The 40,891-nt window shown below is 69.0% G+C and carries 40 protein-coding genes; 28 read left to right on the top strand and 12 right to left on the bottom strand.

Features of this window, described 5'->3' with window-relative positions:
- The coding region (locus VKH46_04510; GenBank protein ID HKB70082.1) for a sulfatase at positions 1 to 1,129 on the bottom strand (1,129 nt) is incomplete at its 3' end.
- A gap of 194 nt (positions 1,130 to 1,323) precedes the next feature.
- On the opposite strand from VKH46_04510, the gene VKH46_04515 reads away from it, so the two are divergent.
- Positions 1,324 to 2,661, top strand: a complete 1,338-nt coding sequence (locus tag VKH46_04515) for an amidohydrolase family protein (GenBank protein HKB70083.1) — start codon at positions 1,324 to 1,326, stop codon at positions 2,659 to 2,661.
- A 141-nt stretch (positions 2,662 to 2,802) separates the two neighbouring features.
- On the opposite strand, the gene VKH46_04520 is transcribed toward VKH46_04515, so the two are convergent.
- Complete coding sequence (locus VKH46_04520) at positions 2,803 to 3,162, bottom strand: cupin domain-containing protein (protein ID HKB70084.1); 360 nt, start codon at positions 3,160 to 3,162, stop codon at positions 2,803 to 2,805.
- A gap of 171 nt (positions 3,163 to 3,333) precedes the next feature.
- Here VKH46_04520 and VKH46_04525 point away from each other — a divergent pair, with 171 nt between their 5' ends.
- Complete coding sequence (locus VKH46_04525; GenBank protein ID HKB70085.1) at positions 3,334 to 3,489, top strand: hypothetical protein; 156 nt, start codon at positions 3,334 to 3,336, stop codon at positions 3,487 to 3,489.
- 189 nt (positions 3,490 to 3,678) lie between these two features.
- On the opposite strand, the gene VKH46_04530 is transcribed toward VKH46_04525, so the two are convergent.
- The gene (locus VKH46_04530) at positions 3,679 to 4,740 is read right to left on the bottom strand and encodes an NADH:flavin oxidoreductase/NADH oxidase (protein ID HKB70086.1); all 1,062 of its coding nucleotides are present in this window, start codon (positions 4,738 to 4,740) and stop codon (positions 3,679 to 3,681) included.
- Between the two features lie 233 nt (positions 4,741 to 4,973).
- On the opposite strand from VKH46_04530, the gene VKH46_04535 reads away from it, so the two are divergent.
- The 7 genes from VKH46_04535 (at position 4,974) to VKH46_04565 (ending at position 12,138) form a co-directional block, all read left to right on the top strand.
- Positions 4,974 to 5,345: a cupin domain-containing protein gene (locus tag VKH46_04535; protein ID HKB70087.1), complete on the top strand. Its 372-nt coding sequence runs from the start codon at positions 4,974 to 4,976 to the stop codon at positions 5,343 to 5,345.
- Positions 5,346 to 5,416: 71 nt separating this feature from the next.
- A complete protein-coding gene (locus VKH46_04540) occupies positions 5,417 to 6,034 on the top strand; it encodes a hypothetical protein (protein ID HKB70088.1) in 618 nt (205 codons plus the stop codon).
- Positions 6,015 to 6,707, top strand: a complete 693-nt coding sequence (locus VKH46_04545; GenBank protein HKB70089.1) for a class D sortase — start codon at positions 6,015 to 6,017, stop codon at positions 6,705 to 6,707. Before VKH46_04540 ends, VKH46_04545 begins: the two co-directional genes overlap by 20 nt.
- Positions 6,708 to 7,062: 355 nt before the next feature.
- Positions 7,063 to 8,748, top strand: a complete 1,686-nt coding sequence (locus VKH46_04550) for a glycosyltransferase family 39 protein (GenBank protein HKB70090.1) — start codon at positions 7,063 to 7,065, stop codon at positions 8,746 to 8,748.
- The gene (locus VKH46_04555; protein HKB70091.1) at positions 8,745 to 9,104 is read left to right on the top strand and encodes a hypothetical protein; all 360 of its coding nucleotides are present in this window, start codon (positions 8,745 to 8,747) and stop codon (positions 9,102 to 9,104) included. Before VKH46_04550 ends, VKH46_04555 begins: the two co-directional genes overlap by 4 nt.
- Complete coding sequence (locus tag VKH46_04560; protein ID HKB70092.1) at positions 9,101 to 10,396, top strand: hypothetical protein; 1,296 nt, start codon at positions 9,101 to 9,103, stop codon at positions 10,394 to 10,396. Before VKH46_04555 ends, VKH46_04560 begins: the two co-directional genes overlap by 4 nt.
- Positions 10,393 to 12,138: a hypothetical protein gene (locus tag VKH46_04565; GenBank protein ID HKB70093.1), complete on the top strand. Its 1,746-nt coding sequence runs from the start codon at positions 10,393 to 10,395 to the stop codon at positions 12,136 to 12,138. The genes VKH46_04560 and VKH46_04565 overlap by 4 nt, the downstream gene beginning before the upstream one ends.
- Positions 12,139 to 12,334: 196 nt before the next feature.
- Here VKH46_04565 and VKH46_04570 read toward each other — a convergent pair whose 3' ends face one another.
- Both VKH46_04570 and VKH46_04575 read right to left on the bottom strand, forming a co-directional pair.
- The gene (locus VKH46_04570; protein ID HKB70094.1) at positions 12,335 to 14,005 is read right to left on the bottom strand and encodes a hypothetical protein; all 1,671 of its coding nucleotides are present in this window, start codon (positions 14,003 to 14,005) and stop codon (positions 12,335 to 12,337) included.
- 134 nt (positions 14,006 to 14,139) lie between these two features.
- Positions 14,140 to 14,310 carry a DUF1328 family protein gene (locus tag VKH46_04575; protein ID HKB70095.1) on the bottom strand — a complete coding sequence of 57 codons (171 nt, stop codon included), beginning with the start codon at positions 14,308 to 14,310 and terminating at the stop codon, positions 14,140 to 14,142.
- Between the two features lie 146 nt (positions 14,311 to 14,456).
- On the opposite strand from VKH46_04575, the gene VKH46_04580 reads away from it, so the two are divergent.
- The gene (locus VKH46_04580; protein HKB70096.1) at positions 14,457 to 14,663 is read left to right on the top strand and encodes a hypothetical protein; all 207 of its coding nucleotides are present in this window, start codon (positions 14,457 to 14,459) and stop codon (positions 14,661 to 14,663) included.
- Positions 14,664 to 14,676: 13 nt separating this feature from the next.
- Here the strand turns inward: VKH46_04580 and VKH46_04585 are convergent, their stop codons facing one another.
- Positions 14,677 to 16,977, bottom strand: a complete 2,301-nt coding sequence (locus VKH46_04585; GenBank protein ID HKB70097.1) for a PQQ-dependent sugar dehydrogenase — start codon at positions 16,975 to 16,977, stop codon at positions 14,677 to 14,679.
- A 94-nt stretch (positions 16,978 to 17,071) separates the two neighbouring features.
- Here VKH46_04585 and VKH46_04590 point away from each other — a divergent pair, with 94 nt between their 5' ends.
- The 4 genes from VKH46_04590 to VKH46_04605 all read left to right on the top strand — a co-directional run bounded on the left by VKH46_04590 (position 17,072) and on the right by VKH46_04605 (position 23,055).
- Positions 17,072 to 18,652 carry a radical SAM protein gene (locus tag VKH46_04590; GenBank protein HKB70098.1) on the top strand — a complete coding sequence of 527 codons (1,581 nt, stop codon included), beginning with the start codon at positions 17,072 to 17,074 and terminating at the stop codon, positions 18,650 to 18,652.
- 226 nt (positions 18,653 to 18,878) lie between these two features.
- Positions 18,879 to 21,449 carry a protein kinase gene (locus tag VKH46_04595; protein ID HKB70099.1) on the top strand — a complete coding sequence of 857 codons (2,571 nt, stop codon included), beginning with the start codon at positions 18,879 to 18,881 and terminating at the stop codon, positions 21,447 to 21,449.
- 37 nt (positions 21,450 to 21,486) lie between these two features.
- The gene (locus VKH46_04600; GenBank protein HKB70100.1) at positions 21,487 to 22,473 is read left to right on the top strand and encodes a cation diffusion facilitator family transporter; all 987 of its coding nucleotides are present in this window, start codon (positions 21,487 to 21,489) and stop codon (positions 22,471 to 22,473) included.
- Between the two features lie 285 nt (positions 22,474 to 22,758).
- The gene (locus VKH46_04605) at positions 22,759 to 23,055 is read left to right on the top strand and encodes a hypothetical protein (GenBank protein ID HKB70101.1); all 297 of its coding nucleotides are present in this window, start codon (positions 22,759 to 22,761) and stop codon (positions 23,053 to 23,055) included.
- A gap of 169 nt (positions 23,056 to 23,224) precedes the next feature.
- Here VKH46_04605 and VKH46_04610 read toward each other — a convergent pair whose 3' ends face one another.
- Positions 23,225 to 23,743 (bottom strand): hypothetical protein, encoded by a 519-nt coding sequence (locus tag VKH46_04610; GenBank protein HKB70102.1) that lies wholly within the window; start codon positions 23,741 to 23,743, stop codon positions 23,225 to 23,227.
- Positions 23,744 to 23,949: 206 nt separating this feature from the next.
- Here VKH46_04610 and VKH46_04615 point away from each other — a divergent pair, with 206 nt between their 5' ends.
- Positions 23,950 to 24,918: a fatty acid desaturase gene (locus VKH46_04615; GenBank protein HKB70103.1), complete on the top strand. Its 969-nt coding sequence runs from the start codon at positions 23,950 to 23,952 to the stop codon at positions 24,916 to 24,918.
- 33 nt (positions 24,919 to 24,951) lie between these two features.
- On the opposite strand, the gene VKH46_04620 is transcribed toward VKH46_04615, so the two are convergent.
- The 3 genes from VKH46_04620 to VKH46_04630 form a co-directional block, all read right to left on the bottom strand.
- Entirely contained in the window at positions 24,952 to 25,704 is a 753-nt protein-coding gene (locus tag VKH46_04620) for a glucose 1-dehydrogenase (protein HKB70104.1), read from the bottom strand.
- A 151-nt stretch (positions 25,705 to 25,855) separates the two neighbouring features.
- Positions 25,856 to 26,197 (bottom strand): hypothetical protein, encoded by a 342-nt coding sequence (locus VKH46_04625; protein HKB70105.1) that lies wholly within the window; start codon positions 26,195 to 26,197, stop codon positions 25,856 to 25,858.
- A 39-nt stretch (positions 26,198 to 26,236) separates the two neighbouring features.
- The gene (locus VKH46_04630) at positions 26,237 to 26,689 is read right to left on the bottom strand and encodes a hypothetical protein (GenBank protein ID HKB70106.1); all 453 of its coding nucleotides are present in this window, start codon (positions 26,687 to 26,689) and stop codon (positions 26,237 to 26,239) included.
- 154 nt (positions 26,690 to 26,843) lie between these two features.
- Here VKH46_04630 and VKH46_04635 point away from each other — a divergent pair, with 154 nt between their 5' ends.
- The 6 genes from VKH46_04635 (at position 26,844) to VKH46_04660 (ending at position 32,423) form a co-directional block, all read left to right on the top strand.
- Positions 26,844 to 27,557, top strand: a complete 714-nt coding sequence (locus VKH46_04635; protein ID HKB70107.1) for an RNA polymerase sigma factor — start codon at positions 26,844 to 26,846, stop codon at positions 27,555 to 27,557.
- Between the two features lie 69 nt (positions 27,558 to 27,626).
- The gene (locus VKH46_04640; protein HKB70108.1) at positions 27,627 to 29,849 is read left to right on the top strand and encodes an ATP-dependent RecD-like DNA helicase; all 2,223 of its coding nucleotides are present in this window, start codon (positions 27,627 to 27,629) and stop codon (positions 29,847 to 29,849) included.
- Positions 29,850 to 29,942: 93 nt separating this feature from the next.
- Complete coding sequence (locus VKH46_04645; protein HKB70109.1) at positions 29,943 to 30,215, top strand: hypothetical protein; 273 nt, start codon at positions 29,943 to 29,945, stop codon at positions 30,213 to 30,215.
- A 42-nt stretch (positions 30,216 to 30,257) separates the two neighbouring features.
- The gene (locus VKH46_04650) at positions 30,258 to 30,917 is read left to right on the top strand and encodes a class I SAM-dependent methyltransferase (protein ID HKB70110.1); all 660 of its coding nucleotides are present in this window, start codon (positions 30,258 to 30,260) and stop codon (positions 30,915 to 30,917) included.
- Positions 30,918 to 31,022: 105 nt separating this feature from the next.
- A complete protein-coding gene (locus tag VKH46_04655) occupies positions 31,023 to 31,568 on the top strand; it encodes a ubiquinol-cytochrome c reductase iron-sulfur subunit (protein ID HKB70111.1) in 546 nt (181 codons plus the stop codon).
- Between the two features lie 24 nt (positions 31,569 to 31,592).
- Positions 31,593 to 32,423, top strand: a complete 831-nt coding sequence (locus VKH46_04660) for a 5'-3' exonuclease H3TH domain-containing protein (GenBank protein HKB70112.1) — start codon at positions 31,593 to 31,595, stop codon at positions 32,421 to 32,423.
- 43 nt (positions 32,424 to 32,466) lie between these two features.
- Here VKH46_04660 and VKH46_04665 read toward each other — a convergent pair whose 3' ends face one another.
- On the bottom strand, positions 32,467 to 34,305 hold the full coding sequence (locus VKH46_04665) for a DUF885 domain-containing protein (protein ID HKB70113.1): 1,839 nt from the start codon (positions 34,303 to 34,305) through the stop codon (positions 32,467 to 32,469).
- A gap of 383 nt (positions 34,306 to 34,688) precedes the next feature.
- On the opposite strand from VKH46_04665, the gene VKH46_04670 reads away from it, so the two are divergent.
- The 6 genes from VKH46_04670 to VKH46_04695 all read left to right on the top strand — a co-directional run bounded on the left by VKH46_04670 (position 34,689) and on the right by VKH46_04695 (position 37,062).
- Positions 34,689 to 34,811 (top strand): hypothetical protein, encoded by a 123-nt coding sequence (locus VKH46_04670; protein ID HKB70114.1) that lies wholly within the window; start codon positions 34,689 to 34,691, stop codon positions 34,809 to 34,811.
- Positions 34,804 to 34,959 (top strand): hypothetical protein, encoded by a 156-nt coding sequence (locus VKH46_04675; GenBank protein ID HKB70115.1) that lies wholly within the window; start codon positions 34,804 to 34,806, stop codon positions 34,957 to 34,959. Before VKH46_04670 ends, VKH46_04675 begins: the two co-directional genes overlap by 8 nt.
- Positions 34,960 to 35,023: 64 nt before the next feature.
- Positions 35,024 to 35,533 carry a hypothetical protein gene (locus VKH46_04680; protein HKB70116.1) on the top strand — a complete coding sequence of 170 codons (510 nt, stop codon included), beginning with the start codon at positions 35,024 to 35,026 and terminating at the stop codon, positions 35,531 to 35,533.
- A 152-nt stretch (positions 35,534 to 35,685) separates the two neighbouring features.
- Positions 35,686 to 36,240 (top strand): sigma-70 family RNA polymerase sigma factor, encoded by a 555-nt coding sequence (locus VKH46_04685; protein ID HKB70117.1) that lies wholly within the window; start codon positions 35,686 to 35,688, stop codon positions 36,238 to 36,240.
- A 10-nt stretch (positions 36,241 to 36,250) separates the two neighbouring features.
- Complete coding sequence (locus VKH46_04690; GenBank protein ID HKB70118.1) at positions 36,251 to 36,592, top strand: hypothetical protein; 342 nt, start codon at positions 36,251 to 36,253, stop codon at positions 36,590 to 36,592.
- A gap of 5 nt (positions 36,593 to 36,597) precedes the next feature.
- Positions 36,598 to 37,062, top strand: coding sequence for a hypothetical protein (locus VKH46_04695; protein HKB70119.1), 465 nt, complete (start codon positions 36,598 to 36,600; stop codon positions 37,060 to 37,062).
- A 55-nt stretch (positions 37,063 to 37,117) separates the two neighbouring features.
- Here the strand turns inward: VKH46_04695 and VKH46_04700 are convergent, their stop codons facing one another.
- Positions 37,118 to 40,234 carry a diguanylate cyclase gene (locus tag VKH46_04700; GenBank protein ID HKB70120.1) on the bottom strand — a complete coding sequence of 1,039 codons (3,117 nt, stop codon included), beginning with the start codon at positions 40,232 to 40,234 and terminating at the stop codon, positions 37,118 to 37,120.
- Between the two features lie 204 nt (positions 40,235 to 40,438).
- On the opposite strand from VKH46_04700, the gene VKH46_04705 reads away from it, so the two are divergent.
- Positions 40,439 to 40,891: formyltetrahydrofolate deformylase (locus VKH46_04705; GenBank protein ID HKB70121.1), on the top strand; the 453-nt coding region annotated here is incomplete at its 3' end.

Raw genomic sequence — 40,891 nt, forward strand, 5'->3', positions numbered from 1 at the left:
GCTCGGGTCCGTACGCGATCCCGGAGGCGAAAAGCCGGCGGTCCGGAGGGAGTCCGCCGCCCACCGGCAGGGAGAGCCCGTCCGTGCGCCGGGCCGGAAGACCGAGCCGCTGCCGCGCGGTCGGGGCGATGTCGACGAGGCTCACCGGCGATCCTTCGTGCCGCGGGCGCTCACCCGGACTCCAGATCAGGAGCGGGACGCGCAGGACCTCGTCGTAGAGCGCGTGCCCGTGGCCTTCGCCGTAGATGCCCCGCGGATCGGCTGCGCGAAGCCGTTCCTCCGCGCGATGCTCGCCGAACTCCTCCCCGTGGTCGGAGAAAAGGACGACGAGCGTGTCGCCGAGGAGACCGCGCGCCTCGAGGAACGTCAGCAGTTGCGCCACATCGTGCCGCTGGATCTCGATTTCCCGGTGATACGACAGATACCGGATGCACGGGCCGCTCGCGGGATCCGCGCACCTCCCCGCGGGAGCCGCGGCGAGGAGCTCCCGGCGCTCCTCGGCCGACAGCGCCGCGGCCTCGCGTCTCTTTTGATCGGGCGACGCATTGCCGTGCGCGTCCACCCAGTGCATGTAGAGGAAGAACGGCGCGCCGGCGCGACGATCGTTCTCCAGCCACCGGCGCGCCCTCGCGAGGACCTTGCGCGAAGGGACGTTGGCGACCGTTTGGAAACCCCTCACGACGCCCGTTCCGACGTCGACCCAGCCGTTGGAGATGAACGCGGCCGTCTGGAACCCCGCTCGGGACGCCGCCTGCCCGAGGACGGGCATCCGCCTCGGGAGACGGGAGGGAATCCGGGAACCGAGATCGGCGACCGGGTCGAGAAACCTCCCGGCGTTGTGGTGCGCCGGATAGAGACCGCTCATCACGCTCGCGAGCGACGGCAGCGTCCACGGCGCCGCCGCCCGCGCGTCGTCGTAGACGACGGCGCGGCGCGACCACGATGAAAGAGCGTCGGGCGATCCGGTCCGATCGTGCCGGGCGAACGAATCGGCGCGGACCGTATCGAAGCAAAGAAGGACGAAGTTCCGCGCGAGGGTTCGGCGGACGGGAGCGGGGCGACGCGCGCAGCCGCCGAGGACCGAGAGGACGAGCACGACCGCGGCGGCCTTCCCTCGGCGATTTTTCATTTCCCGCAGCGTTCCTGGTCGTGCCATGACATTGAGACCGACCGCCACGGTATCCGGCGAGGACCGTTCGGACCGGTGATGGGGGACCATAACAGGAATCCGCTGCATTTTCATTTCCGGACACGGCCGGGCGCTTTCGGCCTCCGCCCGCGCCGGCCGCCGAGCATGGGACCCGGCGCTGATAAGCTTTTCTCATGAAAATCGGAAGAACGACGCTCTTTCTCGCGGGCATGCTCTCTCTCGCGCTCCCCCTCCGGGCCGACGACCCGAAGACCACGCTGGCGCTCGTCGGCGGCCAGATCATCGACGGCTACGAGGGAACGCCGATTTCCGACGGCGTGATTCTCGTCGCCGGCAACCGGATCAGAGCGGTCGGCCGCCGCTCCGAGATTCCCGTCCCGCCCGGCGTGCCCGTCATCGACACCCGCGGGATGAGCGTGATGCCGGGGCTCGCGGACATGCACGTCCACCTCATGATCCTCGGGCACAGCGACTACGAATACTGGGACAAGAAATACTCCGGACGGTTCGCGACCGAGATCATGCCGATCGCCGCAAAGCAGCTCCTCGAGAGCGGCGTGACGTTCGCCCGCGATCTCGGCGCGCCCCTCGAAGACAGCCTCGCCGTCCGCGGACGGATCGCGCGCGGCGAGATCCCGGGGCCGAGACTCTTCGTGTCCGGCCCGTTCATCCAGAAGAAGGCCTACAACCCGTGGGAGGAGTCTTACCGCTGGGGCGTCAACGGAGCCGCCGACGCGCGCGCGAAGGTCAAGCGCCTCGTCGACGCGGGTGTGGACATGATCAAGCTCATCGACCAGGACCAGCTCACCGACGACGAGGTGAAGGCGGTCGTCGAGACCGCGCACGCGGGCGGGAAGCCCGTCGTCGCGCACGCGCACCGCGAGGACGAGATCCGGATGGGGCTGAAGTACGGGATCGACTCGTTCGAGCACACCGGCCTCGCGACCGAACCGGGATATCCGGAGGACATCCTCGCCGGGATCCGGAAGCGCAACAACACGCTGTACTGGTGCCCGACCATCGAAGGCCTCTTTCTCGCTGATTACACCGCGCGGACGTTCCCGGAACGCCTGAACGACCCGGCGTGGCAGAAGGACATGCCGCCCGAGATGGCGCTCGACATCCGCAAATCCCTCGAGAGCGTCACCCACCTCGACTACTTCACGCTGACGTTCCGGCGGCTCCCGACTCTCGCGCACAAGTTCCAGCAGCTCCGCGACACGGGCGTGACGCTCCTCGTCGGGACCGACAGCGGCATCCCGGGCAACTTCCACACCGATTCGACGTGGCGCGAGCTCGACATGTGGGTGAAGCTCGGCATGACGCCGATGCAGGCGATTGCGGGCGCCACCCGCTGGCCCGCCCGGTTCCTTCGGAAGGAGAACGAGCTCGGGACGATCGCGCCGGGCCGCTACGCCGACATCGTCGCGGTGCGCGGCGACGTCCTCTCGAACATCGGCCTCCTTCAGCACGTCGACGTCGTCGTCAAGGACGGGAAGAGAGTCAAATAGAAAAAGAAGTCGCGAGTCGGTCGCGCGTCTCGGGTCACACGAGCGAGTTCAGCGGTCAGCGATTCGTGATCGCCGACCGCTCCAACGAGCGGCCGACTTTTCGACTCGTGACTCGCGACCCGGGACCCGCGACCCGACCGCTCAGATCGGAGTGGGCACGAACGTCCGCTCACCTCCTGCCGTCCCCGTGTTGACCGTCGACTTCGGCTCGAAGAGCATCACGTGGACTTCCTCGTCGGCGTACGGACAGTGCTCGACGCCCCGCGGGACGATGACGAGCTCCCCGGGGTCGAGCGAGAGCTCTCCGTCGCGGAAGCGGATGCGGAAGCGCCCCTTCAACACGAGGAACATCTCGTCCTCGTTCTCGTGATGGTGCCAGACGAACTCGCCCTCGAGCTTGACGACCTTCACGTGCATGTCGCCGACCTCGCCGACGATCCGCGGCTGGAAGCGTTCGGAAAAGAAAGAGAGCTTCTCGGCGAGGTTCACCTTCTGGGGCATCGGCATGGCGCGCTCCTCCGGAGAGCGATTATGGATCCCGCCCCGCGCCTGTCGTGGACGCCGCCGAGTCGACGATGCCGTGGCATGCCCCCTGCTCATTCCTCCGTCGGGAGGATTCGAATGCGAAACCGGGACGAAGTCAGCGGAAAAACGGAAGAAATCAAGGGGCGCGTGAAGGAGGCCGCCGGAATCGTCACGGGCGACCGACGGCTCGAGGATGAAGGCGAGGGTCAGCGCCGGGAAGGCGAGGCCGAACTCGATCTCGGCCGCGCGCGGCGAAGGCTCGGCGAAGCCGTCGAGGACCTGGGCGACCGGATCAAGCGCTGAACCGTCGCGCCGGCTACCCCCCGAGATCCGAGACCAACCGGATGTCAGTTCACCGGACCATGAGGCGCGTCGAGGCGCGAGCCCGAGGGGTTGCGGGTCGGCCGCGCCGTCCCGAGTCGTACCGGTGGCGTACGGCGACGGCGGCGCGGCCGGCTCGCGCCCCTCCGGCTCGATGCATCGCCGCGCCGGCTAATCTTTCGCGCGCAGGTACTGATTGGGCCAGGGAACGTCCACCCGGAGCGCCCGCGCCGCGTGGAGCGGCCAGTACGGATCGCGAAGCTCCGCGCGGGCGAGAAGGACCGCGTCCGCTTCGCCGGAAGCGACGATCAGCTGAGCCTGGGCGGGCTCGGTGATGAGGCCGACCGCCGCCGTCGCGATTCCGGTCTCGCGGCGCACGCGCGCCGCGAGAGGCACCTGATAGCCCGGCTCCAGGGGGATCTTCACTCCCGGCACGATCCCGCCGGACGAGCAGTCGATCAGATCGACGCCCGCGCGGCCGAGCTCGCGGGCGAACCGCACCGAGTCCTCGGCCGTCCATCCCTCCTCCGCCCAGTCGGTCGCCGAGATGCGGACGAAGAGAGGCCGCCCTTGCGGCCACACCGCGCGAGCGGCGGCCGCGACGCGCAGCGGAAACCGGATCCGGTTCTCGAAGCTCCCGCCCCAGGCGTCGTCGCGACGATTGGAGAGCGGCGAGAGGAATTCGTGCAGCAGGTATCCGTGCGCCATGTGGAGCTCGAGGACGTCGAACCCCGCCGAGAGCGCGAGCTCCGCCGACGCCGCGAAGTCGCCGACGATGCGGTCGATCTCCGGCCCCGTGAGCGCGCGCGGCGGAGGATATCGGCCGAAGGCGACCGCGCTCGGCGCGACCGTCTCCCACGCGCCCTCGGAGGCGGAGAGCGGCGCCCCTCCTTCCCACGGCGGGCGCGTCGAGGCCTTCCGTCCCGCGTGCGCGAGCTGGATCCCGGCGATCGCGCCGTTCTCGCGAAGGAAGTCGACGATCCTCCGGAACGCCGCCGCCTGCCCGGAGGACCAGAGGCCGCTGTCGGCGGGGGTGATCCTTCCGGCAGGTGACACGGCCGTCGCCTCGACCATGACGAGACCGGCGCCTCCCACCGCCCGGCTCCCGAGGTGGACGAGGTGCCAGTCGTTCGGCGTCCCGTCCCGGCTGGAGTACTGGCACATCGGCGAGACGAAGATCCGGTTTCGGAACATCGTCTCCCGGATCACGAGCGGATCGAAGAGTCCCGGCACGCTTCTCACGATCGCACAGATCGTTTCCGCCCGCGAGCGAGGCGGGCGCCTCCTCCGGTTCTCGCGGGGAGGGCCGGATCGGTTCGGGGCCGTTGCTCGCTCTTTCCCGTTCGATCGCTTCAGCCGATTTGCGCCGAACGCGGATTGATGCCGCTGGATCAGGCGAAACCCGGGCGCAGCGCGTAAATTCCAATCGTCACGTCTTCCGGCCCGCGAGCCGGAAAGGAGGACCGATGACCTACCTGAAGAACTTCCAGAACGTCGCCTCCGAGAACGAATTCTTCCGGAACGTTCTGTACACGGGTAAACGCAGCCAGCTCGTGGCGATGAAGCTCGCGCCCGGGGAGGAGATCGGAGAGGAGACGCACCCGGCGACCGACCAGGTGTTCTTCTTCATCGAAGGCGCCGGTGAGGCGACGATCGACCACAGGCCCCTGCGCGTCTCCTCCGGAGAGGTGCTCTGCGTTCCCGCGGGAACGCTGCACAACATCCGGAACACGGCGAAGAAGGCGCTCAAGCTGCTCACGCTCTATGCGCCGCCGGAGCACCCGGCGGGCACGATCGAGAAAACGCGCGAAGACGCGCTCGCTTCGCAGGCGCACTGATTCACCCGTCGTCCGGCCGAGGAGCCGTCGAGAGCCCGGCCGGATCGCACATCTTTTGAAAGGAGCCCATCATGAAAGTCTCGAGACGTCTTGCTTATCCCCTGGCTCTGGCGTTCCTCTGCGTTCTCGCCGTTCCCGTGGCTCGGGCCGACAACGCCTGGCGGACCCCGCTCCGGCTCTCCGAGCCGACGGAGATCCCCGGCAAGGTCCTCCAGCCCGGCGCGTACGTGATCAAGGTGGTCGACACGGCGCGCATCCGGTCGATCGTGCAGTTCCTGAACCCGGACGAAACCGAGGTCATCGCGACGGTGCTCGCGGTTCCGACCCGCCGGGTCCCGGCGGCCGAGGAGACGGAGTTCACGTACTTCCAGCGCCAGGAGGGCGCGCCCCAGGCGATGAAGTCGTGGATCTACCCGGGAGAGAATTTCGGCGTCGAGTTCGTCTATCCGAAGGCGGAAGCGATCACGCTCGCCGAGAAGACCCACGAAACCGTCTACGCGACTCCGGCACCGGAGCCGACCATCGAGAGCGAGGTCGTCGCCGTCACTCCGGAGCGCAAGGAGATTCCCTACCAGCCTCTCCCGACTCTGCCGAAGACCGGCAGTGATCTTCCGCTGATCGGCCTTCTCGCGGCCGCGTCGCTCGCCGGCGCCGCCGGGTTGAAGATCCTTGGCAACCGGATCGGCTGATTTCCTGCGTTCGGATCCCGGCCTCCGGGGCGCTCGCCCCGGAGGCCTGCGCGTTCTCGAGCGCGTCCTCTGGGTCACCGGTTCCCTCGCCCTCGGGTGGTGCGTCTTCGTGATCTCCGCTTCCCGAATCGATCGGTTTCTCGGCGGCCGCCTCCTCGACCGCTCGCACGCCTCGCGATCGTCCGATCCCGCCGCCGTTCCGAAACCGAACCCCCGTCCCGCGGCCGGCCAGACGATGGAGTCGCGTCCCGCCATCGCGCCGCTCGCTCCTCTCGTCCGCGGAGCTCTCATCGGCCGTCTCGAGATCGCGACGATCGGCCTGTCGGCCGTCGCCCGCGAGGGAGACGACGCGCGGACGCTGCGGTTCTCCGTGGGCCACATCCCGGGGACTCCCGTTCCTCCCGAGGAGGGCAACGCCGCGTTCGCCGGTCATCGCGACCGGCAGTTCCGCGGTCTCGGCCGGGTGCGGCCGAACGACGAGATCCGGATCACCACCGAGTCGGGAGAGTTCGTCTACCGCGTCGAGTGGACGTCGGTCGTCGGTCCCGACGCCTCCTGGGTCCTCGATCCGACCCCCGACGCGACGCTCACGCTCGTCACGTGCTATCCCTTCGGCTACGTCGGAAGCGCGCCGGACCGTTTCGTCGTGCGGGCGAAGCTCGTCGCGAGCTGACGCCGCCGCCCGGCCTTCCTTCCGATCGGACCAAATGCCCCGGCCGGGAATAGCGTGCCATTTGCGCCCGCGGCTTGCGGACGAGGTCAAGACGCGTCGGGGGAGCAGATGCCGGGAGCATCGGGCCCGCGACGCCACGCCGCCATCGTTCGCAATGCGCCGGCGCCCGTAGCGCGCTCTGCGCGCTCACTTCAAATGCTTTCGGGCGGCCTCCGGGCAATCTGCGGCGCCGCCGCGGCTCGGTCCCCGCGAAAGCGGGGATGGCAACGATACGCCGCGGCGACCTTCAGCTTACCCCGCGGCGCTCCGAACAAATGTCACGTTATTCCCGGGCCGGGGCACTAAGATCGCCCGCATGGCCTTCCCGAAAAGGCAGTTCCTGTGGCCGATGGCGGCGCTCTGCCTCGCCTGGGCCGCCGCCCAGCTCTCGCTCGCGTGGAACGACGCGCCGGTCGTGGACGAGCCGATCCATCTCTTCGACGGCTCGCTCGCCGTCGATCTCGGGGACCCGACCGCGAATCCCGAGCACCCGCCGCTCGTGAAGGTCCTCGCCTCGGCCGCGGCCCGGCCCTGGCGCTCCCGCGCGTCGGCGGTCGCGCCGGGAACGGACCCTCGCGCCTCCGCTCCGGCGCTCCTCGTCCGCCCGACCGAGACCGCCCGCGTCCGGATCTTCGCGGCTCGGCTGCCGCCGATCGCGATCGGGCTCGCGGCGATCGTCGTGTGCGGCGTCTGGGGAGCGTCGATCGGCGGCGCGGCGGGGGGCCTCGCGGCGGCCGCGATGCTCGCCTCCTCGACGCTTTTCGGCGCCCACGCGCATTTCGTGACGACGGACGCGCCGGTCGCCGCGCTCGTCTTCTGCGGCGCGTTCTGTCTCGACGCTCCGGGAGACCGCTTCTCGCGCCGGCGGATCGCCGCCGCCGGGCTCGTTCTCGGCGCGGCGCTCGCCGCGAAATATTCGGCGGTATTTCTCGTCCCGGTCCTCCTCGCCGCGTCGTTTGTCCGGAAGCCGTCCCGCGCCCGACTCGTGTCGCATCTCGGGATCGTCCTCGCCGCGGCGATCGCGCTCGCGGCGATCACCGGATGGGCGTCCCGGCGGGCGACCGCCGCCGAGGTCCGCGGCGAGATCGCGAACGCCCGGACCGGCGCCACGACGAACCGTCTCGACGCCGCCGGGATGTCGGCGGTCCTCGCGATCGGCGATCGGATCGCGCCGGCGAGCCCGGGGCTCGCGCGCTACTGCCTGGGGACCGCTCTCGTGGCGTCGCCCGCGTTCCGGCGCGGCGCGTATCCGGCCTTCTTCCACGGGCGGATCACGACGACGGGAGCGCCGGGATACTTCCCCGCCTGCGTCGCGTTCAAGTTCGGATCGATCGCGCTCATCGCCGGAATCGCCGGGCTCGTGTTCGCCGCGCGCCGCCTCCCCCTCTTCGCCGTGCTTGTCCCGCTCCTCTATTTCGCGGCGGCGCTCCCGGCGCATTACCTCCTCGGCGCTCGTTACCTCCTGCCGATCTATCCGTTCCTCTGCCTCTGGGCCGCGCCGCTCGGGCGGGTCGCTCCGAGGGCAATCCTCGCGGCGGGAGCGCTGTCGCTCGCGGGCGCGGCGTGGGCCTATCCGCACTGGATCGCCGATTCCTCGGCCATCGGCCGCGCGATCGGACCGATCGAAGATTGGTTCGCGGATTCCAATCTCGACTGGGGACAGGACCTCGGGCGGCTCGCGGCGCGGGCCGCCGCGCGCGGAGAGCCCGTGTCGATCGTCAGCGGCTCCGAGTTCGGAGATCTCGGCGTTCTGTATCCGGCGCTCCGGTTCCCCGATCTCGGGCGTCCGCTCCCGGCGGGACTCTACTCGGCCGTTCGCTGGCTTGCGTTCCTTCGCGCGGCGGCCGAGCCGGAGGGGATCGCCGCTTATCCGCCCGAGCTGCGGCCTGTCGTCCTCCAGCTTCGCGCGGACTACGATCTTCTCGATCGGGGAGCGCCGATTCCGGACCTTTCGACCCCCTCGATGCGCGGATCGCGGCTGCCGCCGGAAGCGGCGCCGTGAGAGGCGGCGGGCGCCGTTTCGCAGTCCTCGCGCTCTCGATCGCGGCCCTCTTCGCGGCCGAGCTCGCCACACTCGACTTCCGGGACGTCGGTGCGAGGATTCGCATGGCGCTCGGCCCGCACGACCTCGCCCGCGATCGCATCCAGGGCACGGATTTTCTCTTCGACCGGGGGTACGGGGCGTTTCTCGACCGCCTGGCGCGGACGACCCCAGCCGGGAAGCCCGTCCGGCTCTGCGCGCCGCGCACCAACGAGCTCTACGACTACGCGGCGGCCTACGTCCTCGCTCCGCGGCCGGTGACCCGGGACGCCGGCGGAGACTTCGGCTACCGCTGCGCGGAAAGCCCGGGCCGATGAACCTCGCGACGGCCGCCGCCGCTCTCGGCGTCATCGCGCTCACGACCGCCGCGGGCTACCTCGTCGTCCGGTTCTCCGGCCCCGAGCTCGCCGCCGGAGAGACTCTCGGATGGAGCTGGGGCGCGGGGATGCTGCTCCTCGTCGGAGCGTACGCGGCGTTGATCGCCGTCGGCGCGCGGCCCGGGCCGAAGAAGCTCGGCGGTCTCCTGGCGATCGCGTCGATCGGAGCGTTTCTTCGCCGCTCTCCGCGCCGGCGGGGCGCCGGGAATCGAGACGCGCTCGCGCGGCTTTTCGCGGCGATCGCGCTCGCCGGATGCGTCGCTTACCTGCTGCAGGCGGTCGCGGAGCCTCTCTGGAGCACCGACTTCCTCGCGATCTGGGGTCTGAAGGGAAAGACGATCTATTTCACGGGCGCGATCCCGGGCCGGCTCTTCCACGATCCCGCGACCGTGTGGTCCCATCCCGAGTACCCGCTCTTCGTGCCGCTGGCCATGGCGGCGTTCTCCGCCGCGGCCGGCTCGTGGAACGACGAGACGCTCGGGCTCCTGTATGCCGCATGGCAGATCGCGACGGTGCTCGTCATCGCCGGATATTGCCGCCGGCGCGGCTGTGCCCGCGCCGGCCTCGCGACCGCCGCCCTCGTCGCATGGTTTCACCCCCTCTATCGCGGCTACGGCGCCGGGCTCGCCGACGTTCCCTTCGCGTTTGCCGCCGTCCTCCTCTGCGCCGCCGCCGCCGACCGCAATCCCGGACGGGCGGCGGTCGCCGCGCTTCTCCTCGTGGCCACGAAGCAGGAGGGAACCCTCTTCGCGATCCTCGCGGCGCTCCTGCTCCTCGCCGGCTCCGCCGCCGACCGAGGCGCCCGGCGCGCCACGGCCGCCGTCGTCGCGGGCGCTGCCGCGGCGCACTTGCTCCTGCTGCGCGCGCTTCGCGGCCCTCTGTCCGATCGCGACTTCACGTTCGCGCCGCTGGCGCACGCGGCCGACCTCGCGGCGCGCTTCGCGCGCCTGTTCCCGGCGCTCGCCGGGAGCCTGACGATTCCGCTCCTTGCGGGCATCGCCGCCTCGGCGGCGGTCTTCTTCGCCGGCCGCCGCTCGCGCGAGGATCTCCTCCTCGCCGCTCTCGGGCTCCAGGTCTCGGCGTACCTCGGGGCGTGCGTCCTTTCCGCCTACGACCCGGTCTGGCAACTCCAGGGCTTCTTCCGGACGTCGGGAGCGCTCGCGCCTGCCGCCGCGCTCCTCCTCGCCTCGCGGGTCGCCGCGCCATCGACGCCGGCTCCCGTTTCCTCGTGACGGCCGCTCCGATTCCCGCGGCCAACCGCCGGTTGCCGGGAGCCATCGCCGTCCTTCTGCTCGCGGCCGCCGCGGGGCTGCTGGTCGCTTCCGCTTCGCAGGCGCCCGTGAGCGGCGGTTTCGGCGATCGCGACCTGCAGATTCTTCGTCAGTGGATCGCGTCCGGGCGCCTGGCCCCCCTCCCGCATGCTTCCGATCACCTTCTCAAGCCGGGCTACCTCGCTTATCTCCGGATCGTTCTCGGCGCGAGAGAGCCGTTCCCGATCCGCCGGCTGCTGCTGACGAACGCGATCCTCCTCGCCTGCGGTTTCGCCATGGTCGTCGCCGCGCTGTGGAGGAGCGGCCGGCAGAAGCCGGCGTTGATCGCCGCGCTCGTCTTTCTGGCCTACACCCCGCTTCGCGACGCGAACGACTACGTCCTCAGCGAACCCGTGGCCGCATTCGGATTGCTCGTCTGCCTCGCCATCCTGATCGTCGGTGAGGTCCACCCGCGAGCGCTCCTCCTCCTGGGCATTCCGATCGCGTTGACGACCCTCGTGCGCCCGAACACGGGGGAAATCGCCCTCGTTCTGTCGCTCCTCGTCGTCGCCTCCTCCGGACGCCGCCGCGGCGTTCATCTCGTCTGGATCGTGCTCGTCTCCGTCTCGGCATGCGCGGCGGTCGTCTTTCTGGGCGCCCGAAATGGGATCGACGTCAACCCGCTCGGCGTGCGCGCGACGAACGTCTTTCTCTGGGGAGCGGCGGATTACTACTGGGAAGCGGACGTCGGACCATGGCCGGAAGCTCCCACGATGGCGGAGCAGCGGCGCCTCGAAGCCCGCAACGCGCGCGGCATCTGGGGCGCGAAGCTTCGCCGTTGGTCCGGTGACGACCGCCGGGCGCTCGCATGGAAGCTGGGCCATGCGTATCTCTCCTGCGAGCAGCTTCCGCCGCGTTGGCAACACTCCGCCTACCGGCGATACGACGGGCTTCTTCGGCGATGGTGGTGGCTCATCGCGCTCGTGTGCGCGGCCCTCGCCGCGGGAGTCGCCGTCGGAGGGGTCGGACCGTGGCGTTTTGCCCCCGCCCTTCTCGTCGCCGCCATCGTCGCCCAGGGTCTCTTCGTCGGCGCCGACCCACGCTTCGCGTTGCCGTTCATGCCGGGCCTCCTGCTGACGCTCGTCCTCGCGATCCCTTCCGGGCGGCTCTCCGCGCGATGCGCGGGAGCGCAGGCCCTCGTTCTCGTCGTCGGCCTCGGTCTGATCGCCGCCGTCCCCGACGCGGCCAATTCGGATTTCGCCGTCGTCAGGGAATCCCGCACGGTGTCGTTGGCGGTGGGACCGCGTCCCTTCCGAGGAACGTCATCCGCCGTGACGCTGCACGTCCGAATCCTCGAGCCCGCCCAGACGTTCGAACGGGGGATCACCATCACGGCCAATGGTCGGACGGTCGCCCGTTACGATGCGGACCCCTCCCGGCCGGAGCCGCCCTATCTGACGGCGGTCGTCGCCGGAAGGCTTCTCACGGAGGCTCGTCGTTCCGGGCTGAACGTCCGGATCCGGCCGGTCGACGGTCCGCCGGAACGGTTCCTGTACTTCCCCGTCGTTCCGCCGCCCTGGGCGGCTCCGGCGGCGATCGACGGAAGCCGCGCGTTCGAATCCGGGTACGGAGGTCTCACTCGCGGCGGCATCCCGTTCTGGATTCACTCCGGCGTGGACGCGCCTCTGCCGGCCGAAATCACGACCACGCGAGCGAGCCGCTGACGCGGCTCGCGCCATGGATCCGCCTTCGCCGAGGCTTCGGCGCGACAGGTCGCCGCGCCCGCCTGCCTCGATGCGGAGAGAAGCTCACTCAGTTCAAAACCGCCCGAAAGCGCGGCGAGGCGCGAACCCGGCGGGATGCGGGTTTCCGACCGGCCGTGAAGGCGTACCGAAAGCCGGATCGCCGCGCCAGCCTGCGTCACCACCAATCCAGCCCTCCGCTCACGACTCCCGACGTCGGCGACAGCACGCCGCTCCCTTCCCGCCGCGCCGGCGCGCCCCAGGGCCGCGGGACGACCGGAAAGGCGTAGAAGTTCGTCTCGTCGAACCCGCCGCCCGCGACGAAGCGCAGGTCGACCGGACCGCGGCGGTTTCGTTCGAGGAGATCGGCCGGAAGCGCAACGACGATGTCGGGCCGCTCCGGGTGGGGATTGCTGCGGCTCGAGAAAAGCGTCCGGCCGGTTTCGTCCTCGACGGAGAGCTCCGCCGAGGTCAGGCCGGTGAGCGACCCGATGCGGACGTGCAGCTCGCGGCGGCGGCGATCGAGGCCGTGGCGCGGAATCTCCTGGTGCACGACGACTCCGCCCTTCTCGATCTTCCCCCACTCCCGGTCGAGGATGCCGGGGCGAAGCGACACCGCCGCGGCCAGGATCGCCGCGGTCAGAAGCGGCGCGATGAATCTCCGGGACCCGGAAAGGACCGCGAAGAGCAGGAGCGGCGCGAGGAACGGCAGCCCATAGCGCGGAAGCGAGCCGACGAGAAGGCTCTGCGCGACGAGCATCGCCAGCAGCGCCGCGCCGAGCGCCCCGAAGGCCCGGGTCTCGGGGCGGCGGAAGGCGCACAGAATCCACGCGACGCAGAGGAGCACGACGAAGGGTCTCGCGACCTTCGCGGCTTCGTCGATCCTCCAGTACGCGCCCGACCAGCTCGCATCGTAGTAGTCCGTCCCGAGGAGCGCGTGGAACGCCCGCCAGAGCCACTGGCGCCGCACCTCCGGCGTCGAGGGAGGCCACAGAGCGCTCCAGCGGACCGCGGCGAGCCGGAGCTCCTCTTTCGCGGTTGCCGCCGGAGTCGGGGCCGAGGGCCATTTCCCGACCGACGGAGGCCAGAGATAGTCGAGCGATCCCGTCAGGACGGCGCTCGAGACGCCCGAGCGCGCCGGCTCGCGCTCGTGCGCCCGCCGGGCGATCGCGACCGGCGCCCACAGCGCGAGGAACCCGGCGGCGAGCGCGCCGGCGACCGCCCGTCGGCGCGGCGCCATCCGGCGAAAACCGATGAGCGCGAGCACGGCGGCCGCGCCCCCCTCGTTGGGGCGCACCAGGAAGAGCGCGGCGATCGCGACGCCGGCGGCGAGCGCGCTCCGGACCGACACGCGCCGGCCGAGCGCCGCCCACGCCGCGACCGCGAGGAAGCCGGCGGTCGCCAGGGCTTCGCTCATCACCGCGCTCGCGGAGTCGCGGAAGGAAAGCATCGCCACCGCGAGCGCGAAAAACGCCGCCCCGTGGCCGGCGCCGCGCCGGCGCGCGGCGAAGAGGGCGGCGCCGCCGATCGACGCGAGGAGGATGACGGACTGGACGACCACCGATGCTCGCGCCGGATCCCGGAAGAGCGCGGTGCACACGGTCAGGAAGAAGACGTAGCCCGGCTTGACGGCGTGGCCCCAGCCGCCCGCGTCCCGGTAGGCCGCTCCCCCGAGGAACCCCAGGCGCTCGCGGGCGAGCGCGAGGTCGACCCGGCTGTCCGACCAGACGACGACCGGTCCGCGAAGCGCCGGCCAGAGGTAGAGGAACGAGCCGGCAGCGCCGAAAAGCAGGAGGGCGATCTTCGTCGCGGGCGCGGTACGGTACCGTACGGTTCCTTCAGGAGGCACTGGATCGGATGGTACCGCGCGACGAGCCCCGCATCGCGGATCATGCGAGCGAGTTCAGCGGCGGCGATCTCCGATCGCCGTCCGCTGCAACGAGCCGCCGACTCTTCGACTCTCTTCCGATCCGCAGGGCCGGTTCAGATCCGCCGCGCGACGGAGACGCCGATCAGCAGGAACACCAGGAAGAGCACCAGGAAAAGAAAGGCGAAGATCTTGGCGATCGCAAACGATGCGCCGGCGATCGACGTGAAACCCAGGAGCGCGGCGACGATCCCGACGAGAAGGAAGACGATCGCGAGTCTCAACATGAGGACCTCCGTTTTCGCCGGGAGGCCGATCTCCCCCCGGCCATGGCGCCAGAACGCCTCGCGTCCCGCTCCACCGTCGAAGTGCATTCGGAATGCCAGACTTCCGCCCCCGCTCACCGGGCACAGGGGTTGCTCCGCTGCGACCCATGGCCGAGACTTGCCGCCGCTGCGGAGCGACCGGATCCCTCTACCCGATCGGGAAAGAGCTCTACTGCCGGGGCTGTTTCGAGATGAGCTTTCGCGTGGTCTCGCGATATCGCCTCCTCGACCGGCGCGACGCGCGCCGGGAACCGCGCGGCTATGGACGACGCTGGACCGACGACCTCACCGACCGTCCGCCATCCGACTCGTGAGGGGGCGTTCGACTTAGCCGCCGCCGGACTTCCGGGGACGCGCGCGGACCGGAACCGGCGGCGCGACCGGCAGGATCTTCTCGGCTTCGTAGATCGCCGTCAGCGTCGTTCCCCCCGCCGAGGCGGCCACGACGTGGGTGGCGGCTCCGCCGTCGGACCACGACCGGAAACGATACCTCTTCCCCCCGAGCGTCTGGTGCGCCGGAGCGCTCACCGTGCTCGCGGATCCCGCGATGACGGTCCGCACGAACGGCGTCACCTCCCGCCCGGATCCCGCGTCGAGGACGAGACCGCGAGGCCGGGAGTCGAACGAGAGCGACGCGGTCTTGGGCTGGAGATACACGCTCGCCACGCCGGGAATCCCGAGCGAGTTGATCGCGGAGAGACGCAGCTCGAGGTAGGAGGGATACTCGTGGTCCGGAGCGTCGAACGTCCCGCTCGAGACGCCGGAGAAGCTCTGGATGTCGTGGGTGTGGCATCCCGACGGGCAGTGATGCATCACCAGAGTCCACGTCATCGCGGAGGCGGGAAGGGCGCCCTCCTTCGGGTCGCGCGCCTGTCCCGAAAACCGGATCGCATCGCCGACCGCCCACGAGAGCGTCGCCGCGGGCGCGTCGATCGACGCCGTCGGCGCCTCGTCGTAGGCGGCGATCGTGATGGGGTCGCTGTACGACGACACGCCGTGCTCGTCGGTGACGCGGAGCCGCACCGAGTGCACGCCCGAATCGGTGAAGGTCGCGGTGGGACTCACGGCAGACGCGTCGGAGTAGTCGCCGTCGCCGTTGAGGTCCCAGGCGAACGTGAGCGTGTCGCCGGTCCGGAACCCGTGCGAGCCGCTCCCGTCGAACGCGACCGTGAGCGGAGGCGCGCCTTCCGCGTGGTCGGCGACGGCCGACGCCGTCGGGGCGCCGTACTGCACCCGCCGGATCGCTCCTCCTTCGTAATCGACGTAGTACAGGTCTCCTCCGGGCCCGATCTCGAGGTCGACGGGATGAGAGGCGGCGCCGAGGAAGAGCGCGCGGCTGCCGGGATCCGGATTTCCCTGCGCGTCGGGGAACATGACCCAGGCGCAGTTGCGGGTGTGATCGGCGAGAAAGAGCGCGCCGTCGTAGTCGTGCGGGTAGCTCCCCCCCGAATAGAACGCGAGGCCGGTCTGAGACGAGCCCGCCTTCGCGCACCCGTCACCCGCCGCGACGTCGTCGGCGTGGCGGTAGCCGAACCACGGAGACGTCACGAGCGACGGATCGCGATACAGATCGTTCATGCAGATGTTCACCTGCGCGCTCACCCAGTCGGGCATCGGGAACGGCCCCTCGTAGCACGGCCAGCCGAAATTGCGGACTTCCCGGTCCGGATGGGGAGCGACGTCGATCTCCTCCCAGAGGTTCGTGCCGTCGTCTCCGATCCAGAGCGCGTTGCCGCCCGGCCGGATCGTGAAGCGGAAAGGGTTGCGGAATCCGTACGCGACGATGCGCCGCGCGTTTTCGTCGGTGCTCGCCGCCAGCGGATTGTCGGGAAGCGCGTCGCCCGTCGCCGGATCGACGCGGATCACCGTCCCGTTCAGGACGGCGGGCTCTCCCGGCGGGCGCCGCAGACTCTGGCTGCGAAGCGCTCCGCCCTCCGCCCACGGCGGCTGCATGACTCCTCCGACGCCGCCGGGAGGGTCGCCGAGCGGGTTTCCGCCGAACTGGCCGTAGTCGACCGTCCCGAGGCTCGCGCCGTCGCCGGCGCTCGCGTAGAGCGCGCCGTCCGCGCCGAACGCGAGCGCGCCGACCGAGTGACTCGGGAACTGCTGTCCCCACGCGTTGATCAGCACCTTCTCGCCGACGGCCGCGTTGCCGTTGCCCGTCAGGCGGGAAAGCCGCCCGCTCACGACGCATCCGTTCGTGTTCGGGCCGGGCGGCGTCGGGCACCCGTCGCTCCAGACCGGCGCGGTCCCCCCGATCGGCGCGTCGAACGTGTAGAGAACGTAAACGTAGGGCTTCTTCGGGAATCCCGGGTCCAGCGCCATCCCGAGCAGCCCCCGGTCCCAGTAGTCGTCCACGTTCTTCGTGAGATCGGCGAAGATCGAGGGCCTGGTCGAATAGAGGGAGGGGAAGACCTTCACGAGTCCGCTCTTCTCGGCGACGAACACCCGTCCGTCGGGAGAGAAGCGAACGACGGTCGGGTGCGTCAGTCCCGCGATCGCGAGGGAATCCTGGAACCCCGGCAGAAGGCGGGGTTCGCCCGCAGCCGGAGCTGCCGCGGCTGCGGCCAGAGCCGCGGCGAAAGCCAGCGCTCGCGGTCGACTTTTTCGGAAGTTCGCCTCAGGCACGGACATCTCCGATCTGCAATGCCGGTGCCGGAAATCCGGATGATCGCCGGCTTCCGACGATCGTGCGGCCGAATTCCCCATAGAATGACGCTCGATGGGCAAGCTTCGGGTGGGGGTCATCGATCTGGTCAGCCGAGGTCCGACCCGCGCCCTGTACGCCCGCGTGATGCACGCGAACCTCGCGAGCATCATGCCGCAGGTGGTCGCCGCCTGGTGCGAGGCCGAGGGCCATGCCGTCACGTTCATCTGCTACACGGGGCTCGAGGACCTGGCCGCGGAGCTCCCGGAGGACGTCGATCTCGTGTTCATCGGCGCCTTCACGGAGGCGGCGCTCCTCGCCTACGCGCTGAGCAGCTATTTCCGCTCCCGGGGGGCCGTCACCGTCCTCGGGGGCCCCCACGCGCGCTGCTATCCCGAGGACGCGCGCCGCTACTTCGATTACGTGGCGGGGTTCACCGACCGGACGGTGATCGCCGAGATCCTCCGGGACTGCTCTCCCCATCGTCCGGAGGGGGCGCTCGTCGACGCGAAGCGGCAGCCGACGTCGCTACCGAGCGTGCGAGAGCGATGGAAGTTCATCGAGCCCACCCTCCGCAAGGCCCCCTTCCTGAAGATCGTGCCGATGCTCGGAAGCCTCGGCTGCCCCTATACCTGCAGCTTCTGCATCGATTCGGTCGTCCCCTACCAGCCGCTCGATTTCGGCGTGCTCCGCGACGATCTGCGGTTCCTGAAGAGCACGCTCGGGCGCCCGCGAATCGGATGGCACGATCCGAACTTCGGCGTCCGCTTCGACGATTACCTCGACGCGATCGACGAAGCCGTTCCGCCCGGGAGCGTCGACTTCGCCGCGGAGAGCAGCCTGTCCCTCCTCTCCGAGCCGCATTTGAAGCGCCTCGCGCGAAGCGGCTTCAAGGCGCTCCTGCCCGGGGTCGAGTCGTGGTACGACCTCGGCAACAAGTCGAAGACGGGGCAGAACCGGGGGATGGAGAAAGTCCGCCAGGTTTCGGAGCACGTCAACCTGATCCTTCGATACGTCCCTTACGTCCAGACGAACTTCGTCCTGGGCCTCGACTCCGACGACGGAGCCGAGCCCTTCGAGCTGACGCGGAGATTCATCGACCTCGCTCCGGGAGCTTTCCCCGGCTATTCGCTCCTCTCGGCGTTCGGGCGCGCCGCGCCGCTCAACCTCGAGTATCAGCGCGCGGGCCGCGTTCTGCCGTTCCCGTTCCACTTCCTCGACAACAACCGCGCGATGAACGTGCGCCCGAAGAACTACTCCTGGCCCGAGTTCTACGATCGGGTGATCGGCCTCACGAAATACACGTTTTCGTGGCGCGCGATCGCGAGCCGCTTCCGGGCGGCGCGGACGCGGATCCCGCGGTGGTTGAACGTCGTCCGGGCCGTGTCTTCGGAAGGATTCGGACGGCTCGTCCATTACGGGGAGGTCCGGCGGCGGCTGGACCAGGACCCGAGCGTCCGGCGCTTCTTCGAACAGGAGACCGACGAGATCCCGGCGTTCTATTCGGAGCGCGTGCGGCAGGAGCTCGGCCCGCTCTGGAAGTGGCTCCCCGAGGGAGCCCTGCGCCACGACCCCGAGGCTTACCGGAAGGCCGAAGAACAGGAGAGCGCCGCTGCCTCGCCCGCTCGCGTCCCGCTGCGCGCTTCGGCTCCGTGACGGATCAGCGGGAAGAATCCGCCGGCGCGTCGCGCTCGAAATCGCGGAACCTCTGCGCCGCCTCCCGTGACACCGCCGGCGGACCCTGAGCTAAGATCCCGCTCAAGGAAGATCATTTGAAGCTCGGTGCCCGTTCCCGGCTAGGCCCCTACGGTCCGCCGCCGCTCGCTGAGGCGAGGCCGGGCGCGATGGGGAATCTTTCGACGACTCTGGCCATGGGCATTCCATGACTCTTGCGGCCGGCACCAGACTCGGGCCCTACGAAATCGTCGCGCCTCTGGGATCGGGAGGAATGGGTGAAGTCTACAGGGCCAAAGACACGCGCCTCGGCCGCGACGTCGCGATCAAGGTCCTTCCGGAGCGGCTCGCCTCCGATCGCGATGCGGCTTCCCGCTTCGAGCGCGAGTCGAAGGCCGTCGCCGCCCTCTCTCACCCGAACATCCTCGCGATCCACGACGTCGGGACGACGGACGGAACGGCGTATGCCGTCACCGAGCTCCTCGACGGCGCGACCCTGCGCGACCGGCTCGAGCACGGCGGGCTCCCGGTGCGCAAGTGCGTCGAGTACGGCATCCAGATCGCCGACGGGCTCGCGGCCGCGCACGAGAAAGGAATCGTCCATCGGGACTTGAAGCCCGAGAACGTCTTCGTGACGCCCGACGGGCGCGTGAAGATCCTCGACTTCGGCCTCGCGAAAGCGGCGGCGCCCCTCGACGCCGCGGAGACGAACTCCCCGACGATGTCCTCGCCGACCGACCCCGGGACGGTCCTGGGGACGGTCGGCTACATGTCCCCCGAGCAGGTGCGCGGAAAACCGGCCGACCACCGGAGCGACATCTTCTCGCTCGGGGCCGTGCTCTACGAGATGGCGACCGGCAGCCGCGCGTTCAAGGGGGATTCGGCGATCGAGACGATGAACGCGGTCTTGAAGGAGGACCCTCCGGAGGTCTCGACGCTGCGCGGCGTCCCGCCGGAGTTCGACCGGATCGTCCGCCACTGCCTCGAAAAGTCGCCGGCGGAGCGCTTCCAGTCCGCCCGCGACGTCGCATTCGACCTCAAGCACGCGGCCGCGGAATCCTCCATCCGGAGCGGAGTGGCGCGCGGACGTTTGCCGATCCGCCGCTGGGTCCCGGCAGCGGTCGTGGTCGGAGCCCTGGCGGTCGCGGCGCTGACCTTCCTCGCCGGACGGCGCGCCGGCACCCGCCAGGCGCGGGAGCATCCGCCGACGTTCCAGTCGCTGACGTTCCGGCGCGGCACGGTGCTCGCCGCGCGATTCCTCTCCGACGGAAAGACCGCCGTCTATTCGGCGTTCCTCCAGGACGAGCCGCTCTCGCTCTACACGGTGCGGCCGACGGCGCCGGAATCCCAGAAGCTCGACCTTCCGCCGGCAGTGCTCTACTCCGTCTCGCGCTCCGACGACCTCGCGATTGGCCTCGGCTTCCACTACACGTTCGGCTTCAACAGCGAGTCGACGCTCGCCCGCGTCTCGATCTCGGGCGGCACGCCGCGGCCGCTCGCCGAGCGCGTCGTCTCGGCGGACTGGGCGCCGAACGGCGACGACCTCGCGGTCGCCCGCTTCTCGGGTGCGCAGTGCCAGCTCGAATATCCGATCGGGAAGCGGCTCTTCGCGACCAACGGATGGATCGACAGCATCCGCGTGTCGCCCGACGGATCCCGGGTCGCGTTCGCCGAGCATCCGCTCACGGGAGACTCGGCGGGCAATCTCGCGGTCATCGACCGTCGTGGCGACGTCCGCCGGCTCGTGACGGGACTGAAGAACCTCTCCGGTGCCGCATGGTCCGCCGACGGCCGCGAGGTGTACTGGAGCGGCACCCGGGTCGGGAACGACTTCGACGTCTACGCGTCGACGCTCGCCGGACGAACCTTGCCGGTGCTCGCCGCAGGAGCGAACGACGTCCTCCTCGATCTGCAGGGAAACGCGGCCCTCGTCGACCGATTCGACCAGCGACGCGAGACCGAGTTCGTCGGACCCAGCGCTCCGGGTCCGCGCGACCTCTCCTGGTTCGATTGGTCATATCCCACCGACCTTTCCCAGAACGGCCGGTGGCTCCTCTCGGTCGAGCAGGGCCGGGCCACGCGGGGCGACTACGCCACGTACCTCCGCTCCACCGACGGCGCACCCGCCGGACTGCTCGGTCCCGTTACGGGGACGACGATCTCTCCCGACGGACGCTTCGTCGCGGCGCTGAAAGGCTCGGGACGACCGCAGCTCGTCGTGATGCCCGTCGGAGCCGGCTCCGTTCGGGAGGTCCCGATGCCGGACGTCCAACCGATCTGGGCGGAGTGGTTCCCCGACGGGCGGCGGCTGCTCGTGTCGACGTCATCGCCCGCTTCGGGAACCGTCTTCTACGAGAAGGACATCAACGGCGGCCCGGCCCGCCGGATCGCCTCCCCGCCCCTGCAGCCTTACGGCTTTCCCCTTTCTCCCGACGGCACGACTCTCGCGGCAGTGGGGGTGGACGGCCGGCTGACGCTCGTGCCGGTCGCCGGCGGGCCGGCGCGCACGTTCCCCGTCGAGTTCGCCGCCCAGTCCGTTCTGACGTGGGATCCGAGCGGCCGATTCCTCTACTACCAGGACGCGACCCCCCTCCCCGCCCGCATCTGGCGTCTCGACGTCTCGACCGGAGCTCACGACCTCTTCCGCTCCGTCGCTCCGGCCGACCGTGCTGGAGTACAGGTCGTCTCCCCGCTCGTGATGACCCGCGACGGCAAATCTATCGCGTATTCCTACCGCCGCCGGCTGAGCCAGGTGCTGCTCGTCCGCGGCCTCCCGTAGCCCCCGCCGCTGGTCCGCGCTTCGCAGGTCGCCCCGCATGGCCCGCAAAGGTTCGACTTTCGTCATCGTCTCCGCCGTCGGCGCGAATCTCGCGATCGCCGCGGCCAAGTTCGTCGCGGCCGCCGTCACGAGAAGCTCCGCGATCCTGTCGGAAGCCGTCCACTCCGTCGTCGATTCCGCCGACGGCCTGCTCCTGCTGCTGGGCGAGCGTCTGAGCCGCCGGCCGGCGGATGCGGCCCATCCCTTCGGACACGGGCGCGAAATCTACTTCTGGGCGATGGTCGTCTCGATGGTGATCTTCGGGGCGGGAGGAGGGATCTCCGTTTACGAAGGGATACTCCACCTCCTGCATCCGGCCGAGACCGTCAAGCCGGCGTGGAGCTACGGCGTGCTCGCGTTCGCCGCCCTCTTCGAGTCGATCTCCTGGGTCGTCTCGTTCCGGCACTTCCGTGGTACCCAGCCGACGGACCGCGGCGTGGTCGAGACGATCCGCCGCAGCAAGGACCCGACGCAATTCGTGATCCTCCTCGAAGACTCGGCGGCGCTCGCGGGGATCGCGATCGCGTTTGCCGGGATCGCGCTCGATCGCGCGCTCGGCACGCGCGTCTTCGACGGGATCGCCTCGATCGTGATCGGGCTCGTGCTCGGCGCGGTCGCCGCGATCCTCGTCTGGGAGACCAGGGGACTGCTGATCGGCGAGGGACTGGATCGGGAACGCTCCGAGGCGATCCGCCGTCTCGCGGCGCAAGACCCGGCGGTCGACGCAGCGGGCGCGCCGCTCTCGATGTATCTCGGCCCGGAAGACGTCCTGCTCAACCTCGACCTCCGCTTCCGGCGGGGGCTCCCGCTTGACGAGCTCGAGGAAGCCGTGCGGCGGCTCGAGACGGAGATTCGCCGCCGTTATCCTGAAGTTCGGCGGATCTTCCTCGAGGCCGGCGCGCTCCGGAAAACGGGATCCGGCCGCCGATCCTCGGCGCATGAGGGCTCCGCCGAATCTTCGGACGAGCCCGCGGCTGAAAAATGACTCCAGACGGCGTGTCACGAGTCTTGCCGATCGTTCGCCGGACGGAGCGGCGGGGCGCCGGATCTTTGCGGCGCGCGAACGGGGAGACTCGCATCACCAGCGGAACGCAGCGGCGCGGGCTCGCCACCCACGGTGAAAAATTCATCGGGGTGCGAAAATTCAGGGGAGAAAATTTCACGCTCGTCTCTCCGCCCCGGAGAAAGGCTGCGATTTTCATGAACTTATGATTCGAACTCGCGGGCCCGAATGTTGCGATCAAGGTCTTTCAAACGAGAGGAGGACAAAATGGCGAACGAAGTGAGGATCAAGCTGACGAACGAACAGAAGAGCCGGTCTCTTCCGGGAAAGAAGCTCTCCGGCAAGTCGTTCTCCGGCAAGTCGCTTTCGGGCAAATCAATGTCCGGCAAGTCGATGTCGGGCAAGTCTCTCTCCGGCAAGTCTCTCTCCGGCAAGTCTCTCTCCGGCAAATCGATGTCGGGCAAGTCCCTCTCCGGGAAATCGATGTCCGGCAAGTCCCTCTCCGGCAAATCGATGTCGGGCAAGTCTCTCTCCGGGAAATCGCTCTCCGGGAAATCCGTCTAGCGAGGTCCCGGCTCCGACCCGCCCCGCGCCCCGGCACCGCACCGGGGCGCACTTTTGAGGGCGATGACCGTGCCGACGCCGATGCGTCGAAGGGAAAGCCGGGGACGAGAACGGCCGCCGCGCGAGGCGGCGGCCGTTGGGTCGGGCCGAATTCAGGCCATGCCCATGACTACGACCTCGGCGGAGAGATCTTCGAGACCAGGAGCGCGAGCGCGCCCGCCCCGAGGCTCTTCACGAGCGTCGGATGCTGGGCGTAGAAGTTGGCGGCCATGTTGACGATGGACGGGTTCTTCTTCTCCGCCTGCTCCGCAAGGACGCGCACTTGCTCCGGGGAGACCTGCTGCGCCTGCGTCGGCGTGACGCTGCCGCCAGCCGGAAGGATGTTCGCGAGCCCTCCGAGGCCGCCGGCTGCGGCCAGCAGCGACGACACGCCGCCCGGGCCGAGCGCCCCCATGAGGTTGTTGAGGAGACCCGCCTTCTGGTCGGGGTTCGACTGGTTGAAGAGATTCGAGACCATGTCGCCGAAGGGAGGCGTCTTTTCCGACTGGAACGCATGCGTCAGCCCCTCGGCGAGCGTGCTCGGCGGGACCGTCCGGGACACGTGATCGAACGTCGACGAAACGTCGGCGACGGGAGTCTTGCCGGTGACCTTGCCGGCGAGATCGGTGAGAGTCTCGAGTAGTGCCATGGTTGCCTCCGTCGGCACACCGCCCGGGCGAGGACCGTCCCGATCCGGAGATGCGCCTCCACGAACCTACGCCCCGGCCGCCGGCGGCGCCTGATCCAAATGACGGAATAAACTCCGTCGGGAAACGCTTCGAGGTCGAAACCACGCGAACGGTTCGAGCCTCCGGCGATCCGGTCGGAATCCCTCGCGGATGTATCCTAGCCGTGATGAGCGAAGGCTTCCTGCTCTCTCCCGACCCGCCGCCCCACCGCGAGCGAACGATGCGGATCCTCGCGGCGCACCCGGAGGTCCGGCGGTTCATCGGGGTCAATTCTGCGAGCCTCGCCGTCGTCGCCGCCGGAGCCGGGCTCCAGTTCGTTCTCGCTTACCTGCTGAGATCGCAATCGTGGTGGCTCGTCGTCGCCACGGCGATGCTCGTCGGAGCGTTCGCGAGCCACGCCCTCTGGGTGATGATCCACGAGTGCACGCACAACCTGCTCTTCCGGAATCCGCGGTGGAACACGCTGGCCGGCATCTTCGCGAACCTGCCCCACATCCTGCCGAGCGCCGTCTCGTTCCAGCGGTATCACCTGAAGCACCATGCGTATCAGGGCGTCTACGAGCTCGATGCCGACGTGCCGAACCGGTGGGAAGCGCGGCTGATCGGGCACTCCCCTCTCGGAAAGGCCGTGTGGATGCTGCTCTTCCCGGTCTTCCAGATCACGCGTCCGCCGCGTCTGCGCGAGATCCGCCCGGTCGACCGATGGATCGCGATGAACTTCCTCGTTCAGATCGCCTTCGACGCCGCGGTCTGGGCGTGGCTCGGCCCGAGAGCCTTCTTCTATCTGCTGTTCTCGACCTTCTTCGGTCTCGGACTCCATCCGCTCGGCGCCCGATGGATCCAGGAGCATTACGTCTTCGCGCCTCCGCAGGAAACGTACAGCTACTACGGACCGCTCAACACCGTCGCGTTCAACGTCGGCTATCACAACGAGCATCATGATTTCCCGTCCGTTCCCTGGAACCGGCTTCCGCGGATCCGGGAGACGGCGCCCGAGGCGTACGAGGGCCTCGTGTTCCATCGGTCCTGGACCGGTCTGCTGCTTCGGTTCCTGGGCGATCCGGCGATCACGCTCTTCTCGCGGGAAGTTCGCGTGGGGCGCGGTCCCGGCGAAGGCGAGACGACGCCGGTCTAGCCGCGGGCCCGGCTATCGGTCGAGCCGACCTCTTTACTGCGCGAGATACCCGCCGTCGATCGCGTAGTACGCGCCGGTGACGAAGGACGCGCGGTCCGAGCTCAGCCAGGCGACCAGCTCCGCGACCTCGGCGGACTCGCCGATCCGTCCGAGCGGATGCATCCCTTCGATACGGCTCAGCGCCTCCGGCGTGAGGTTTTCGAGCATCGGCGTCCGGATGAAACCCGGCCCGACCGCGTTGACGCGGATGCTCTTCCTCCCGTATTCGAGCGCCGCGCTCTGTGTCAGACCGACGACACCATGCTTGGCCGCGACGTAGGCGGAAGAATTGCGAAACCCCACCTGGCCGAGGATCGAGGCGATGTTCACGATCGAGCCGCCTCCGGCCTCGAGCAGCGCGGGGACCTGGGCGCGCATTCCGTAGAAGACCCCCGACAGGTTGACGGCGAGCACCCGGTCCCATCCGTCGACCGGATACTCGCCGACGGGCGCCTGCGGCCCCGCGATCCCCGCGTTGTTGGCGGCGACGTGGAGCGCCCCGAATTCCGCGACCGCCGCGCGGACGAGGGCGGCGTTCTCCGCCGGCATCGAGGTATCCGCCTCGAAGAACACCGCGCGTCCGCCTCCCTCGCGGATCCGCTCGAGAGTCTCCCTCCCGCCGGCTTCGTTGACGTCGGAGACGACGACGCGGGCTCCCTCGGCCGCGTAGTGAACGGCGATCTCGCGGCCGATCCCGGAGCCGGCGCCCGTCACGAGGGCCACCTTGTTCTCGAGAAGTTTCGACATGACGCTCTCCTTCGGGCGACTCCGCCGACTCGCGCCGGTGCGCTCGCGTGAGGACGCACCTAGTCTAACCGGGCGATCGAAAGGACTCCGGAGCCGCGACGATCCCGAACCCGCCGCGAGCGGGTCGGGATCGTCGCTCCCCGGATGCGGGTCAGTTCAGCGAGAGCGACCGGACCTCGATCTCGTCGCCCTGCCGTTCCCCTTCGAGATCGACGCGCAGGTGGTCGGCTTTGTTCGTGGCCTTCAAGGCGGCGGCCGCCTGCTCGTTCCCCTTCCGGTCGAGCTTGAGATACCGGCCGTCGGCCGTGAGAATTCCATAGCCGCTCGCCTGGCACTGGATCGCGCATTTCGTCGTGTGCGAGTCGGGCGCGGCCTCGACCGCCGCCTTGCCGGCGCACATCGAGTCGACCAGGGCGACGTTCTTCCACGATTCGGCGCGAAGCATCGCGGGAAGCGCGGCGGCAGCGAGCATCAGCAGGAGGGTCTTCTTCATCGTCTTTTCCTTTCGTGGGTTCGTTGCGTTGACGGCGTTTTAGAGGGAAGCGCTCGAGAGCCCCTGGCCCAAAGGACGGCGGGCGCCGGCGCCCGCGAGCGCCGCTTGCCGGACCTCGGTGAGCCGCGCCAGAGCAAAGGCCGCGACCGCGATCTCGAGGTCCCGGACGGCGAGATCGAAGAACATCCCGGTCGTCACGAGGTTCGCCGCGATCGCGACGAGCCACCCCGTCGCGACCCAGCTGCCCAGCCGCGTCCAGCGGGTCAGGATCGCCGCTCCGACGATCATCTCCATCACGCCGACTCCGCGCATGAACACGCGCGGGTCGATCGGGAGGACCTTTTGCGCGAGCGGGCTCAAGTACATGCTCCAGTCGGTCAGGACGTTGAAGAACTTGTCGAGCCCCGCCAGGAAGGGCCCCAGCCCGAGAGCGATGCGAAGCACCCACCAGATCGAATCGAGCTCTTTCTCCCTGTCTCTTTGGAATTTCATCGAAACCTTGCCTCCTGCCCGATACAGAGTCCGCGGGAGAGGTTTGGTGACATCCCGTCGCCGGCAGCGGCGGAGCGTCGGAAGCGGCGAATTAAGATTTGCCGCCGTAACCTTTTCGTCGATTCGCGCTCTGTTAGGTTGACCGGGAATGATCGTGAATACGGTGGCCGCCAGAGCCGAGGAGGGAAATGACTTCTCCGACGACGCCGTTATCGAGAGGGTCCGCGCGGGGGAAACCGACCTCTTCGAGATCCTCATGCGACGCTACAACCAGCGGGTCTACCGGCTCGCCCGCGCCGTCCTGCGAAGCGACGCGGAAGCCGAGGACGTGGTCCAGGACGCGTGGGTCCGGGCGTACACGCACCTGGACCAGTTCGCCGGCCGCGCGGCGTTTTCGACGTGGCTCTCCCGAATCGCGCTCCACGAAGCGTGGGCGCGCGCGCGACGCGGCCATCGGTTCCGGACGATCGAGCCGGATGCGGCGGGAGAGACGTTCGAGATGAAGCAGGTATCCCGCGACCCCGATCCCGAAGGACTGGCCGCGAGCGAAGAGGTCCGCTCCATTCTGGAGTCCGTGATCGAAGACCTGCCCGACACGTACCGGACGGTTTTCGTGCTGCGGGAGATCGAGGAGCTCTCGACCGCGGAAACCGCCGAATCGCTGGAGGTCACCGAGGAGACGGTCAAGACCCGCCTCCACCGGGCCCGGGCCGTCCTTCGCCGCGAGCTCCTCGCGAGAGCGGGCACCGGGATCCGTCACGCCTTTCCCTTCATGGGACCGCGCTGCGACCGGATGGTCGAAACGGTCATGGCCCGAATCCGCGCGCTCCGCGACGCGGCGACCCGCCCGTTTCCCTCGGTTTCCTGAGCCCGCTTTGCGTGCGGCGGCAAACGCCGGCCGCCTTGCCCTTCCCTCGCAATCGTCCACAATACGGGAATGCGTCCACCGGAGAGCGCCGCCCCGCCGATGCCCGCCGAGGCCGTGACCGGGCAGGTCGAGCGGGTGACGTTCCACAGCGACGAATCGGGGTTTTGCGTCCTGAAGGTCGCCGTGCGCGGCCGGAAAGAGCTCTGCACGGTCGTGGGCACCGCGCCGGCGGTCTCGGTCGGAGAGTGGCTCAGCGCGACCGGCCAGTGGACGATCGACCCCCGCCACGGCGCGCAGTTCAAGGCCGACGAGATCCGGACGTCGGCCCCGGACAACGCGGAAGGCATCGAGCGCTACCTCGCCTCCGGCCTCATCAAGGGGATCGGGCCCGCCTTCGCCGCGCGTCTGGTCGAGAAGTTCGGCAAGGACGTCTTCGCCGTGATCGCCGAGAAGCCCCGGCGCCTGCGCGAGGTCGAAGGGATCGGACCGGGGCGCCAGCGCGCGATCACGGAGTCCTTCCGCGCGCAGAAGATCGTCCGCGACATCATGGTTTTCCTCCACAGCCACGGGGTCTCGTCGTCGCGCGCTTACCGGATCTTCAAAACCTACGGCGAGGATGCGATCGAGAAGGTGCAGGCGGATCCGTACCGCCTCGCGCGCGACATTCGCGGAATCGGCTTCAAGAGCGCGGACGCGATCGCGGCCCGGGTCGGTGTGGGCCGGGAGTCGGAGCTCCGGGCGCGCGCCGGCGTCGAGTTCACGCTCCAGGAGCTCACCAACGAGGGCCACTGCGCATACCCGAGGGCGGATCTCGCGAGGAAGGCCTCCGACCTTCTCGGGATACCGGTGGAGACGACCGACGCCGCGATCGCGTTCGGCGCCGCCTCGGAAAGGCTCGCCGAGCACTCCGGCCCGGATGGCGCACCGCTCGTCTATCTGGCGCCGATCGACCGGGCCGAGCGGGAGCTCGCGGAGGCCCTCGCGAGGCTCTCCCGCGGCCGCCACCCGCTCCCCGCCGTGGACTTCGAGAAGGCGGCCGACTGGGTCGAGGCGAAAGTCGGCGTGACGCTCTCCCCCACGCAGCGTGCGGCGCTGTCGAGGGCTTTGACGGCAAAGGTGATGGTGATCACGGGCGGTCCGGGCGTCGGGAAGACGACCCTCGTCAATTCGATCGTGAAGATCTTCCAGGCGAAGAAGCTGACGGCGGTTCTCTGCGCCCCGACCGGGCGAGCCGCCAAGCGCCTGACGGAGACCTCGGGCGTCGACGCGAAGACGATCCACCGGCTCCTCGAGTTCGACCCGGCGACTCTCGGATTCAAGCGGGACGCGAAACATCCGCTGAAAGGGGATCTCTTCGTGGTCGACGAGGCGAGCATGCTGGACGTGTCGCTCTGCCACCAGCTCGTGCGCGCGGTGCCGCCCGGGGCGGCGCTCCTTTTCGTCGGCGACGTGGACCAGCTCCCCTCCGTCGGACCGGGATCGGTGCTTTCCGACGTCATCGACTCCGGGACGATTCCCGTTCTCCGGTTGACGGAGGTGTTCCGGCAGGCGGCCCGGAGCACGATCGTCACGAACGCGCACCGGATCAACCGGGGGCTCCTCCCCGTCTTCCCGGAAAGGAGCGGGAAGGAGGAAGAGCTCTCCGACTTCTACTTCGTCGAGGCCGAGGCGCCGGAGGAGGGGGTCGCGCGGGTGCTGCAGCTCGTCACGGAGTCGATTCCGCGCCGGTTCCGAATGAACCCGCGCGAAGACGTCCAGGTCCTCTGCCCCATGCAGAAGGGAGAGCTGGGCGCGCGGAACCTGAACGTGAAGCTCCAGGAAGCGTTGAACCCCTCGGGCGAAGAGGTCAGCCGCTTCGGCTGGATCTTCCGCGCGGGCGACCGCGTCATGCAGATGGTGAACGACTACGAGAAGAACGTCTTCAACGGAGACATCGGCCGCATCGCGGCGGTCGACGGAAGGGAACAGGAGCTCACGGTGACGTTCGACGGCCGTCCGGTGGCGTACGCCTTCGGCGAGCTCGACGAGCTGTCGCTCGCCTACGCCGCCACCGTTCACAAGAGCCAGGGAAGCGAATACCCGGCCGTCGTCGTCCCGATTCATTCGCAGCACTACGTCATGCTGCAGCGAAACCTCCTCTACACGGCGGTGACGCGGGCGAGGAAGCTCGTCGTGCTCGTCGGAACGAAGAGCGCGCTCGCGATCGCCGCACGGCGGATCTCCTCCCGGCGCCGGATCACGACCCTGAAGGAACGCCTGGCGCGGGCCGTGGCCGTCTCGCCCGTTTCCTGAGCTCGCCGGCGAGCCTCGGTCATCGAACTGCTTGTTTTTCCGCTATTTGGCGTCGACGCCCCCTCTTCGTGTCCCCAAAATCGCCGCTCGGCGATGAATGAGGTAGGAGAAGGTCTGTCCATGTACGAGTACTGGATCCACCACATGGCGATCCGCGCCGGAGAAGACCCGAAATTCAGCGTTTTCGAGGTCGATCCGGACGGGAAGCAGGCGATCGTCTCGCCGCCGGGACGGCTCTCGGCCTCCGCGGACGTCGTCAACCTTCTGGTCGCGCGCGGAGTGGATCCCGAGCAGGCGCATCGGGGAGCCGAAGAAGCCATTCGTCACGGAGTCTCGAAGGTGGTCGTGCCGGTGACCGGCGCATGACGCCGCGCGCCCGGAGATGAGAAACTCTCTCCGGAGCGGGAAATGCGAACCGAGTTCTCTCCCGCGGATGCCCGGCGCTTCTACGATCGAATGGGCGCGCGGCAGGACGCACAGGGGTTCTACGAAGACGCCGCCCTCGACCTCCTGATCGCGAACGGCCGCTTCGGGTCGGCCCGGTCGGTCGTCGAGCTCGGCTGCGGCACCGGAAAGCTCGCCCTCCGGCTCCTTCGGGAGGTCCTCCCGCCGAACGCCGAATACACGGGTATCGATCTGAGTCCCGTCATGCAGCGCCTCGCGGCCGGCCGGCTGGCCGCTTTCGGACCTCGTGCGCACGTCCTGCCGACGGCCGGCGGCGTCCCTCTTCCGCTCGCCTCCGGCAGCGCCGACCGTTTCGTCGCGACCTACGTCTTCGATCTGCTTCCCCCTGCGGCCCTTCGCAACGCCGTCGGCGAAGCTTTCCGGGTCCTCGAACCCGCAGGGCTTCTCTGCTCGGTCAGCATCACGCACGGACGTCGATTTCCCTCGAGCCTCCTCATGAAGCTGTGGGAGAGCGTCTGGCGCGCGAATCCGCGTCTCGTCGGCGGGTGCCGGCCGATCGAGCTCTCGGCTGCGCTCGAGGGAGAGAGATGGGAGCCGCTCCACCGTGAAACCGCTGCCTCCTGGGGGATCTCCTCCGAAATCGTGATCGCGCGCCGGCGCTGACCGGCGCGCCGATCCCGGCCTGTCTTATTTTGAGGTCAAACGTTTTTTCGGCTCGGGGCGGAAATGCTTTGCTTCTCGTCGAGGTTGTAGTAATGGGAGTTTGTCATGATCCGGGAACCCGTCGTCATCTCGCGCGCCGAAACCCCGAAGCCCGCCGACTCCGGCCTCACGCGGCGCGGGTGGCTCGTTGCGTCGTGGATCGGGTTCGCCGCCGCCGTCGGGGCCGGAAGCACGGCCGCGCTGCGGTTCCTCTTCCCCAACGTGCTCTTCGAACCGCCCACGCGGTTCGACGCGGGATTTCCGTCCTCGTACCTGCCGGGACTCGTCGACACGCGCTGGAAGCAGAAGTACGGCGTGTGGATCGTCCGGCGGACCGATGGCGCGTTCTATGCCCTGATCGCGATCTGCAAGCACCTCGGGTGCGTACCGAACTGGCTGCAGGACCAGAAGAAATTCAAGTGCCCCTGCCACGGGTCCGGCTACTACATCAACGGGATGAACTTCGAGGGCCCCGCTCCGTCGCCCCTCGATCGGGCGAAGATCTGGCTGTCCCCCGACGGCCATCTGATCGTGGACAAGGCCACCGTCTACCACATGGTGGGCGGTCTCGAACCCGCCAAGCAGTACCCCGAATCGATCCTGACCGTCTGACGCCCGGCGGGATAGGCTCCCCCGGTGATCGTCCACCTCCTCGACGGCACGTACGAGCTGTTCCGGCACTTCTACGGCCTTCGACGATTCACGAAAGGAAAAGATCGACCGCTCGGCGCGGTCGCCGGCGTGCTGAACACCGTGCTCGAGACGATCGAGAAAGGGGCGACGCACGTCGCCGTCGCGACCGACCACGTGATCGAGTCCTTTCGCAATCGCCTCTGGCCCGGCTACAAGACCGGGGAGGGAATCGAACCGGCGCTTCTCGCTCAGTTCCATCCCCTCGAAGAGGCGCTCGCGGCGATGGGAGTCGTCGTCTGGCCGATGATCGAGCTCGAGGCCGACGACGCTCTCGCCTCCGCGGCGTATCTCGCGTCGAAGGATGCCCGCGTGGAGAGAGTCTGCCTCTGGACGCCGGACAAGGACCTCGCGCAATGCGTGCGCGGCAGCCGGGTCGTCCAGGTCGACCGGCGGGCCGGCAAGATTCGCGACGCGGCCGGGGTCCGGGAGAAGTTCGGGGTCGGGCCGGACCTCATCGCCGACTATCTCGCCCTGGTCGGCGACGCCGCGGATGGATATCCCGGAATCGGCGGCATCGGCGCCGTCGGCGCGGCGAAGCTCCTCAACCGCTACGGCCCGATCGAGGCCTTCCCTCCCCACGTCCTGGGGGAGCAGCGCGAGCGCGCGCTGCTCTTCAAGAACCTCGCCACGCTCCGGACCGACGCGCCGCTCTTTGCGAACGTCGACGTGCTGCGATGGCGCGGGCCGACGAAGGCCTTCGCTCCGTGGACGGAGGAGATCGGCGACGCGCGCCTGCGGGAGCGGTGCGAGAAGGCGGCATCGCAGCTCGTCTGAGGGCGAGTCCGGGGACGAGCCGGCGGCGGTACCGGATCGGTCTTCACGGTCCGAAGCTCGCCGAGCCGCCCTTGCGTGCGGCAATCCATTCGCGGATCCGCTTCTCGAGCAGGTCGAGCGGGAGCTGCCCGCCCCCGAGCAGCGCGTCGTGGAAATCGCGCACGTCGAAGCCCGGGCCGAGCTCCCGCTCCGCGAGAGCCCGGAGATCCCGGATCTTCCTCTCTCCGATCTTGTAGGCGGGCGCGCTCCCCGGCTGGACGATGTACCGGTCGACCTCCTGCGCGACGTCGGTGTCGCTCCGCGCGGAGTTGTCGCGGCAGTACGCGATCGCCTGTGCCCGCGTCCAACCCATCGTCTGCAGGCCCGTGTCGACGACGAGCCGGATCGCCCGCCAGACCTCGAGATTCAACCGGCCGAACCGCGAATACGGGTCCCGATAGATGCCGATCTCCTCACCCAGACCTTCGGCGTACAGCGCCCATCCCTCCGAGAACGCGGGATACACGTCCCACTTCCGCCACTCGGGAAGGCCGCCGGTTTCCTCCGCAAGCGCGTAAGCGAGGTGGTGGCCGGGCACCGCCTCGTGGAGCGTCAGCGCCTCCATCTCCCACTTCGGCCGCGAAGCGAGGGCGGTCGTGTTCACGAGGAGCCAGCCGGGTTTCCCCGCCGCGAGCGAGCCGTTGTCGTAATAGGCGCTGGGAGCGGTACCGGCTTCCGCCTCGTCCATCGCCCGAACGCCGTACGGAAGCCGCGGCAGCCGGCGGAAGAGCCGCAGCAGCTCCGGATCGATCCGCTTGGCGATGTCGCGGTAGCCGGAGACGAGGTCCTCGGGCTTCTCGTAGAAGAAACGGCGGTCGCTCCGCAGGAACGTCGAGAACGAACGGAAATCGCCGGCGAAGCCGGTTTCGCGGATCACGGCGTCCATTTCCCGACGGATCCGGGCGACCTCGGCGAGGCCGAGCCGGTGGATCTCGGCGGGCGACAGCCCGGTCGTCGTGTAGTACCGGAGAAGCCACGCATACCAGTCGCCCCCGCCGGGCATCGCGCTCATCGCGATCGACTCGCGGGCGCCCGGCACGTACGTCCGCTCGAGGAAGTCCCGATAGCGGCGCAAAGCGGGCGCGACGCCGCGTTCGAAGATCGTCTTCGCTTCGTTCCGTATCCGGTCGCGCTCGGCCGCCGGAATCGAGCCGGGGAGGTGCCGGAACGGCTCCAGGGCCGGACTCTGCCACGCGTCTGCGGGGACGAGGGAGCCGACCCGCTCGGGGACGTCCCGGAGCGTGACGCGCGGGGGAGTGATGCCGCGCGCGAGTCCTTCGGTGAGCCTCCCGATTCCCTCGTCGACGACCCGCGGGAAGGCGCGCAGGCGCGTGAGCGCGTTCTCGAAGTCGGCCGCCGTTCGAGCCGGCGTCTGCCCGACGAGGCCCAGCGCGCCGGAGATCCGGTCGTTCATCCGGTCGACGAGCAGCCAGTCGTTTCGCCACGGATCGAGGCTCCCGAACCTCTCCCCTTCGACCTCGAGAGCGAGCCGGCGACGCGCGAGATCGTCGTTGAGCCGCTCCACCGGGGAGAGCCGCCCGCGATCGATGGACTCGAGCGCCGCGAGCTCGAGACGGGAGAGACGATGGCCGAGAGCGAGCGCCTCGGCGGAGAAATCGGGGAGCCGGTCGTCGACGCCGCGGTAGCCGATCGCCGCCGCGAGATCGGGCATCTCCCGCATGCGCGCTTCCCACGAGAGCTCGAAGAGCTCCCCGAGCCTCGCGCTCTCCGAGCCGTTTCCGCGCGTCGCGGGAAACCGCTCGATCTTCGCCGCGAGTGCGACGAGCGCGGGATCGACCGCGAGCGCGTCCGCCGCGACGAGCAGAGAGAAGGCGAAGCCCACCCGTCCAAAGGCCCGCCGGAGGGCGGGGCGGACTCGACGGCACCTTCGTCGCGGATCCAGGCTCTTCGCCACGAGCGGGATCATCATCTGGAAACGCCTCGTCGCTGACGGCGCTCTCGCCTGCATCGCCGCCCCGGCGACCCCGCGCTCTTCCGGCCGCAGTCTAAACCCGGCGCGCATCGAGCGCACGGGCTCGAGCGGGCGACCCGCAGCCCGGGACCGGGCGCGTGTCCCGCGACGCAACCCACAAGATTTCGATAATCCCGGCCGGCGAGTTCCGGTATCGTCCCGTTCCCGCCGCCGGGCGTGTTCCGCAACCGTCACGGCTGGACGGCGCGGCCGTCGCGTCCGTAATCCAGCGAGTGGGAATGACGGAGACCGCCATGACAACGTTCGCCGCCGACATCGATCGGGACACGGATGTGGACCGGACCGCGCGACTCGTCGCCCGGGCGCGGAGGGTGCTCGCCAACGGCGAGCTGGCAATGAGCGCGCGGCATGATTGACCTCGTGCGCGCCGGCGCCGCGACGCCGCGGAAGATCCGCGTCGTGTGGAAGTCCGTGATCTATCCCGGTGCCGGCGCGCCGGAACGTCACCGGCGACTGTCCGAGGAAGCCGGACGGCTGCCCGTCCACCCCGCCGAACGAGGCTGAGCGCTCCGGCACGAACTTGCGCCCCCTTCCGCCGGAGCGCGAAACGTCGAAGTAAGATCGGACGATGAAGATCGTTTCGATCGCCGCCCTGATTGCCCTCGTCTGCGCTCTCGGTTCGGGCATCGAGGCGCGAGCCGCGGAATCCGCGGGCCGCGAGGTGTCCGGAACCCTGACGGTCGACGGCAAGGCGATCGAGCTCCCGCATGCCTATCTGGACGAGACCGATCCCGACGAGCCGATCGTGGTCCTCTCCGATCAGCCCCTCCCGCCGGACGCCATTCCCTTCATCCCGGAAAAGCTCGTCGAAGAAAAGCAGCTCCACGCCGTCGCGTTCAGCTTTTCGCGCCGGGAGGGAAAGCTCACGAACACTTTCGGGAAGCTGTACGCCCCTGGGCACGAAATCGGCGTCGGTCTCGGGAGGGTCGAGGACGGCAACGTCTCGCTCACGGTCGGCCTCATCGATGATTCCGGGATCGAGGGCCGCATCGCGACGGTGAAACCCGTGAAGCTCTCGTACATCGCGTATTCGTTCGACCTGGCGTTCCGGGCGCCGGCGGCCAAAGCGAAGAAGTGACGGAGCCGCCGAGCCGGCGGGTCCGATGGTTCCCGGCCTGAACGCCGCGCGAGGCCGACGGGCCGGCGCCGCCCGCCTGGCCCGGCTTCGCGTCCCTGCAATATTTCCTTCCGCCGTTCGTCTACACCCATGGATGGATGATTCGAGCATCGATGACCGAGCAAGACCGTCGAATCTCCGAGATCGTCGCGGAAGAGCGGTCCCGGCTGCGCCATTTCATCCGCAAACGGGTTCCAAACGAGGCCGACGCGGAAGACCTGCTCCAGGACGTCCTCTCCGCCCTCGTCGAAGCCAACCGGCTGCTGATGCCGATCGAGCACGTGACCGCCTGGCTCTTTCGCGTGGCGCGCAACCGGATCACGGACCTCTTCCGCCGGAAAAAGGCGGAGATCTTCACCGACACGGCTGGGGAGGACGAGAACGGCGAGCCGCTGCGGATCGAAGATCTCCTGCCCTCGCCCGATGCCGGGCCGGAGGCGCTCTACCTGAGGAGCGTGCTCTTCGACGAGCTGGTGCTCGCGCTCGACGAGCTGCCCGACGAGCAGCGCGAAGTGTTCGTCGCCCACGAGCTGGAGGGTCGGAGCTTCAAGGAGCTCTCGGCGGAGAGCGGCGTCAACGTCAATACGCTGCTCTCGCGCAAGCGCTATGCGGTGCTTCGTCTGCGAGAGCGATTGCGCAGCATTCACGACGAGTTGACGAAGAATTGAGGAGCACCGAATGAGAAAGAAACTGATCTTCATCGTCCCGGCGGCGATCGTCGGGATGGCGGTCTTCATCGCCGTCGGCGGCGCGCTGGTGATGCTCCTGTGGAACTGGCTGCTGCCGACCCTGTTCGGGTGGCGGCTCCTCACGTTCTGGCAGGCCGTCGGGGTGCTGGCTCTTTGCCGAATTCTCTTCGGCCGCTCCGGTCTCGGCCGCGGTTACCGCCGCGTCGGTTCCTGGCGGCGGGAGCGGGGCGGCTGGGTGCGAATGACGGCCGAGGAGCGGGAAGAATTCCGGCGGCGGTTTCGTGATCGCTGGGCCGGCGGACCGCCTCCGAATTCCGAGCCGACGCCATGAGACCCATGCTCGAACGACTCTTTCCCAAACATGCCGACAACGCGTATCACGGCTCGCGGCTCGCGCTCTGGCTCTTTCCCCTGCTCGTCTTCCTGAAGACGACGATCAGCCTCAACTCCATTTTCAACGGCGGCGAGGTCGCCAGGGGCGCCGACGGCATCCCTCTCGACTCGTTCACGCCGGATGGCGCGCGAATGGTCATCACCCAATTTGCGCTCTGGGGACTTTCCCAGTTCATGATCTGCCTGCTGTGCGTCGTGATCCTGGCGCGATATCGCGCTCTCGTTCCGTTGATGTTCACCGTCCTCCTGGTGGAGCACCTGAGCCGGAAACTGATTCTTCAGGTCATGCCCATCGTCCGGACGGGGCACCCGCCCGGCGTCTACGTGAACCTCTCGCTTCTCGTGCTCATGGTCGCCGGTCTCACGCTGTCGGTTTGGAGCCGGCCGCGACTCCCCGCAGGAGCGTGAGTCGCGCCCAGACGAGAGCCGGCGTCCCGCGAGGGATGCCGGGGCATCCCGCGGCTTACGCGATCTGCGCCGAGTTCGGACCTGGCTTCGGACCGATGATCTCCAGCGCGCCGTCGCCCACGGCATCTTCGGAGGATGCCGCCAGTCGTCGGGACAGCTCCCCCGGATCCGTGCCCGCCGTGGCGGCGAGGCCGGCCCACGTGTTCCTCCCGCCGCTCTTGGCGCGATAGAGCGCCTGGTCGGCGAGCTCCACGACCTGCGGCCACGCGATGGCGCGCGGAGCCGACGGCACGAACGGCAACGCCGCGAACCCGATCGACACGGTCTTCGCCAGAGCCTGTCCTCCGTCGAGCAGGAACGGGCGCTCCGAAACCTCGGTGCGCAGCCGCTCCGCGATCTCGGCCGCGTCGGAGCGGGAGCTTCCGCGCGCGACGGCGAGGAACTCTTCCCCGCCCCAGCGAAGCACGTAGTCCGACGAACGGAAGACCGACTCCAGCCGCTCGCGCATCTGCGCGAGAATCCGGTCGCCGGCCGAATGGCCGAGTTCGTCGTTCACCTTCTTGAAATGGTCGATGTCGACCAGGAAGAACACGAGGTCGGTCCCCTGACGGAGCGCGAGCGCCACGTCGTCGTCGATGCGCTGCATGAGGAAGCGGCGGTTTTTCAGCCCCGTCAACGGGTCGGTGATCGTCAGGTCCTCGAGCGCCGCGTTGGCCCTCGCGAGCTCGCTCGTCCGCTCCGCGACGATCCCCTCCAGGCGTTCGGCGCGCCGGCGCAGGACTCCGGTGCGCGCCCGAACGATCGTGAAGATCGCCACGGCGAGGAGCACGCCGAGGAGCGATCGGAACCACCACGTCTCGTACCATGCCGGCAAAGCGCGCAGGACGAGCGCGATGGCGCTCGAGCTCCATACGCCGCGCCGGTTCGTGCCGCGCACGCGCAGCGTGTACGTTCCCGGAGCCAGATTGGTGTACGTCGCGACGCGGTGCGCCGGGTCCGCGTCGATCCATCCGCGGTCGTACCCTTCGAGCCGGTATGCGTAGCGGAGCCGTTCGGGCGCCGAGTAGTCGAGCGCCGCGAACTCGACCGTGACATCGCGCGCGCCGGCAGGCAGCTCGAGGGGACCGCGAAGACCGCCCGGGCGTGAAACGGTCCGGCCGTCGACCTTGAGCGCCGTGACCGCGACCGGAGGCGAATAGCTCCACTCCGCGCTCGCTCCCGGCTCGATCACCGTGACGGCGCGGGTCCCGGCGAAGAAAATCGCCCCGTCGCGCGAAACGGCGACCGCGCCGGTCCAGAACTCGGCTTCCTGGATGCCCTCCGCCGGGCCGAGAATCTGCGCGCGGAAATCGTCCGAGTCGATGCTCGCAAGCGCGTTGGTCGCGCTCGCCCAGATTCGGCCGTCCGGGCCTGCCGCGAGAGCATCGACGTGCTCGGGCAGACCTTCGGCGGCGCCGAGGCGCTGAACGTCGGCGCCCCCGCCGGCTCTTTCCGTCAGCACGTTCAGCGGTCCCCCGACGGCGCTCGCCCAGATCCGTCCGCGGCGGTCCTCGACGATCGAGCTGACGGCCCCCGGCCCCAGGGAGCTCGGGTTCCGCGGATCGTGGACGAATCGCACGACGCGCCCCGTGCCGGGGTCGATGCGGTCGAGGCCGTTCCGGGTTCCGGCCCAGATCCGGCCCGCGCGATCCGCGTACAACGTGGTGACGAAGTCGTTCGAAAGCGTCTCGGGAGAATCGCCGCGCCGGTATCGCGCGACGTTGCCGCTTCGCTCGTCCAGCGCGGCCAGTCCGGAGCCGGTCCCGACCCAGAGCGTCCCGCGGCTCTCGACGAGAGAGAACACGCGGTCGAGATGCTCGTACGGGCATTCGACCTCGCGGCCCGCCGGTACCAGACGGCAGACGCCGTGCATCGTTCCGATCCACAGCGTTCCGTCCGCGCCGCTCGCGAGCGTCTGCACGCTCGGGTGATTCGGGACCGTGAACGAACGGGATGAGCCCGTTCGCGGGTCGATCCGAACCACCTTGTCCGATCCGCCGAGCCAGAGACTTCCGTCGGGTGCGGACGCGACGGCGCGCGCACCGATGTCGCCCGCTCCCGACCCTCTGTCGCTCGAGGAGAGCTCGTCGATGCCGCGGTTGGCGGGATTGTGCACGAGCAGGCCTCCCGGGCCGTTGGCGATCCAGATCAGCCCCGACCGATCCCGGAAGAACTGCCACACGTCGCCGGGGGTGAGACCGCCCGGATCCGCCCGGTCGATCGCGATCCGGCGAACGCGCTGCTCCGCGTCGTCGACGATCGAGATGCCGCCGTCGTAGCACGCGACCCAGAAAACGCCGGGGTTCACCTCGATCACGCCCCATTGCTCGCCGCGGGGCAGCGCGGAAGGGTCCTTGCCGGACGTGTAGGTTCGCTCGACGCGGCGCTCCGCGCTCAGAACGAATACCGCGTCGACGGATCCGATCCAGAGACGGCCCGCCGCGTCTTCGTACAGGCTGAAGAACCCGCGCGCGATGAAATCCCCGGCGCCGTCCGGAACGAAGCGCCGAAACGTCTTCTCGCGAGGCGGGCGAAAGTACAGCCCGTGGACGGTCGCCGCCCAGACCGTCTGCCCCCGGTCGACGAGAAGCGCCTCCACGCGTGGTTGCGCCTCGCCCGCGTCCGCCAGATCGGCGCGCTCGAATCGTCCGGTCGCGGGATCGAAGGAGTCGAGACCGCTGTCGCCCCCCACCCAGAGAAGGCCCCCCGGCGCCCTTGCCAGGGCAATGATCGTGGCGCTCCTCGGGCCCGTCCGGCCCGTCGGGTCGGCGTGCCAGGCGCGGAACGTTCCGGTGGATTCATCGAGGCAAAGAAGCCCGCTCGAGAGCGTACCGATCCAGAGCTTCCGGTCCGGATCCGAGAGGAGGGACTCGACTCCGGACGGAGCATTCGGATCCGTCCGGTAGCTTCGAAAATGGTAGCCGTCGTAGCGGGAGAGGCCCGCCGGCGTGCCGACCCAGATGAAGCCGGCCGCATCCTGGGTCACCGCGTAGACGGCGGGATGCGGCAACGATTTCTGGTCGATCCTCGAGAACACCGGATCGGCGACGTTCGCCCACAACGAGAGGGCGTGGACGGTCGAAGCCCAGACGAGCAGCGAGGAAACGAAGAGAGCGCAGCGGGCTCGGCTCATGGAATGACGAGATTTTAAGGCCCGGGGTCAGTTCCGTGCCGCCGGCCGGTGTCCATCTTTGGTCGATCTGTCGAAACGCGGCGTTCACCGCCAACTCCTCGATTCCGCGTCGGCCGCAGGCGGGAGCGAAGAAAGAGGCTCGGCGCCGCCCCGGCGACGGCCGTCCCGATATGATGCTCGCCGGATCAAAGGACGGAATCACCCATGACCGACGAGCCGAATCGCGACGAGTCCCGATCGCTCATCCTGCTGCTCCAGTGTCCCCTTCGCCGCGGCCTGGCGGCGCGGCTGACCGAGCTCGTGTACGACCACGGGGGGCGCATCCTCTATCACGATCAGTTCGTCGATCCCGAGGATCAGCAGTACTTCACGCGCCTGAAGTGGGACGTCTCGAAATTCACGCTGACGGATTCCGAGATCGCCGATCGGGTCGGCGCTATCGTGGAAGGAGCCGCCGACACGGAATGGTCGCTCCACGATTCGAACGAAGTCCCGCGAATGGCGGTCTTCGCGTCGAAGGACCCGGCCTGCCTCGACGACATCCTGGCGCGGTGCCGTTCGGGAGAATGGCGCGTCGACGTTCCCGTCGTCGTCGGCAACCACCCCGACCTCGCGCCGGTCGCCCGAAGGTTCGACATCCCGTTTCGCGAGATTCCC

The sequence above is a fragment of the Thermoanaerobaculia bacterium genome (genome assembly GCA_035260525.1).
Lineage (GTDB): Bacteria > Acidobacteriota > Thermoanaerobaculia > UBA5066 > DATFVB01 > DATFVB01.

Coding starts and splice junctions, on each gene's coding strand:
- VKH46_04615 (HKB70103.1), top strand. CDS start 23,950: ATGAGCGAAGGCTTCCTGCTCTCTCCCGACCCGCCGCCCCACCGCGAG.
- VKH46_04515 (HKB70083.1), top strand. CDS start 1,324: ATGAAAATCGGAAGAACGACGCTCTTTCTCGCGGGCATGCTCTCTCTC.
- VKH46_04575 (HKB70095.1), bottom strand. CDS start 14,310: ATGTTGAGACTCGCGATCGTCTTCCTTCTCGTCGGGATCGTCGCCGCG.
- VKH46_04650 (HKB70110.1), top strand. CDS start 30,258: ATGCGAACCGAGTTCTCTCCCGCGGATGCCCGGCGCTTCTACGATCGA.
- VKH46_04535 (HKB70087.1), top strand. CDS start 4,974: ATGACCTACCTGAAGAACTTCCAGAACGTCGCCTCCGAGAACGAATTC.
- VKH46_04625 (HKB70105.1), bottom strand. CDS start 26,197: ATGAAGAAGACCCTCCTGCTGATGCTCGCTGCCGCCGCGCTTCCCGCG.
- VKH46_04620 (HKB70104.1), bottom strand. CDS start 25,704: ATGTCGAAACTTCTCGAGAACAAGGTGGCCCTCGTGACGGGCGCCGGC.
- VKH46_04610 (HKB70102.1), bottom strand. CDS start 23,743: ATGGCACTACTCGAGACTCTCACCGATCTCGCCGGCAAGGTCACCGGC.
- VKH46_04540 (HKB70088.1), top strand. CDS start 5,417: ATGAAAGTCTCGAGACGTCTTGCTTATCCCCTGGCTCTGGCGTTCCTC.
- VKH46_04520 (HKB70084.1), bottom strand. CDS start 3,162: ATGCCCCAGAAGGTGAACCTCGCCGAGAAGCTCTCTTTCTTTTCCGAA.
- VKH46_04645 (HKB70109.1), top strand. CDS start 29,943: ATGAATGAGGTAGGAGAAGGTCTGTCCATGTACGAGTACTGGATCCAC.
- VKH46_04690 (HKB70118.1), top strand. CDS start 36,251: ATGAGAAAGAAACTGATCTTCATCGTCCCGGCGGCGATCGTCGGGATG.
- VKH46_04675 (HKB70115.1), top strand. CDS start 34,804: ATGATTGACCTCGTGCGCGCCGGCGCCGCGACGCCGCGGAAGATCCGC.
- VKH46_04670 (HKB70114.1), top strand. CDS start 34,689: ATGACAACGTTCGCCGCCGACATCGATCGGGACACGGATGTGGACCGG.
- VKH46_04695 (HKB70119.1), top strand. CDS start 36,598: ATGCTCGAACGACTCTTTCCCAAACATGCCGACAACGCGTATCACGGC.
- VKH46_04655 (HKB70111.1), top strand. CDS start 31,023: ATGATCCGGGAACCCGTCGTCATCTCGCGCGCCGAAACCCCGAAGCCC.
- VKH46_04630 (HKB70106.1), bottom strand. CDS start 26,689: ATGAAATTCCAAAGAGACAGGGAGAAAGAGCTCGATTCGATCTGGTGG.
- VKH46_04700 (HKB70120.1), bottom strand. CDS start 40,234: ATGAGCCGAGCCCGCTGCGCTCTCTTCGTTTCCTCGCTGCTCGTCTGG.
- VKH46_04685 (HKB70117.1), top strand. CDS start 35,686: ATGACCGAGCAAGACCGTCGAATCTCCGAGATCGTCGCGGAAGAGCGG.
- VKH46_04595 (HKB70099.1), top strand. CDS start 18,879: ATGACTCTTGCGGCCGGCACCAGACTCGGGCCCTACGAAATCGTCGCG.
- VKH46_04640 (HKB70108.1), top strand. CDS start 27,627: ATGCGTCCACCGGAGAGCGCCGCCCCGCCGATGCCCGCCGAGGCCGTG.
- VKH46_04560 (HKB70092.1), top strand. CDS start 9,101: ATGAACCTCGCGACGGCCGCCGCCGCTCTCGGCGTCATCGCGCTCACG.
- VKH46_04580 (HKB70096.1), top strand. CDS start 14,457: ATGGCCGAGACTTGCCGCCGCTGCGGAGCGACCGGATCCCTCTACCCG.
- VKH46_04600 (HKB70100.1), top strand. CDS start 21,487: ATGGCCCGCAAAGGTTCGACTTTCGTCATCGTCTCCGCCGTCGGCGCG.
- VKH46_04680 (HKB70116.1), top strand. CDS start 35,024: ATGAAGATCGTTTCGATCGCCGCCCTGATTGCCCTCGTCTGCGCTCTC.
- VKH46_04605 (HKB70101.1), top strand. CDS start 22,759: ATGGCGAACGAAGTGAGGATCAAGCTGACGAACGAACAGAAGAGCCGG.
- VKH46_04550 (HKB70090.1), top strand. CDS start 7,063: ATGGCCTTCCCGAAAAGGCAGTTCCTGTGGCCGATGGCGGCGCTCTGC.
- VKH46_04590 (HKB70098.1), top strand. CDS start 17,072: ATGGGCAAGCTTCGGGTGGGGGTCATCGATCTGGTCAGCCGAGGTCCG.